This window comes from Microbulbifer mixtoriginis (SeqCode) (assembly GCF_052468275.1).
Genome location: NZ_CP174341.1, coordinates 1,837,395 through 1,895,065 on the forward strand (window position 1 = coordinate 1,837,395; position 57,671 = coordinate 1,895,065).

At 52.9% G+C, this 57,671-nt stretch carries 54 protein-coding genes and 1 other RNA gene (2 of these 55 cut by a window edge); 37 read left to right on the top strand and 18 right to left on the bottom strand.

Annotated features, from left to right (window positions below):
- The 9 genes from rapZ to ACJJIC_RS08020 all read right to left on the bottom strand — a co-directional run.
- A protein-coding gene (gene rapZ / locus ACJJIC_RS07980) for an RNase adapter RapZ (protein ID WP_444886971.1) crosses the window boundary here: on the bottom strand, positions 1–523 show its 5' portion. The gene continues 338 nt to the left of window position 1, outside the view; the window shows 523 of its 861 coding nt (coding positions 1–523); it begins with the start codon at positions 521–523; its stop codon lies beyond the left edge, outside the window.
- A 127-nt stretch (positions 524–650) separates the two neighbouring features.
- Positions 651–1,112 carry a PTS IIA-like nitrogen regulatory protein PtsN gene (ptsN, locus tag ACJJIC_RS07985; RefSeq protein WP_444884027.1) on the bottom strand — a complete coding sequence of 154 codons (462 nt, stop codon included), beginning with the start codon at positions 1,110–1,112 and terminating at the stop codon, positions 651–653.
- Between the two features lie 3 nt (positions 1,113–1,115).
- Positions 1,116–1,406 (bottom strand): ribosome hibernation-promoting factor, HPF/YfiA family, encoded by a 291-nt coding sequence (hpf, locus tag ACJJIC_RS07990; RefSeq protein ID WP_252083002.1) that lies wholly within the window; start codon positions 1,404–1,406, stop codon positions 1,116–1,118.
- Positions 1,407–1,587: 181 nt separating this feature from the next.
- Positions 1,588–3,033 carry an RNA polymerase factor sigma-54 gene (locus ACJJIC_RS07995; protein WP_444910299.1) on the bottom strand — a complete coding sequence of 482 codons (1,446 nt, stop codon included), beginning with the start codon at positions 3,031–3,033 and terminating at the stop codon, positions 1,588–1,590.
- Between the two features lie 193 nt (positions 3,034–3,226).
- Entirely contained in the window at positions 3,227–3,952 is a 726-nt protein-coding gene (gene lptB / locus ACJJIC_RS08000) for an LPS export ABC transporter ATP-binding protein (RefSeq protein ID WP_445356733.1), read from the bottom strand.
- Between the two features lie 92 nt (positions 3,953–4,044).
- Positions 4,045–4,593, bottom strand: coding sequence for a lipopolysaccharide transport periplasmic protein LptA (lptA, locus tag ACJJIC_RS08005; RefSeq protein ID WP_445356734.1), 549 nt, complete (start codon positions 4,591–4,593; stop codon positions 4,045–4,047).
- Positions 4,580–5,146 (bottom strand): LPS export ABC transporter periplasmic protein LptC, encoded by a 567-nt coding sequence (gene lptC / locus ACJJIC_RS08010; protein ID WP_445356735.1) that lies wholly within the window; start codon positions 5,144–5,146, stop codon positions 4,580–4,582. Before lptC ends, lptA begins: the two co-directional genes overlap by 14 nt.
- Positions 5,146–5,685, bottom strand: a complete 540-nt coding sequence (locus ACJJIC_RS08015; RefSeq protein ID WP_445356736.1) for a KdsC family phosphatase — start codon at positions 5,683–5,685, stop codon at positions 5,146–5,148. The genes lptC and ACJJIC_RS08015 overlap by 1 nt, the downstream gene beginning before the upstream one ends.
- 63 nt (positions 5,686–5,748) lie before the next feature.
- Positions 5,749–6,720 (bottom strand): KpsF/GutQ family sugar-phosphate isomerase, encoded by a 972-nt coding sequence (locus ACJJIC_RS08020; protein ID WP_444902958.1) that lies wholly within the window; start codon positions 6,718–6,720, stop codon positions 5,749–5,751.
- A gap of 413 nt (positions 6,721–7,133) precedes the next feature.
- Between ACJJIC_RS08020 and ACJJIC_RS08025 the strand changes: the two genes are divergently transcribed.
- From ACJJIC_RS08025 to ACJJIC_RS08050, 6 genes are all read left to right on the top strand, one after another.
- The gene (locus ACJJIC_RS08025) at positions 7,134–7,787 is read left to right on the top strand and encodes an MlaC/ttg2D family ABC transporter substrate-binding protein (protein ID WP_252082995.1); all 654 of its coding nucleotides are present in this window, start codon (positions 7,134–7,136) and stop codon (positions 7,785–7,787) included.
- 87 nt (positions 7,788–7,874) lie between these two features.
- A complete protein-coding gene (locus ACJJIC_RS08030; RefSeq protein ID WP_444884033.1) occupies positions 7,875–8,108 on the top strand; it encodes a BolA family protein in 234 nt (77 codons plus the stop codon).
- A gap of 42 nt (positions 8,109–8,150) precedes the next feature.
- Entirely contained in the window at positions 8,151–9,413 is a 1,263-nt protein-coding gene (gene murA, locus ACJJIC_RS08035; RefSeq protein WP_252082993.1) for a UDP-N-acetylglucosamine 1-carboxyvinyltransferase, read from the top strand.
- 59 nt (positions 9,414–9,472) lie between these two features.
- A complete protein-coding gene (gene hisG / locus ACJJIC_RS08040; protein ID WP_444937570.1) occupies positions 9,473–10,108 on the top strand; it encodes an ATP phosphoribosyltransferase in 636 nt (211 codons plus the stop codon).
- Positions 10,109–10,124: 16 nt separating this feature from the next.
- On the top strand, positions 10,125–11,432 hold the full coding sequence (hisD, locus tag ACJJIC_RS08045) for a histidinol dehydrogenase (protein ID WP_445356737.1): 1,308 nt from the start codon (positions 10,125–10,127) through the stop codon (positions 11,430–11,432).
- 42 nt (positions 11,433–11,474) lie between these two features.
- Positions 11,475–12,638: a hypothetical protein gene (locus tag ACJJIC_RS08050; protein ID WP_445356738.1), complete on the top strand. Its 1,164-nt coding sequence runs from the start codon at positions 11,475–11,477 to the stop codon at positions 12,636–12,638.
- Between the two features lie 24 nt (positions 12,639–12,662).
- On the opposite strand, the gene ACJJIC_RS08055 is transcribed toward ACJJIC_RS08050, so the two are convergent.
- A complete protein-coding gene (locus ACJJIC_RS08055) occupies positions 12,663–13,097 on the bottom strand; it encodes a nuclear transport factor 2 family protein (RefSeq protein WP_445356739.1) in 435 nt (144 codons plus the stop codon).
- Between the two features lie 26 nt (positions 13,098–13,123).
- A complete protein-coding gene (locus ACJJIC_RS08060; RefSeq protein ID WP_444886959.1) occupies positions 13,124–14,266 on the bottom strand; it encodes a S1C family serine protease in 1,143 nt (380 codons plus the stop codon).
- Between the two features lie 605 nt (positions 14,267–14,871).
- Between ACJJIC_RS08060 and sat the strand changes: the two genes are divergently transcribed.
- Positions 14,872–16,062, top strand: a complete 1,191-nt coding sequence (sat, locus tag ACJJIC_RS08065; protein ID WP_444884039.1) for a sulfate adenylyltransferase — start codon at positions 14,872–14,874, stop codon at positions 16,060–16,062.
- Positions 16,063–16,153: 91 nt separating this feature from the next.
- Here sat and ACJJIC_RS08070 read toward each other — a convergent pair whose 3' ends face one another.
- The gene (locus ACJJIC_RS08070; protein WP_252082986.1) at positions 16,154–16,594 is read right to left on the bottom strand and encodes a Z-ring associated ZapG family protein; all 441 of its coding nucleotides are present in this window, start codon (positions 16,592–16,594) and stop codon (positions 16,154–16,156) included.
- A 357-nt stretch (positions 16,595–16,951) separates the two neighbouring features.
- Here ACJJIC_RS08070 and zapE point away from each other — a divergent pair, with 357 nt between their 5' ends.
- The 9 genes from zapE to ACJJIC_RS08115 all read left to right on the top strand — a co-directional run bounded on the left by zapE (position 16,952) and on the right by ACJJIC_RS08115 (position 25,367).
- Positions 16,952–18,076: a cell division protein ZapE gene (gene zapE, locus ACJJIC_RS08075; protein ID WP_444902952.1), complete on the top strand. Its 1,125-nt coding sequence runs from the start codon at positions 16,952–16,954 to the stop codon at positions 18,074–18,076.
- Positions 18,077–18,203: 127 nt separating this feature from the next.
- Positions 18,204–18,632 (top strand): 50S ribosomal protein L13, encoded by a 429-nt coding sequence (gene rplM, locus ACJJIC_RS08080; protein ID WP_152454552.1) that lies wholly within the window; start codon positions 18,204–18,206, stop codon positions 18,630–18,632.
- A 15-nt stretch (positions 18,633–18,647) separates the two neighbouring features.
- Positions 18,648–19,040 (top strand): 30S ribosomal protein S9, encoded by a 393-nt coding sequence (rpsI, locus tag ACJJIC_RS08085; RefSeq protein ID WP_252082984.1) that lies wholly within the window; start codon positions 18,648–18,650, stop codon positions 19,038–19,040.
- A 301-nt stretch (positions 19,041–19,341) separates the two neighbouring features.
- Complete coding sequence (petA, locus tag ACJJIC_RS08090) at positions 19,342–19,941, top strand: ubiquinol-cytochrome c reductase iron-sulfur subunit (protein WP_444884041.1); 600 nt, start codon at positions 19,342–19,344, stop codon at positions 19,939–19,941.
- Positions 19,938–22,139, top strand: a complete 2,202-nt coding sequence (locus ACJJIC_RS08095; RefSeq protein ID WP_444884042.1) for a ubiquinol-cytochrome c reductase — start codon at positions 19,938–19,940, stop codon at positions 22,137–22,139. Before petA ends, ACJJIC_RS08095 begins: the two co-directional genes overlap by 4 nt.
- Positions 22,140–22,243: 104 nt before the next feature.
- On the top strand, positions 22,244–22,870 hold the full coding sequence (locus ACJJIC_RS08100) for a glutathione S-transferase N-terminal domain-containing protein (protein ID WP_252082981.1): 627 nt from the start codon (positions 22,244–22,246) through the stop codon (positions 22,868–22,870).
- A 25-nt stretch (positions 22,871–22,895) separates the two neighbouring features.
- The gene (locus ACJJIC_RS08105) at positions 22,896–23,291 is read left to right on the top strand and encodes a ClpXP protease specificity-enhancing factor (RefSeq protein ID WP_252086012.1); all 396 of its coding nucleotides are present in this window, start codon (positions 22,896–22,898) and stop codon (positions 23,289–23,291) included.
- Positions 23,292–23,536: 245 nt separating this feature from the next.
- Positions 23,537–24,637, top strand: coding sequence for a GGDEF domain-containing protein (locus ACJJIC_RS08110; protein WP_444886956.1), 1,101 nt, complete (start codon positions 23,537–23,539; stop codon positions 24,635–24,637).
- Positions 24,638–24,743: 106 nt separating this feature from the next.
- Positions 24,744–25,367, top strand: coding sequence for a Yip1 family protein (locus ACJJIC_RS08115; RefSeq protein ID WP_252082979.1), 624 nt, complete (start codon positions 24,744–24,746; stop codon positions 25,365–25,367).
- A 19-nt stretch (positions 25,368–25,386) separates the two neighbouring features.
- Here the strand turns inward: ACJJIC_RS08115 and ACJJIC_RS08120 are convergent, their stop codons facing one another.
- Together ACJJIC_RS08120 and ACJJIC_RS08125 are read right to left on the bottom strand one after the other, a co-directional pair.
- Complete coding sequence (locus ACJJIC_RS08120; RefSeq protein WP_445356740.1) at positions 25,387–27,282, bottom strand: M48 family metallopeptidase; 1,896 nt, start codon at positions 27,280–27,282, stop codon at positions 25,387–25,389.
- A gap of 3 nt (positions 27,283–27,285) precedes the next feature.
- A complete protein-coding gene (locus ACJJIC_RS08125; RefSeq protein ID WP_445356741.1) occupies positions 27,286–27,882 on the bottom strand; it encodes a LemA family protein in 597 nt (198 codons plus the stop codon).
- A gap of 178 nt (positions 27,883–28,060) precedes the next feature.
- On the opposite strand from ACJJIC_RS08125, the gene ACJJIC_RS08130 reads away from it, so the two are divergent.
- Entirely contained in the window at positions 28,061–29,251 is a 1,191-nt protein-coding gene (locus ACJJIC_RS08130) for a thiolase family protein (protein ID WP_444886954.1), read from the top strand.
- A 128-nt stretch (positions 29,252–29,379) separates the two neighbouring features.
- On the opposite strand, the gene ACJJIC_RS08135 is transcribed toward ACJJIC_RS08130, so the two are convergent.
- The 4 genes from ACJJIC_RS08135 to ACJJIC_RS08150 form a co-directional block, all read right to left on the bottom strand.
- On the bottom strand, positions 29,380–29,970 hold the full coding sequence (locus tag ACJJIC_RS08135; RefSeq protein WP_252082975.1) for a BON domain-containing protein: 591 nt from the start codon (positions 29,968–29,970) through the stop codon (positions 29,380–29,382).
- A gap of 3 nt (positions 29,971–29,973) precedes the next feature.
- Positions 29,974–30,564 carry an SIS domain-containing protein gene (locus ACJJIC_RS08140; RefSeq protein WP_226645585.1) on the bottom strand — a complete coding sequence of 197 codons (591 nt, stop codon included), beginning with the start codon at positions 30,562–30,564 and terminating at the stop codon, positions 29,974–29,976.
- A 63-nt stretch (positions 30,565–30,627) separates the two neighbouring features.
- Positions 30,628–30,990 (bottom strand): YraN family protein, encoded by a 363-nt coding sequence (locus ACJJIC_RS08145; protein WP_252082974.1) that lies wholly within the window; start codon positions 30,988–30,990, stop codon positions 30,628–30,630.
- Entirely contained in the window at positions 30,977–32,890 is a 1,914-nt protein-coding gene (locus ACJJIC_RS08150; protein WP_444886953.1) for a penicillin-binding protein activator, read from the bottom strand. The genes ACJJIC_RS08145 and ACJJIC_RS08150 overlap by 14 nt, the downstream gene beginning before the upstream one ends.
- Positions 32,891–32,929: 39 nt before the next feature.
- Between ACJJIC_RS08150 and rsmI the strand changes: the two genes are divergently transcribed.
- From rsmI to argJ, 20 genes are all read left to right on the top strand, one after another.
- Positions 32,930–33,772: a 16S rRNA (cytidine(1402)-2'-O)-methyltransferase gene (gene rsmI / locus ACJJIC_RS08155; RefSeq protein WP_444900066.1), complete on the top strand. Its 843-nt coding sequence runs from the start codon at positions 32,930–32,932 to the stop codon at positions 33,770–33,772.
- A gap of 69 nt (positions 33,773–33,841) precedes the next feature.
- Positions 33,842–34,209, top strand: an RNA gene (gene rnpB / locus ACJJIC_RS08160) — RNase P RNA component class A.
- Positions 34,210–34,674: 465 nt separating this feature from the next.
- Positions 34,675–35,118: a division/cell wall cluster transcriptional repressor MraZ gene (gene mraZ / locus ACJJIC_RS08165; RefSeq protein WP_252082971.1), complete on the top strand. Its 444-nt coding sequence runs from the start codon at positions 34,675–34,677 to the stop codon at positions 35,116–35,118.
- A 12-nt stretch (positions 35,119–35,130) separates the two neighbouring features.
- Positions 35,131–36,063: a 16S rRNA (cytosine(1402)-N(4))-methyltransferase RsmH gene (gene rsmH, locus ACJJIC_RS08170; RefSeq protein ID WP_444902946.1), complete on the top strand. Its 933-nt coding sequence runs from the start codon at positions 35,131–35,133 to the stop codon at positions 36,061–36,063.
- Between the two features lie 4 nt (positions 36,064–36,067).
- Positions 36,068–36,343 carry a cell division protein FtsL gene (gene ftsL, locus ACJJIC_RS08175; RefSeq protein WP_252082969.1) on the top strand — a complete coding sequence of 92 codons (276 nt, stop codon included), beginning with the start codon at positions 36,068–36,070 and terminating at the stop codon, positions 36,341–36,343.
- 166 nt (positions 36,344–36,509) lie between these two features.
- Positions 36,510–38,270 (top strand): peptidoglycan D,D-transpeptidase FtsI family protein, encoded by a 1,761-nt coding sequence (locus ACJJIC_RS08180; RefSeq protein WP_445356742.1) that lies wholly within the window; start codon positions 36,510–36,512, stop codon positions 38,268–38,270.
- Positions 38,267–39,796 carry a UDP-N-acetylmuramoyl-L-alanyl-D-glutamate--2,6-diaminopimelate ligase gene (locus ACJJIC_RS08185; RefSeq protein WP_444886948.1) on the top strand — a complete coding sequence of 510 codons (1,530 nt, stop codon included), beginning with the start codon at positions 38,267–38,269 and terminating at the stop codon, positions 39,794–39,796. Before ACJJIC_RS08180 ends, ACJJIC_RS08185 begins: the two co-directional genes overlap by 4 nt.
- Complete coding sequence (locus ACJJIC_RS08190) at positions 39,793–41,172, top strand: UDP-N-acetylmuramoyl-tripeptide--D-alanyl-D-alanine ligase (protein WP_445356743.1); 1,380 nt, start codon at positions 39,793–39,795, stop codon at positions 41,170–41,172. Before ACJJIC_RS08185 ends, ACJJIC_RS08190 begins: the two co-directional genes overlap by 4 nt.
- A complete protein-coding gene (mraY, locus tag ACJJIC_RS08195) occupies positions 41,172–42,257 on the top strand; it encodes a phospho-N-acetylmuramoyl-pentapeptide-transferase (RefSeq protein WP_252082965.1) in 1,086 nt (361 codons plus the stop codon). Before ACJJIC_RS08190 ends, mraY begins: the two co-directional genes overlap by 1 nt.
- A 7-nt stretch (positions 42,258–42,264) precedes the next feature.
- Positions 42,265–43,647, top strand: a complete 1,383-nt coding sequence (gene murD, locus ACJJIC_RS08200) for a UDP-N-acetylmuramoyl-L-alanine--D-glutamate ligase (protein ID WP_445356744.1) — start codon at positions 42,265–42,267, stop codon at positions 43,645–43,647.
- Positions 43,644–44,876: a putative lipid II flippase FtsW gene (gene ftsW, locus ACJJIC_RS08205; protein WP_444886945.1), complete on the top strand. Its 1,233-nt coding sequence runs from the start codon at positions 43,644–43,646 to the stop codon at positions 44,874–44,876. The genes murD and ftsW overlap by 4 nt, the downstream gene beginning before the upstream one ends.
- Positions 44,876–45,973, top strand: coding sequence for an undecaprenyldiphospho-muramoylpentapeptide beta-N-acetylglucosaminyltransferase (gene murG, locus ACJJIC_RS08210; RefSeq protein WP_445356745.1), 1,098 nt, complete (start codon positions 44,876–44,878; stop codon positions 45,971–45,973). The genes ftsW and murG overlap by 1 nt, the downstream gene beginning before the upstream one ends.
- A gap of 55 nt (positions 45,974–46,028) precedes the next feature.
- Positions 46,029–47,471, top strand: a complete 1,443-nt coding sequence (murC, locus tag ACJJIC_RS08215; RefSeq protein WP_444925227.1) for a UDP-N-acetylmuramate--L-alanine ligase — start codon at positions 46,029–46,031, stop codon at positions 47,469–47,471.
- 6 nt (positions 47,472–47,477) lie between these two features.
- Positions 47,478–48,284, top strand: coding sequence for a cell division protein FtsQ/DivIB (locus ACJJIC_RS08220; protein WP_445356746.1), 807 nt, complete (start codon positions 47,478–47,480; stop codon positions 48,282–48,284).
- 112 nt (positions 48,285–48,396) lie between these two features.
- Entirely contained in the window at positions 48,397–49,632 is a 1,236-nt protein-coding gene (gene ftsA / locus ACJJIC_RS08225; protein ID WP_444886942.1) for a cell division protein FtsA, read from the top strand.
- 88 nt (positions 49,633–49,720) lie between these two features.
- Complete coding sequence (gene ftsZ / locus ACJJIC_RS08230; protein WP_252082958.1) at positions 49,721–50,980, top strand: cell division protein FtsZ; 1,260 nt, start codon at positions 49,721–49,723, stop codon at positions 50,978–50,980.
- A 426-nt stretch (positions 50,981–51,406) separates the two neighbouring features.
- Positions 51,407–52,318: a UDP-3-O-acyl-N-acetylglucosamine deacetylase gene (gene lpxC, locus ACJJIC_RS08235; RefSeq protein WP_252082957.1), complete on the top strand. Its 912-nt coding sequence runs from the start codon at positions 51,407–51,409 to the stop codon at positions 52,316–52,318.
- A 201-nt stretch (positions 52,319–52,519) separates the two neighbouring features.
- On the top strand, positions 52,520–53,455 hold the full coding sequence (locus tag ACJJIC_RS08240; protein ID WP_252082956.1) for a M23 family metallopeptidase: 936 nt from the start codon (positions 52,520–52,522) through the stop codon (positions 53,453–53,455).
- A gap of 162 nt (positions 53,456–53,617) precedes the next feature.
- Positions 53,618–56,362, top strand: coding sequence for a preprotein translocase subunit SecA (secA, locus tag ACJJIC_RS08245; RefSeq protein ID WP_444900077.1), 2,745 nt, complete (start codon positions 53,618–53,620; stop codon positions 56,360–56,362).
- 217 nt (positions 56,363–56,579) lie between these two features.
- Positions 56,580–57,671: the 5' portion of a bifunctional glutamate N-acetyltransferase/amino-acid acetyltransferase ArgJ gene (gene argJ / locus ACJJIC_RS08250; protein ID WP_445356747.1), read on the top strand. The gene runs 111 nt beyond the window's last position; 1,092 of the gene's 1,203 nt are visible here — the first part of the coding sequence; its start codon is at positions 56,580–56,582; its stop codon lies beyond the right edge, outside the window.

Genomic DNA, 57,671 nt, shown 5'->3' on the forward strand with positions numbered 1-57,671 from the left:
TAAAGCCGAAAGACTGGAAAAGTATTGCCATCCCTTCCGAATGTCCGCCCACTACGCGGCTTCTAATCAGCTCCCGTAACTCGTGCAAACCGAGGCTACTGGTATCTATCACCATATCCGCCATGGCTGAGACGGGTGTTAGCAGCTCTCTTTCTTGTTTCAAGGCTTCGAGTAAGTGGGTGCAATCATTGCTCAGGGGGTGTTTGCGGCGGGTCTCGCTGAAGCGCTGTACCAGTACAGGTTCGCGGGCGTCCAGGTAGATTACATCACACTCTACGCCGGTACTGCGCAGGGCTTCAATAACTCGGGGGGCCTGTTTGATATCCTGCCAGAGATTGCGAGCGTCTATTCCCAGAGCAAGGGGGGTGTCCCCTTTAGTCGTTTGCTGCTCAGCCCGCTTGATGAGTTCGGGTAGCAGGCTAATCGGCAGATTGTCGATGCAGTTAAAGCCCGCATCTTCGAGTAGTTGAAGTGCGGAGCTTTTACCAGAGCCGGAGCGGCCGCTGATGATAATCAAGCGCATGGGGACCCCCTCTTTTTAGCTCTTTATACCATTTAATCGTTAATTGAATGGTGTTTATATTCCTGGCGGTAATTTATAAGTCGTGACTCCGGAATCGGATTACCAGGATATGAGCGCAAAGCTAGAATCAGGCCGCTGCGGCTGAATCTATAGCTAGGGCGTAGAGTGCGTCGCTAGTGTCAGCCTGCCTCAACTTGTCCCGGACCTGGGTGTTAGAGAAGAGCGCAGCGATTTCTGCCAGTGTATCGAGATGTTGTTGTTCCGAATCTTCAGGGACCAGCAAGACAAAGAGCAGATCGACAGGCTGTCGGTCGATAGCGTCGAAATCTATGGCGGGTTCTGTAGTGCAGAGCACGCCAATAGGGTGCTCACATCCAGGAAGGCGGCAGTGGGGGATAGCCACACCTTCGCCAATTCCTGTGGAGCCTAGACGCTCGCGTGCAATCAGTTGGTTGAATATGGTGTCAGAGTCATGCTGTGGATATTGTTCGGCTACAGCCTGGGCGATATTGAGCAGCAATTTTTTTTTGCTGCTCCCCGCCAGATGGCAAAGGCTGAGGCGGGGAGAGAGTAAAGCTTCCAGTGTCATAGTTCAGCGGTGGTTCTGCAACTTCTCTTTGTGTTTTTTCAGTTGGCGGTCCAGTTTGTCTGTAAGCGAATCAATGGCCGCATACATGTCCTTGTCTTCCGAACCCGCGCAAAGATCGTGACCATTGATATGTACTCGGGCTTCGGCTTTCTGGATCAGCTTGTCTATGGATAGGATGACTTGCGCGTTGGTTATATTGTCATAATGCCTTGAGAGCTTTTCCAGCTTGTTCTCACAGTAGCTGCGCATTGGCGAGGTAACGTCGACGTGGTGACCACTAATATTGATCTGCATGGATTTCTCCTTACCAGGTGCATCACATTACGGCGAGCCTCCTTTCGGGTCGCAACCCTACTAGGAAGTGGCCCAGAATGGAAGGATACACTCAAAGTTTGGAGTTCGGTTGCGAAGGTGTAGTAATTGGTGCCAGGTTATGACTTGGCCTACCTCATGAGTCGAAACCCAAGCGGCCCCTTCAGACCAAGCGTTTTCGCTCGCTGGAGGAGGGAATTCCCATTGACTCGCGGTATTTCGCCACAGTGCGGCGGGCTACTTTAATACCCTGTTTATCGAGTTCTAGGGTGATTTTGTTATCTGAGAGCGGCTTGCGCGGGGTCTCTGCGTCAATCAGCTTGCGGATCAGTGCGCGGATAGCGGTTGAAGAGGCATCCTCACCGGAGTCTGTGCTGACGTGGCTCGAAAAGAAATACTTGAGCTCAAACACGCCGCGAGGCGTGAGCATGTATTTCTGGGTGGTCACCCTGGATATGGTCGATTCATGCATGCCAATAGATTCGGCAACATCTGCCAGCACCATAGGTCGCATGGCTTCCGGGCCTTCCTCAAAAAAACCTTGCTGCTTTTCGACAATACAGTTGGCTACTTTCAGTAAAGTCTCGTGGCGACTCTGCAGGCTTTTCATAAACCAGCGTGCTTCTTGCAGGTGATCCCGCAAAAAATTGTTATCTCTGGAGTTGTCGGCACGCTTAACCAGGGAGGCGTAGTGGTCATTGATGCGGATCTTTGGGGTGATCTCTGCATTCAATTCTACATGCCAGCGAAGGGTTTTGCGGGAAACGACAATATCTGGAATTACATAGTCTGGCTCTTGCCCACCATAGCTCTCTCCCGGACTGGGGTTTAAGGTCTGGATTAGGCGAATGGCCTCGCCTAGCTGGGCTTCAGTGAGTCGTGTGCGTCGACTCAACTGGCGAAAATCCCTTTTGCCAAGTAAGTCCAAGTGTTTTTCAATAATGTTTTGCGCTTGGCTTAGCCAAGGGGTATTTGGGGGCAACTGCTGTAGTTGTAATTGCAGGCATTCTTTGAGATCCCGAGCCCCGCAGCCGGCGGGATCAAACTGCTGAATAGCCTTCAGAACCGCGAGCACCTCATCTTCATCGATCGATAAAGAGGTGGCGACATCCTGCACAGAAGTGCCAAGGAGGCCGCTGGGGGCTATGCCATCAATTAAGTTTTCACCGATCCACTTATCCTGCTCAGATAAGGGGGTCAAGTTCAGCTGCCAGCGTAGATGATCCTGAAGGCCGATCGAGGTGGAGTTACGCTCATAGCTGGAGGAATCTAACTCGTGGCTGCCGCTGTTATTGGTGTAGATGTCATCCCAGCGCGAGTCGACGGGCAGCTCATCAGGAATTGCCTGGTCCCAGTCCCCCTCGGCCAGTTCGCGCTCTTCTACCGGCTTTGTTGTGTTTTCCGGTGTTTGCTCAGGCTGTGGTTGATTTTCATCCACCTTTACGGATTGCTCTTCGCTATCCGCTTCCAGCATCGGGTTGTTGTCCAGTGCTGCCTGGACCTCTTGCTGCAGATCGAGTGTGGAGAGTTGCAGTAGGCGAATTGCTTGCTGCAACTGGGGGGTCATGGTCAGCTGTGTGCCGAGCTTGAGCTGGAGAGACTGCTTCATAGTGGAGCGCCGCAGGCCGATAAGACAGGGTGTCGATCAAATTGTCCTAAGATGGCGCAGACTACCCCTCTCTTCAATCTATTACAAGCAATAAGCGTGCCGGTCCTGGCATGATAGCTGGTGCTATGTTTCCAGAATTATGATTATTCCCGTCTTAAGTGAAGAATTTAAGGACAGAAATTGGTGGTTAGCCTCAAATAGTGAATTCGTGTCCCAAATAAACTTCGCGCACCTGTTGGTTGGCGAGAACCTCATCCGGCGTGCCTGCAGCGATGATATGACCTTCACTGACAATGTAAGAGGTCTCACAGATATCCAGCGTTTCGCGAACATTATGGTCTGTGATTAGTACGCCAATATCGCGATCACGCAGGTGGCGGATGATCTCCTTGATATCGTTCACCGATATGGGGTCTACTCCAGCAAAGGGCTCGTCCAACAGGACGAAGCCGGGGTTGGTGGCCAGAGCGCGGGCAATCTCAACTCGGCGTCGTTCTCCACCAGAGAGGGCCATACCCAGGCTTTGCGCGATATGGGTTATATTAAATTCCTCAAGTAGTGCTTGGGCCTGTTGTTGCCGCTCGTCTCTTGAGAGGTCCTTGCGGGTTTGAAGGATTGCTAAGATATTGTCTTTTACCGTCAAGCGGCGAAATACAGAGGCTTCTTGGGGGAGATAGCCGATACCTTTGCGTGCGCGTCCGTGCATGGATAGCCGGGTTATATCCTCATCGTCGATCATCACCCTGCCAGCGTCGGCCTGCACCAGCCCGGCAATCATATAAAAGCAGGTTGTTTTGCCGGCACCGTTGGGGCCGAGGAGGCCGACGACCTGTCCACTGGAAACACTGACAGTGACATCCTGGACGACTTTTCTTTTTTTATACTGTTTCGCGAGATGTAACGCTTTGAGCGTTGGCATAGTGTGTACCGAATCTATCCATGCCGCGGGCTGAGTGATGCCCGCCGGTGCAATAATATTTGTTACTTATGATGAGGTATTAATTAGAGGGTTTACTGGTCTTGATTATCATTGACGTCTTGCGAACTCTCTTTCTTCTCGGGTTTCCAGGTCATCTCTACACGCCCTTTCCCAGTTTGGCCCTTGGCGCTCATCTGTTCGGTAGTGAGGTCGTAGTCAATTTTTTCCGCTGTCAGTGTGTTGCCTTCCCGGTCAACATGGGCTTTACCGGTTAGTTGCAACTCCTCAGAGCCCACTCGGTATACAATGCGTTGGGCTCGGGCTTTTACGGGGTTCTCACCCTGGAGGATTTTTTGCTGGAAGTGTGCGGGTTTACCCACGGCCACTACACGGCTAATCTCCTTTTCTGGAGTGAAGTAAACCTCAACGCGGTCCGCTTGTATTTTTAAAGACCCCTGAGTTATAACAACATTATTGCTATATACCACTAGGTTATTATTTAGACCTGCATTCATTGCATCAGAACTGATATTGATCCGCTGCTGGCGGTCCTCAGGCAGTGCAAAAGCCGATGAGGCTGTGAGCAGGAGCGCTGCGATGGTGGTGACTTTTAACAGATGGCGGTAATTAGTCAGTGTCATAGATGCTCTTTACATCGGATAGGATTTCCATCCGGTCTTCATTCAAGTAAGCGCGCATGCCTTTGCCGGTGGTGCGGTTTGGGCCAGAGCTTATAGTAACAACTTTGTCTGTCTCGGCGAATTCCTTCGCGGGCAGGATCGTAATACTGGACGTTTCCAATTTGATGCCACCAGGGGTGGGTAGTTCATCAATTTCTACATCGCCACTCAGGACTATTCGTTCACCACGATTGTGTGCCACTCCTTCCCGGGACTCGGTACGCCATTTAGGCTGGTCATTTTGGTAAAAAACCATGCGAGGTTCGGTCAGGTCTGCCCGGTCACGACGCTTAAACTGGTAGTAGGTTATCTGATCTGCGTCCACGCGATAGGCTAGATTTCCTTCCTCATTAAAGTGGCGTGTCTTGGCGTTTCGGATGATCAGTTCTGCCGCTTTGTCATGCTGCTGGGGGGTAGGGCGGATTCCCAGTAGCTGATCTGGCGGGCTCTCCGAAAGCCATAGGCCAGCGCTGATTAGCGACACGACTAATAGCAGCGGTAGCCAGGTACGCATTATTGCTCACCAATATAGGGGGCAAGTGCAGAGTCAAATGTTCCCTGGGCCTGCATAATTCGGTCACAGGCTTCGCGTACAGCGCCTTCACCACCGCGGGTTCGGGTTATCCACAGGGCGCGCTCTCTGACTGGAGAGGCTGCATTGGGAGGGGCTATTGGGCAGCCGACACGGGTCATAACCAGAAGGTCAGGATAGTCGTCGCCAATATAGGCGATATCTTCTAAGCGGCATGGCTCGTCGGCTAAGAGCTCCTGCAGTGCTATAAATTTGTCCTCGCGCCCTTGGATCAGTTTAGTGATGCCAAGATCGTGAGCGCGGCGCTCCACTACCGAGCTGCGTCGCCCTGTAATAATGGCTACGCGAACCCCGGAATTTTGCAGCATTTTAATGCCGTGCCCATCGAGTGTATTGAAGGTCTTCAGCTCATTGCCGTTATTGTCGAAATAGAGCTTGCCATCGGTGAGGACGCCATCTACATCCAATACCAACCAGCGTACTTTCTGCAATACTGCGTTTATTTCTTCTTCCGAAACCACCAGAGTTGTCCTTGTTTACTGTTTTTTAGAGCACTAATGGGCCCTGCAAATTGTTTGATTATCTCAGATTACGCCGGCGCGCAGTATATCGTGCATATGTAATACACCGATCGGGTGGTGGGCTTCATCCTCCACAACCAGCGCGGTGATCTTGTAATCTTCCATAATGCGTAGTGCCTCTGCAGCCAGGGTCTCGGCGGATACCGTTTTGGGGCGGCGACTCATCACCTGTTCCATAGTGGCTTTATCTAATTCAATTTTGTGATCGATTACGCGGCGCAAGTCCCCGTCGGTGAACACGCCAAGCAGTTCTCCTTTTACGTCGACGATAGTGGTCATACCAAACCCTTTACTGGTCATTTCCAGTAGGGCCTTAGATAGCAAAGTATCGGGTTGGACCTGAGGTAGTTCTTCCCCTGCGTGCATAACATCTTCGACTTTCAGTAGCAGGCGTCGGCCAAGTGCTCCACCAGGATGAGAGAAAGCGAAGTCTTCAGCCGTAAAGCCTCTCGCCTCCAGTAGGGCCACGGCCAGAGCATCACCCATAACCAAGGTGACAGTGGTTGATGAGGTTGGTGCCAGATTTAAGGGGCATGCTTCAGTTTGCACTGAAATATCCAGGTTTACCTCTGCCGCCTGCGCCAAGGGAGAATCTGTCTTGCCAGTCATGCTGACCATGGGGATGCTCAGGCGCTTCAACAGTGGCAGTAGGGTGAGTACTTCAGCGGAAGAGCCTGAATTGGAGATGGCAATCACCAAGTCGTCTCGAGTGATCATTCCCAGGTCGCCATGGCTCGCTTCCCCTGGATGAACGAAAAAACTTGGGGTGCCAGTACTGGCAAGGGTGGCCGCTATTTTGCGTCCGATATGCCCTGATTTACCCATGCCAGTTACGATGGTACGTCCGGGGCACTGTAGGATCATCTCGCAGGCGCGCTGGAAGTCGCCGTTGATCCGGTGTTCCAGTGCGGCAACAGCTTCCGTTTCCATTCGCACGGTGCGCTGCCCGGCCTGCAATATCAAATCCTGGGTCATTGGGTGCCTCTGAATTACTGACTTCTAATTTAATAGTTTCTAATTTTATAAGGTAAAAAAGTGATGACTTATCTTCGTCCGGTTTTATGGTGAGCTCTTTGAGCGTTAGGAGCAGACTTTATCAACTATGTTTGACGCAGTTGTCCCTGCGATTGTCGTGCTAATCTAAATACGAACACCCAACAGGCATGTAGGAAAACCGGTCGCCTGCCGGAGTGTCAAATGACACGCTCGTACACTGCCACACCACCGGGCGCGGTCATGGTATAGTCTGCCGCCGCTGCTGTCAGCTATGTCACTCAGCGGATGAACGACAAATTCCCATTTACTGGGACTGATTGCCAGCAGCTTCGTCATGGCACTTATTTACGCTGTGTGCGTCCAAGGAATGATTTGCTAATTGGAGAGTATTTGTGAATACATCATTTTGGATTGGTCGGTACGGTTTTTCCCGGTGGCTAAGATTTGTACTTTGCGCAGTATTGGTATCTGCTGTGGTCCCCGCTGCGAATGCCGATCAAAACCCCTATGTAATGATTGAAGGGGTTTCCCAAAAACTGTTGAGTGTGATTCGCTCAAATGCTCAATATGCCAACTCTGATCCGCAGAGATATTACAGCGCTATTGAGGGGGTCCTGACGCCGGTTGTGGATTTTGATTTTATCGCGCGCGGTGTTATGGGGCGCTATGCCAAACAGGCGACTGCATCCCAGCGCTCCCGGTTTTCCAGTGCTTTTCGTCGAGATCTGGTGGCAACATTTGCTCGCGGTGTAGCAAATTTTGGCGACCTCGATGTGAAAGTGGTCAACCCGGGGACTTTGCCCAGTGGGAACCGGGTTAATGTTTTGCAGGAAGTGCGCAGCAAAGAGGGTATTACCAAAGTTTCTTATACTCTGGTGCGTAACCGCGCGGGAGAGTGGAAGCTGATTAACGTTATCTTAAATGGCGTTAATTTGGGTAAAACTTTCCGCAGTCAGTTTTCTCAATCTATGCAGTCTTATGGGGATATCGACAAGGTAATCTCCAACTGGTCCGCAGGACAGGATGTTGCCGATAAAGTGAGCTAGTCGGCGAACTTCAGGGTGCGCAGCTGCGCACCCTCCATGATTCAAGTACACTTGCGTGATGTTTTTTAACTAACGCAAATCCCACCTATGCAACCAGATGAAATCAAAACCCTCATTGAGGGTCATATCCCCGAGAGTAATGTCGACGTCGCCTTTGAAGGTAGCCACCTGATGGTGACTGTGGTGAGCAGCGCCTTTGAAGGCCTAAGCCGCTTGAAAAAGCAACAGCTGGTTTATGCGGCGCTAAATGACAAAATTGCCGACGGCACTTTGCACGCCGTGCAAATGCAGACCCTTACTCCAGAAGAAGCCAGTCGATAACCTGTCGCCTGTATTCAGGCGACTCCCGAAATACGAGACCGAATGGATAAGTTAATAATAGAGGGTGGTAGCCCAGTTTCCGGCACCCTGCGAATTTCTGGTGCGAAGAATTCCGCTCTGCCAATTTTGGCCGCAGCACTTTTGGCCGATGGTCCGGTACATATTCATAACCTGCCACACCTTAATGACATCACCACGATGATCACTCTGCTGCGCTGTATGGGGTGTGATGTCACAATTGATGAGAAGCTGGGTGTTGAAATAGACCCCCGTTCGGTCAACGATCTGACGGCGCCCTACGAGCTGGTGAAAACCATGCGCGCCTCTATTTTGGTTTTGGGCCCACTACTGGCCCGCCACGGTGTAGCCAATGTCTCTTTCCCTGGCGGCTGTGCGATCGGCAGTCGTCCGGTGGATATCCATCTGAAAGGGCTGGAGGCGATGGGTGCAGAAATAACCATTGACGGTGGTTTTATCCGGGCCCGCTCCAATGGCCGCCTTAAAGGCGCCAATATCGTTATGGAGAAGGTTACTGTCGGTGGTACAGAAAACCTGCTGATGGCGGCAGTTTTGGCAGAGGGCACCACGGTATTGCACAATGCCGCGCGCGAACCTGAGATCGTCGACCTGGCAGAATTCCTAATTGCCATGGGGGCACAGATAGAGGGTGTTGGCACTGACACTATGCGCATCCACGGCGTCCCCAAGTTGACCCCTTGCACCTTTACCGTTATGCCGGATCGCATCGAGACTGGCACTTTTCTTGCCGCTGCGGCAGCAGCTCGTGGCAAGGTTCGGCTTCTGCATACCCGTGCGGACATCCTCGATGCGGTATTAGTGAAGTTTGAGGAGGCTGGCGCACACCTGAGCTGTGGTGATGACTGGATTGAGCTGGATATGAAGGGCAACCGCCCTAAGGCGGTGAGTTTCCGCACCGCACCTTACCCAGCTTTCCCCACCGATATGCAGTCGCAGTTTACCGCTATGAATGCCGTAGCTGAGGGTAAAGGCGCCGTGGTGGAGACTATTTTTGAGAATCGGCTGATCCAGGTTCATGAGTTGAATCGTATGGGTGCTGATATCACCCTTGAGGGTAATACGGCTTTCGTCACAGGTGTCGAGAAGCTTAAAGGAGCACCCGTGATGGCCTCGGATCTACGCGCTTCAGCAAGTCTGGTGATTGCAGGTATGGTTGCTGAAGGCACTACCACAGTCGACCGTATCTACCACATAGACCGGGGTTATGAATGTATTGAGGAAAAATTACAGCAACTGGGGGCGAGTATTCGCCGAGTACCTGGTTAGCAAGTTGAGACAGCTGCCCCTTTGGTCGGGGCGGCTCTCGAAAAAGAGCCGGCTTAATAATGACTATGCAAATCACGATCGCCTTGACCAAGGGGCGTATCCTGCAAGAAACCTTACCTCTACTCGCAGCGGCGGGTCTGGAACCACTTGAAGACCTAGGGAAAAGCCGCAAGCTGATTTTCCCCACCAACTGCGAGGGAGTGCGCCTGCTTCTCTTGCGTGGTGTTGATGTCCCCACGTATGTGCAGCATGGCGCTGCGGATATGGGGGTTGCTGGTAAAGATACTCTGCTGGAACATCATGCCGATGGTATTTATGAACCTCTTGATCTCGGTATTGCGCGCTGTCGTCTGATGACCGCAGGGGTGAAGGGGGCGGTTCTGCCGACGGGGCGGATAAAAGTGGCAACAAAATTTGTTGAGAGCGCCAAGCGACATTACGCCGCTCAAGGGCGGCAGGCGGACATTATCAAGCTGTATGGCGCAATGGAGTTGGCTCCATTGATGGATCTTGCCGATGAAATTGTAGATATAGTCGATAGTGGCAATACCTTAAAAGCCAATGGCCTTGAAGCTCGTGAAATGATTGCGCATATCAGTAGCCGCTTGATTGTCAATAAGGCCGCCATGAAGATGAAGTATCAGCCAATCAGTGAGCTGATTGAAAAGTTGTCGACAGCTGTCGCGCAGAACTAGAAGATTTTTAGACGTTATGACTCGCAAGTTTATTGGTCGGCTAAGTGCCGCTGACACAGATTTTGATGGGCAATTAAAGCAGTTGCTCGCTTGGGAGGCGGTGGCCAATAAACAGGTCGAGGAGACAGTTGCAGAAATTCTGCAGCAGGTGCGCAGTCGAGGGGATGCTGCGGTTATTGAATATACCAACCGTTTTGATCGCCGTAATCTTACTGGAGCAGAAGACTTTTGTTTAACTTCACAAGCGCTGACTGAGGCTCTTGCCCGTATTGGAGTCGAGGAGCGTGAGGCCCTTGAAGTCTCCGCCCGGCGCGTACGTGAATACCATGAATACCAAAAGCAGGGCTCCTGGCGCTATACCGAGGCAGACGGCACAGTACTGGGCCAGCAGATTACTCCAATGGAGCGTGTTGGCATTTATGTACCTGGGGGTAAAGCCAGTTACCCTTCCTCGGTATTAATGAATGCTATTCCGGCTAAGGTTGCTGGCGTGGATTCAGTGGTTATGGTGGTTCCGGCTCCCGAGGGCGAGATCAGTGATTTGGTTCTGGCCGCGGCAGCGATTGCCGAAGTGGATCAAGTGTTCACTATTGGTGGTGCACAGGCGGTGGCCGCACTGGCTTATGGCACCGAAACGATTGCCTCGGTAGATAAGATCGTTGGCCCCGGTAATATCTTTGTGGCTAGTGCCAAGCGCGCGGTCTTTGGCCATGTGGCAATAGACATGATCGCCGGGCCCTCGGAAATACTTGTTATTTGCGATGGGGCCACCGATCCAGATTGGATCGCGATGGATCTGCTGTCCCAGGCCGAACACGATGAGCAGGCGCAGGCGATTCTGCTATGCCCTGACGCAGAATTTCTCGATGCGGTGGAGTCATCCCTTGAGCGGCAGCTGGCGGAGTTGCCTCGCGCAACAATAGCAGCCAAGTCACTAATGGATCGCGGTGCTCTGATTCTGGTGGGCTCTCTTGAGCAGGCAATAAAAATCTCTAATCGTATTGCTCCCGAACATCTGGAAGTTTCTGTGGCTGATCCTGAACCTTTGTTGCCGCAAATTCGTCATGCCGGTGCTATTTTCTTGGGCCGCTATACTGCAGAAGCTCTGGGGGACTATTGCGCGGGCCCCAACCATGTGCTGCCTACCAGTGGTACCGCGAGATTCTCCTCCCCCCTGGGTGTTTACGATTTTCAGAAACGCAGTTCGATTATTTATTGTTCCCCACAAGGTGCCGATCAGCTTGGTCGTGTAGCTGCCACCCTCGCTTGTGGTGAAGGGTTGGAAGCCCATGCTCGCTCTGCCGCCTTTCGGATCAAGAAATAAACGAATACCTTATCGCGGTAACTGGCACCAGTAAGGCACATCATGCGTAAATTACTTCTGTGTTTAGCCGCCCTTAGCCTGGTTGGTTGTGCGACGACTGATGAATATAGCGTTGAAAAATATTCAGGGTTTGAGCAGAGCCTTCCCGCCCTATCCCTATTCGCCAAGATGCCTGGTGAGGATTTTGAACGGCGCTGTAACGACTATTCCGAAAGTTCTCTGCTCAAATATTGTCAGTATGGTGTAGTGGACTACACGGAACTATTGGGGCAGCTGGAAGCCTCCACAGCCTTTAGTTCTGTGCACTCTGGTAACGACGATATTCCTTACCAATTACTGGTAACTTCTGCCGGTTATTCTGAGGAGGGGATAGAGGATATCGGCGAGGCGGTTATAGCAGGTGCCACTTTGATGTTGGCTCCTATGCGTACCACGCAGGATATCCATATCGATGCAATCCTGACTTGGCACGGCCTACCCTTGAAGCGTTATCAATTAGAGTTTCCGTTCACAACAACAATAAGCCTGTTTACTTCTCCGCTTGCCGCAAAGCGAGATTTAGCCAAAGTGGTAGCAGGGGAGCTGATAGCTTTACTGCAGGAAGATAGGGTTATGGCTCCGGAGTATCTCTATCAATCCATTGGAGCGAGTGACTACCACTCGGCTCTGAATTTGCCGGAGTCTGTCGGTGAGTATGTGAGCAACCCCCTTGTGCTTGCTAGCCACCCGTTATTTGGGGCTCAAACGCGCTACGTGCACCGTCAGTTTCAGTTCGACTCTGTAGATGTTTTTGTCTACCCAATCCCCAATTGGGAGTGGGGAGATCTGAAGCAGGCGCAGGTTGAGGAGCTGGATAGGGTTCGCGAGGAACTTGAGCTGGTGGAGAGGGAGGCTCAGTGGCAGGTGTTGGATCTCAGCGAGGAGGCTTCAGAAATATGGCGTGTACAGGGGCAGGACATGCCCGTGACCAGGCTTTCCGGTTATTTCCTCGCCGCAGATGGGGAGCGCTTTGATACCCATACCTATTTATTTGTACGCAAGGATAAATTTATTAAGGTGCGAGCTTCTTTTTCCGGAGAGGGGAGAAGCAGGGAAGAGGTAGAGACTTTTGCAAGGGGGCTAATTACCCAGGCGAATGTACCCAGTGAATCCCGATTTATGGCTAATGTTCGCGAGAATTGGCGGGGAAGGCGGGCCGGGGACTAGCCTGGCCCACGCAATATCCTATTTCTACTGGCTTCCTTCTCTGGGAATTTGGGTTGCCTGCCAGGCGATTACAAACCAGTCTCCCTGGCGTTTCACAAAAGTGCCTGTATTAAAATAATAGTTTTTCTTTCCTTTGACACTATCGTTGGCGACTAATTTGAAAGCTACTACTGCCGTATCTCCAAGTAGGCGAATATCGATATCCTCTGCGGCGTAGTTCACTGTTATGGGCTCATCGCCAGTTGTCTCCATGCCCTGCATGATTTTGGCTTTGCCAAATCGCTTTCCCGCGGAGCTGGTATAGACAAGGTCATCAGCCCAAAAGCGCTGATGGGCCTCGGCACTGCTGGCAGCATTATCGATAAAATAATGTAGTAGTTTTTGGAGTTCCTCTTTGTCATCGGCCCAGCATTGCCCGGCAACAAGAGTCGCGAGGATGGTAAGGATGATTGTGCGCATAGGTTGTCTCCCTGTTCCCCGGCAGGCTATTCCACAGGGGTTGTTGTGTCAGGCTTGACTGACACGGTAGCTTCCACGGTATGAGACTGCCCCTCTCGAGTAAAGGTAATGGAGATGGTGTCTCCAGGACGCAGGGTTGCCATGGTGGCCTCACCTTGCTTTCCGTCGCCAATGGGGAGTCCATCGATATGGGTGATCACATCTCCAGGTTTGAGTCCGGCGTTATGAGCTGGGCTCTCATTGTAGATGGCAGTAATCATGACGCCACCGGTGGAGAGGAGATTGAATTCCTTAGCCATCTGTGGGCTGATTGCGCTGGCTTCGATGCCTAGCCAGCCGGGTACAACGCGGCCGTAAGCAATAATGTCCTGCATTACTTTAAAAGCGATATTGGCGGGAATGGCGAAGCTGATCCCGCCGGAGTAGCCGGACTGGTTGAGAATAGAAGTGTTAATACCGAGCAGGCGCCCGCGGGAGTCCACCAATGCGCCGCCGGAGTTACCCGGGTTCACGGCAGCGTCAGTTTGCAAGAAATTCTGTAGGTGGCTTCCGGTGCCGGAGTTTTCCAAGTGGCGTCCCTTGGCGCTAATGATGCCTTGGGTGACCGTCTGGCCAACCCCAAAAGGGTTGCCAATAGCCAGAACTACATCGCCTACTTGAGCGGATTCGGGCTCACCAACTGAGATAGAAGTTAGGTTGTCGAGTTCGATTTTCAAAACGGCCAAGTCAAAGTCGGCATCGCTACCGACCATGCGAGCCTGTGCCTCGCGGCCATCGGCGAGCAGAATGACAATAGCGTCTGCCTGGTCGACCACATGGTGGTTGGTGAGAATATAGCCGTTGTCACTGACAATAACCCCAGAACCGAGGTTCGACTGCATGCGTTCCCTCTGTGGGACATTCATATTGTCGAACAAACGGCGAAAAAGGGGGTCATTAAATAATGGGTGTTGCCGCTGTGGTAGTGCCATGCGGGTATAAATGTTAACTACAGCGGGACCGGCCATATTGACTGCCTGGGCATAGGAAACCGGCCCCTGCCAATCCTCCTGGGGAGGTGTGGGGTTTGTGCCGCGTAACTGCGGAAATATGACCAATAATAGTGCGGCCATAGCCAAACCTATCAGGGCAGGCAGGGCCCAATCCTGTAAAAAGCGATTTTGGGACACTCGAGACTCCTCATTTGCGCTGATTATACACACCTCTCGCTGGGGATTCGCCGAGTACAGCCTTGCTGCTGTTTCAGTGGTTAGTTCAAGGTGAGTTAGGGGTTCTGCGAGGAGTTTTCTATCCCCCTAGTGACTATTGAGGGTGCGTTAGTGGGGGTATTCAAAAGATCAGCATCAATGACTTCTGTTTAGAAGCCTTCAAGGCAGTCCATTCATATGCTTGCCAGTGTTTATAGTTACCTTGTGGTCCCCAGAAGGCTTATTGAGCTTGATCGGGGGGGGTAAGCTGACCTTTCTCGTCCCAGTTCTTATATCTATGCCCTATTGATGTTGACAGCCCCAAACAGATATTCGGGGATATTTTCCCAGTGTTTATTTCCTGGCTAGATTACCCCCAGCCTTTACTTCGAATATATGTACCATCTTTTAAAAATTGTGTTTTGGTAGAGCATCAATTTCTTAGAGCAGTATTGTTGTTTGGTGGGCTATAGGGGGAGCTATACTCCCCCACTCTGTATAGGTTTGACATTGGTCAGCCTTTATAGATGCGTATAATGGCCAGCCGATAATTGACTAACCGGCAAATTTTGTATTTGGAGACCAAAATGTCCTTAGTTCGTCCCCACGGCAGTGTTGAGCTGCAGCCTCGCTTTGTTTATGACAGCGAGCGGCATCACCAGCTGATGCATGAGGCGGAGTCGTTGCCCTCTATTGTGGTTAGCTCTGCCGCTGCCGCCAACGCAGTCATGCTGGGAGCGGGCTATTTCAACCCCTTACACGGTTATATGAACTTGGCCGATGCGCTGAGTGTTGCTGCCACCTTGCGCACAGTCGACGGCCTCTTTTGGCCTGTGCCGGTGTTGAATGTTGTTGAAGACACCAGTGCTATTGAGGGGGCATCTCGAATCGCCTTGCGGGACCCGAATGTTGAGGGTAACCCGGTGCTGGCGATCATGGATGTGGAATCGATTGAAACCGTATCCGATGAGCAGATGGATGCGATGGCCGAGCAGGTCTTTGGCACCCTGGATGATAAGCATCCCGGTGTTGCCACCTTTAAATCCGCTGGTCGTCAGTTAATTTCTGGCCCTATCGAAGTACTGAACTTTAGTTATTTTATCAACGACTTCCCGGATACCTTCCGCACAGCGGTAGAAATTCGCAATGAATTTGCCGAGCGTGGTTGGAGCAAAGTGGTGGCCTTCCAAACCCGCAATCCTATGCATCGCGCCCATGAAGAGCTGTGTAAGATGGCTCTCGAAGCGGTAGAAGCGGATGGTGTCCTGATTCATATGTTACTGGGGCAGTTGAAGCCCGGTGATATCCCTGCGCCGGTACGCGATGCCTCGATTCGCAAGATGGTCGAGCTTTACTTCCCTGCTAATACCGTAATGGTGACCGGTTACGGTTTTGACATGCTCTATGCTGGTCCTCGCGAAGCTGTGCTGCACGCGTTGTTCCGCCAGAACTGTGGTTGTAGCCACCTGATTGTAGGTCGAGATCACGCTGGTGTTGGAGATTACTACGGTGCCTTCGATGCGCAGACTATTTTCGATGAGAAGGTACCTGAGGGTGCTTTGGAAATCGAAATCTTCCGAGCCGATCACACGGCCTACTCAAAGAAGCTCAATAAAGTTGTGATGATGCGTGATGTACCAGATCACACTAAGGAAGACTTTATTCTGCTGTCTGGAACCAAGGTACGTGAAATGCTGGGGGATGGCATTGCGCCGCCTCCGGAGTTCTCCCGCCCGGAAGTGGCGCAGATTCTGATGGATTATTATCAGAGTCTGTAAGTTTACAACTTAATGAAAAAGGCGGGATATCCCGCCTTTTTCGATTTTACACCGTTGCGAAAAATAGAGCTTATTGGGTTCTTGTTACTTGTTAGCTGCCTGCGTGGGCCTCTTTCTCCAGGCCATAATCTTCATCGAGGGTGCCTTTGGCGCCGGGCTCTTTTGGTGCCCAGTCTTTCGGTGGTTCCATCTCTTGAAGTTGCTTGTCGTCTTCTTTCAGTTTGCCGCTACCGGCTTCAAGCATTTGTCGGCCTATATCCTGGTTGGAGAGGCGTAAAGCGCTATTGGATAGATACTCGTGAACGTCTTTGTAACTTTCGGTCAGGTTGTGAACCAGCTGAGAAGTTTGGTCAAAGTGTTCATTGACCTGTAGCTGGAAATCCTCGAGCTTGCTATTGGCCTCTCGCAGGCGCTGTTCCAGCTCTTGGGTGCGGTCAATACTGGAGCGCCCGCGAATCGCCAGGTAGGCTAAAAAAGCACCCAGCGTCATTCCTAGAATGCCAACTAAAATTAATACCGATGTAGAGTGCACTTCCTACCTCCCGAACTTGCTCTTATATGGCACTGGCGATCCCTGGTGCATGATTATGGATGGCGGTTATTTGGACCGCGATACTGTCTGAGGCCCTGGATGGTCAACGTTAAGTGACTGTCGCCCAATGTTAGCGGGCCCAGTATACGCGATTATTAATCTGACAATTAAGGTTGTTAGTTATTTGCGACACGCCAATTTACCGCCAGTTCCGAATTGCCGGTATAGGCTGGCGAATCGGACGCGGGTAGGGCTTGGCTGGGGTCGCCGATGTTGTACCTTTGTCGCCTAGGCGGCTTTGTGGTGAATTTGGTAGAGTGCGCGCCTGTGATTTAGCTGTTGAAGAATTTTTCATCTATGTTGCCCGCCAAACCTCTCTTACTTTCCCCTCTTGAGCGCTATGAGAATGACCTGCAGCGCCCTGAATTTTTGGAGGACTCGTCCCAGAGGGCAGCGGTTCAGGAGCTGCAAAATCTGCACCTGCGCTTGGTGGCAAGGGCTGAGCGAGGGTTTCTTGCCGGGCTAGTCTCACGTCTGCGCGGCGCCGATGTTGGGCCTGAGCGCGGGCTCTACTTCTGGGGTGGGGTGGGGCGCGGTAAAACCTATCTGATGGATGCCTTCTATGAGTCCCTGCCTTTTGAGCAGAAGCAGCGCACCCATTTCCACAGGTTTATGCGCCAGGTTCATCTGGATCTGAAGGAGTATGCCGGGGAGAAAAACCCGCTGGAAAAGGTAGCCGACAAGATTGCGCGAAGAGCGCGTGTGCTCTGTTTTGATGAGTTCTTTGTCTCCGATATCGCTGACGCTATGATCCTGGCGGGCCTTTTGGATGCCTTGTTCCGCCGTGGGGTGGCTCTAGTGGCCACCTCTAATATCGTGCCGGAAGGGCTCTATAAAGATGGTTTGCAGCGAGCCCGTTTTCTGCCAGCTATAGAACTCCTTCAGCAACACACCAAGGTGGTGAATGTCGATGGTGGCACCGACTACCGGCTGCGCACCCTGGAGTTACTGGAGCTATACCATGCTCCACTCGACAGAGCGGCAGACGAAAACCTGTCCAGCAGTTTCTCCCGTCTGATCGTGGATGGTTGTGAGGTGCGCAGTGATGTCGACTTGCAGGTTGAGGGGCGTCCTATCCGCGCACTGAAGGTGGCAGATGATGTTGCCTGGTTCAATTTTGCAGATCTGTGCGATGGTCCTCGCTCACAAAATGACTATATAGAGTTGGCTCGGGAATTTCATACGGTGCTGTTGGCGGCGGTACCGAAGTTTGATGAGCGCATGGATGCCCAGGCGCGCCGCTTTATCAATTTGGTGGATGAATTCTACGATCGCTGCGTCAAGTTGGTTATCTCTGCAGAGGTACTGGCCGAAGAATTATATGGAGGGCAGCACCTGCGTTTTGAGTTTGAGCGCACGGTCAGCCGGTTATTGGAAATGCAGTCCAGGGAGTACCTGGAGAGGGCGCATCGCCCGGAATAGCCTCGCTTGCCGAGAAGGGTGGGCGCCCCAGAAATCGCTTGAAAAGCGAGCACTCCTTTTGTACTATCCGCGCTCTTTTGTGGGACGGCCCCTAAAACCAGGGGGTCATATTACAGGTGTTTATAACATGAAGACATACAGTGCCAAGCCAGAAGCGGTAAAACGCGACTGGTACATTGTTGACGCTGCGGACAAGACCCTCGGCCGTATTTCTGCCGAGATCGCACACCGCCTGCGTGGCAAGCACAAGCCTGAATACACGCCCCACGTGGACACTGGTGATTACATTATTGTGATCAATGCCGAGAAGGTTCGCGTGACCGGCAATAAGGCCAAAGACAAGATCTACCACAGCCATTCCGGCTACCCCGGTGGTCTCAAGTCCATCAGCTTTGAAAAGCTGATCGAGAAAGCGCCCGAGCGTACCATTCAAAGCGCCGTTAAAGGCATGCTGCCGAAGGGTCCTCTGGGTCGCGCCATGTTCAAGAAGCTGAAAGTATACGGCGGTAGTGAACATCCTCACGCGGCACAACAGCCGATTGAACTGGCGATCTAAACGGGAAGAAATCTGATGGCAACTACTCAATACTACGGTACCGGCCGCCGCAAGACCTCCACCGCTCGTGTATTTATCGTGCCCGGTGAAGGAAAGATCAGCGTAAATGGTCGCGACCTGGACGAATACTTTGGCCGCCAGGTAGCTCGCATGATCGTGCGTCAGCCGCTGGAAAAAGTAGACATGGTCGAGAAATTCGACATCATCGCAACTGTAAAAGGTGGTGGTTCCTTTGGTCAGGCGGGTGCAATCCGTCACGGCCTGACCCGCGCCCTGATGCAGTACGATGAGGAACTTCGTCAACCGCTGCGCGCCGCTGGTTTTGTTACCCGCGACGCCCGTGAGGTTGAGCGTAAGAAAGTGGGTCTGCGCAAAGCGCGTAAGAAGCCGCAATTCTCCAAGCGTTAAGCTTTCTTTTGGGCCCGGCAATTGCCGGGCTTTTTTCTATCCGGTAGTTGTGACTTTGAATACCCATTTGGGAATTGTTCAATTTCTCGCAATTTCACCGCGCAATTCCAGACGTTCCCCAGGTCTTTGCCTTGTATCAAAATGGCATTTTCTTTAACATTGCGCGGATTTGTATCCGCTTGATTTGTGGGGTTTATTCGCGCGGGCAATCTGCCGGAGCGGGACTTCTTTCAAGACTTTTTGGGTTTGGGCCAGCGCATTTCCGGTCTGTCCGGGATCGCTGTGATGGGAGAACTACGTCATGAGTGATGACGGTGTAAATGTAGGACGGCGCCGTTTTTTAACCGCTGCTACCTCTGTAGTTGGTGGTGCGGGTGCGGTTGGGGTGGCCGTGCCTTTCGTCGCTTCCTGGAAGCCGAGTGCCAAGGCGAAAGCTGCGGGCGCTCCGGTTAAGTACAACATTAGCAAACTTGAGCCGGGTCAGATGGTCACCGTTGAGTGGCGCGGCAAGCCGGTATATGTGGTCCGTCGTACTGACGAGATTTTACAGGACCTGGAAAAGGTGGAGCCGCTATTGCGAGACCCCAATTCCGAAGAGTCTATCCAGCCGGCTTATGTAAACCCGGAAAACCGCTCTATCAAGCCGAAGTTGTTGGTTTTGGTTGGTCTGTGTACTCACCTGGGCTGTGCGCCTATGTACCGTCCCGAAGTCGGTGCCGCCGACCTTGGCGGTGACGAATGGATGGGCGGTTTCTTCTGTCCTTGCCACGGTTCTAAATACGATATGGCTGGCCGTGTATACGCCGGTGTTCCGGCACCTACCAATCTGGAGGTTCCGCCTTATTCCTATGAGAGCGATGCTGTAATCGTGATTGGTGTAGACCAGGAGGGCGCTGCATGAAATGGCTAGCAAATTTCGGTGACTGGGTTGATCAGCGTCTGCCGATCTACCAGGCCTGGGATAAGCATATGGGCAAGTACTATGCGCCCAAAAACTTTAACCTCTGGTACTTCTTCGGCGTATTCTCCCTGCTCGTACTGGTCAACCAGTTGTTGACCGGTATTTGGCTGGTAATGAGTTTTAACCCCTCAGCAGAGGGCGCCTTTGCCTCCGTTGAATACATCATGCGTGATGTGGAGTGGGGCTGGTTGATACGCTATCTCCACTCGACAGGTGCGTCTGCCTTCTTCGTGGTGGTGTATCTGCATATGTTCCGCGGCCTGATGTACGGCTCTTATAAGCCGCCCCGCGAGCTGGTGTGGATCTTCGGTATGTGTATCTATCTGGTGCTAATGGCCGAAGCCTTTATGGGTTACGTACTGCCCTGGGGGCAGATGTCCTACTGGGGTGCCCAGGTGATCGTGTCCCTGTTTGGTGCGATACCCGGCATCGGTGACACCCTGGTGGAGTGGATTCGTGGTGACTACCTGATTTCAGGTATTACTCTGACCCGATTCTTCTCTCTGCACGTCATTGCGTTGCCGTTGGTGCTGGTATTGTTGGTGGTATTGCACATTCTTGCGCTGCACGAAGTGGGCTCTAACAACCCAGACGGTATCGAGATCAAGAAGAACAAAGACGAGAACGGTATTCCCAAAGACGGCGTGCCTTTCCACCCTTACTACTCGGTTCACGACTTGGTGGGTATTGCGGTATTCCTGTTTATCTTCGCCACCGTGGTGTTCTTCTTCCCGGAGATGGGTGGCTTCTTCCTGGAGTACGCTAACTTCGAAGAGGCAAACCCGCTGAAGACACCGCCACATATTGCCCCTGTTTGGTACTTCACACCCTTCTATGCAGTTTTGCGCGCAGTAACTATGGATATTGGCCCTCTACCGGCTAAGTTCCTCGGTACTGTTGCTATGGGTGCTGCTATTGCGGTGCTGTTTGTGCTGCCCTGGTTGGATAAGAGCCCGGTGCGTTCCATCCGCTACAAAGGCTGGTTGCCCAAGGCATTACTGCTGGTGTTCGCTGCGGTATTTATTATCCTCGGTTATCTTGGTGTTAAATCTCCGACCCCTGAACGCAACTTCCTGTCTCAGGTGGCGACTCTGTTCTACTTCGCCTTCTTCCTGACCATGCCGGTCTGGACGAATCCGAAGAGCAAAAAAGGCATTGGTTCCTGGGTTGTAAGCATCGGCTTCGGTGTGCTGTTCCTGTGGATGGCCGTTGCCAATCTCTCTGTGAATACTTTCATGGCTGTGGTAACCCTTCTACTGGCGGGCTTCTTTGCCGCTCTGCCGTGGATTACTAACCGCGATGACGTATATCCGGAGCCTGAGCGTGTAACCAGCCCTTCTGGCGCCAAGACTTTCGGTATCCTGTTTATTGGTATCGTGGTTGTCGGACTGCTGACCCTTATCCCGATTAAGGCGGTAGGTGCCGAGTCCAGTGTTGAGCTGGACCACATCAATATCGACCTACAGGACAAGCCGTCTCTGCAGCGCGGTGCCAAGTACTTCGTCAACTACTGCATGGGTTGTCACAGTGCCAACTACTCCCGCTGGGAGCGCGTTGCCACTGATCTGGATATCCCCAATGAGTTGATGATGCAGAACCTGGTTCTGGGCAACGATAAGATTGGTAACCTGATGGAGATCTCCATGCGTCCGGATGACTCCAAGGTGTGGTTCGGTGCCACACCTCCGGACCTGACGCTGGTGGCCCGCTCCCGCTCACCGGAATGGCTCTACACTTATCTCCGCAGTTTCTACAAGGATGACAGCCGGGCTACCGGTGTGAACAACCTGGTATTCCCCAGTGTCGCTATGCCCCATGTTTTGATGGAGCTGCAGGGTTTGCCGGAATGTGCCCCGGGTCCTAAGCGCGACCACGGCAAGATTGTGCGCGATGAGTTGGGCAACCCCATTATGGATGCCGATTGTGGCAGCCTGAAAGTCGGTAGTGTGAAGGGTTCCATGAATCCCGAAGAGTTCGACCAGGCTATGTATGACTTGGTTAACTTTATGGAGTACATTGCCGAGCCTATGGCTGAAGATCGCAAGCGCATTGGTTTCTACGTGCTGGCGTTTATTTTTGTATTCTTTATCTTCGCCTGGCTGTTGAACCGCGAGTACTGGAAAGACATACACCACTAAGTTTCGCCGGTTTCTCTTTGATGGGTGGTGGAGTTGCTCCGCCACCCTTTTATATTTTGAAAAGGTTGGCGCTCGCCGACCAACTAGTTTGAGGTAGATTGAACATGGGTGTGCCTACCAACAAGCGCTCCTCGATGACCTTCTTTTCCGATGGTCGCAGTCACTACAGCCACCGCGTGCGCATTGTGCTTGCAGAAAAGGGAGTTTCCGTCGACATCATTGATGTTGATCCCGATGATAAACCAGCCGAGCTCGCTGACCTCAACCCCTATAATTCTTTGCCCACCCTGGTAGATCGTGATTTAGTATTGTTCGAAACCAAGGTGATGATGGAATATCTGGACGAACGTTTCCCGCATCCGCCGTTGCTGCCTGTGTATCCGGTTGCCCGTGCACAGAGCCGCCAGATTATGCACCGCATCGAGCGTGACTGGTGCCCGCTGGTAGATAAAATCTTGGCCGGCGGCAAAGATGTAGCTTCTGCGCGTAAAGAGCTGCGCGATAGCTTCGTTGGTATTGCGCCGATGTTTACCGAGTTGCCCTATTTCTTTAATGAAGAGTTCTCTCTGGTGGATTGCTGCATGGCCCCGCTGCTGTGGCGTCTTGAGCAGTTTGAAGTCAGTTTGCCTAAAACCAAGCAGGTTAAGCCGTTACTGGATTATATGGATCGCCTATTTGCTCGCGAAGCCTTCCAGCAGAGCCTGACTGAGTACGAACGGGAAATGCGTTGAGGACACTTTTGTGAGTAAGCCGGCTATGACATCCAATCGCCCTTACATTTTACGGGCGTTCTATGAGTGGATAACCGATAACCGGTGCACTCCCTATATTCTGGTGGATACCCATTTGTCTGGAGTCTTGGTGCCTCAACAGCATGTTAACGACGACGGCCAGATTGTGCTGAATGTCTCGGAAAGTGCTGTGGTTGGCCTGACCATGGATAACTATGCGATCAGATTTAATGCGCGTTTTGGTGGCGTGCCTACCGATATACAAGTCCCGGTAGGGGCGGTTATCGGTATCTATGCCCGTGAAAATGGGCAGGGCATGGTGTTCGAGCCTGAAGAGACCCCGGAACCGCCGGAGCCGACACCGCCTACCAGTTTAGGCAAAAAGTCGGTGAAAAAGCCCTCTTTAAGGGTGGTGAAGTAATCGCATCAGGATTTCGAAGGGGGCGATTTTGCCCCCTTTGTTGTTTTTACTCTAGCTTATTTTCGCTCCTCGCTATTTCTGTGAGTTACTTCTGAGAATACGCGCTTGCTAGTTGCGTAAAATTGCCTGTTATTTTTTAGTTCCTATTCATCACCATGCCGTCGTATTTGCAGTGGCTGCGTTTTAGCTGGATACCTGGGCTACTTCTGGGTTTACCGCTTGTCCAATACTTACCGTGGCTTGATTTGGCCTTTCTGCACAATGCCCAGCTGCCATTTCTCCTGTTGGTAGGGGCGCTTCTACTCAGCTTTTTTTACCACTCCAGCCGGGTTGGTTTGGCTGCATTGCTGCTGATGGCTTTCTATGGGGCGACTCGCCTGGACTGGTTATTGGGGTGGGAGCAGGACCTACCCATTTACCTGGGATTGATAGCTCTCAATCTGATGCTATTTAGTTGTAGCCGCGATCGTAGTATCTGGGGCTATTTGGGGGGTGTCTGGCTATTGGCGCTTCTTGGGCAGGGGATGGGACTCTTTTGGGTGCAGCAGAACTTTGGTCCACTGTTGCAGCAGTTCTCGTTGCCACACTTGCCGGCTTGGTCGTTAGCCTTTGAATCGTTCACCTCCCCACTACCACTTTTGGCCTGTATGGCGGCTTCAATGGGGGCATTCGCTCTATTGATCCTTTACCCAGGACCAACAGCCATGGGGTTGCTAAGTTGCAACCTGCTTATGCTTTATGGGGTTTGGAGTGGTATGCCCTTGGTTCCTCTGATGTCTGTAGCGGGCTTACTTCTTCTAACTTCGTTGCTTGGGAGTAGTTATGAGTTGGCTTTTCGCGATGAACTGACCGGGGTTAAGTCTCGGAGGGCGTTTCGCTATCAAATGCTTACACCGGGGTGGCACTATTGCATTGCGATGATTGATATCGATCATTTTAAAAAGCTGAACGACCGCTTTGGGCATCAGCTTGGAGATCAGGTATTGCGGATGGTGGCTACCCAAATTGCCAGATATGCACCGGGGCAATTATTTCGCTACGGTGGTGAGGAATTTGTGTTGCTGATACCGGGGCGTGACCGGGAAGCGGCAGAGAAACAGCTGGAATTTATGCGGGAGAAAATTGCCTCTTACCCTATGCATCTGCGCTCAGGAAAACGTAGCTCTGGGAATAAATTTTGGCGTTCTGAGAACCGTACGGGCCAGCAAGTCAAGGTAACCGTTAGTATCGGCCTTGCCCAGAAAAGCAGGAGATTGAGAAGGGCTGAGGAGATTCTAAAAGCTGCGGACCAGGCACTTTATAAAGCTAAACGCAGTGGTCGAAATCGCATGAGTATCCACCATTGATATAAATCAACCTGATTTGAAAGTGGCGCTTAATTTCTTATTTGCATTGGTTATTTTCACGCCGACCCCCGATACTGCAAAGCAGGGTATTAAAGGGAGAATAAGCGTGCGGTTACTCAGTCACACTATTGGTATTCTGACCAACCCAGAGAAAGAGTGGAAGGCTATACGGGCGGACAGGCATTCTTTCTTCCAGGTATTCATGACCCATGTGCCATTTCTAGCTTTGATACCTACAGTTGCCGGTTATTTTGGTGTAACTAGGGTAGGGTTTGAAGTAGGCGGGCACTTGGCGAAGCTGACCCCTGAGAGTGCGGCGGTTTTATCAATCGTTACCTATTTTGCTCTTTTGGTTGGTGTTTATTGCCTAGGGGAATTTATCAACTGGATGGCCAGGTCCTATGGGGTCGAGGGGGATGAGCCCACTAGGCACTATGAAGGTACAGCACTCGCCGTTTTTATCACCACACCGATTTTTCTTGCCAGCATTGTCGTGCTTTTCCCACACCCCTGGTTGACCATGGCTGCGGTCGGAATTGCGGGTATGTATTCCATCTATCTGGTGTTTGCAGGCATCCCCATTTTGATGAATATGAATAAAGAGCGGGCCTTCCTTTATGCTTGCGCAGTGTTGACCGTGGCCTTGGTGTTGATGGTCACAGTGCTAATCACCTCCGTTATTTTATGGAGTGTGGGCATAGGCCCAATCTATCAGCACCACGCGCCTTAAGAGTAAATAATTTGCCAGGCTAGTTTTCTTTTAATACTAGGGGCGGCATAGGGCAATCCAGGCTGTCCGCTACCGCTCTGAGCAACTCAATCTCTTCCGCCTTGATAATGCCATTGTGGTTTAGAGTGTAAACCAGCGCTTTTAGCAGTAAGGGCTTTTCTAAAGGCTTCATTTGACTGGCTATAGCGATCGCTTTGTCCAGGTGCTGCAGATCGATATCTTTGCGGCTTGGCAGCGGGGTGACCTCTAGCTGTAAAAACTTTAGCCCCTGCTCGTAGGCGCGTTTTGCCGGTAAGTACTCGCTATTACCCGCATGGGCAATGGCTGCGATCAGGAAGCGAGAGGCATCGTTACCAGCGCCTTTCTTGTTGGAAAGGCGCTGCCGATCGGGACTCTTTTCCAGGGCGTGCATCAATACTCGGTACAGGGCCCACTCCCAGATCTCAATCTTTCCATCGCTGCGCAATAGTTTAATCAGGTTCCTCTTGAATACCTGGTATTGCTGTGGAACCAGTACTTTGAGTGCGGGTACGCAGAGATCTAAAAGCGGCAGGCGCGCATTGTCGGGCAGGGCTTTTAGTTGTGGAGCTAACTTGTGCATTTCTCTTACTACCGCGGGATGGGCGATTTTCTTCAATAGCACCATCTGGGTCTCGCGCTTGCTCTCCCCACTGTGCAGCAGCAGATGATAAATCAGAGCACGAGCGATGAAGGGGTCGTGAGCAGCCTGCAGGATAGCGGAGGGGATAGATTCCAGTAGCTGACGGCCGTATTGCACTTGTTGTGCACTGGGGCAGGCAATACTGTTGTCCACCGCTTCCAGGGCGACCTGGAAGGGGGCTGAGTCGACGAAATGGATAGTTGATCCGGAATTTGTTTCTCTAGTTTGTGTTTGTGCAGTGGAGCTTCGCTCATTGAGGTAGAGGCCATTCCAGCTCGGTTCTAGCCGCGCTATGCGTTTGCTCAGGGGAGGGTGGCTGGCGAACAGGTTGAAAAAAGAGCGCTTTAGGCCGCTGCTAAAAAACATATGACTGAACTCAGCCGCTCTGCCACTACTGAGGTTTGAGCCAGTGCTGTAGCCGCCAATTTTCTTGAGGGCGTTGGCAATACCTGCGTTGTTGCGGGTGAACTGGACCGCAGAGGCGTCTGCAAGATATTCCCGTTGCCGACTCACAGCGGATTTGATTAGGTTGCCGAGTAATGTGCCTGCATAGCCCAACACCATCAGAGCTAGGCCCAAAGCAAACAGGGGTATACGACCGCGGTTATCTCTACTGTTGGGGTAGACGCCGCGCACCAGCCAGTGGCCCAGCAGGCCGATAATCAATATGCCGTTCAGTAGGCCGACGATACGGATATTCAGACGTGTGTCGCCATTGAGGATATGGCTGAACTCATGCGCCACCACGCCCTGCAGCTCGTCTCGGTTGAGATTTTCAATGCAGCCGCGTGTAAGACCGATCACCGCATCGCAAGGCTTGTAGCCGGCGGCGAATGCATTGATGGCTTGATCTTCAATCAGGTACACATCTGGCACCGGGGTACCGGAGGCGATGGCCATCTCCTCTACCACATTCAGGGCGCGCTGTTCGGCAGGGCCCTGAGAGGCGATATTGAGTTTGCGCCCGCCCAGCGACTCAGCTACCACTTTACCGCCGGCGGCCAGCTGCTGCAGTTTGTACAGGCTGCCCAGGGCCACGATAGCCACAATGGTAAGTGCTATGTAGCCCACTGTCTGCCAGCCGAGCAGCTGCTCGATCGCTAGTGGGGAAAAAGCCTGGCCGCGGGAATACGAAACCGCAGCGGCAGCCACCAAGGTGGTCAATCCAACCAGCAGAATTAACGCCAACGTAAAGAGTCCGACTAACAAGCCGCTGTTGCGCCTGGCCTTATCCTGGTACTCGAAGAAGTTCATCGCTTAAAACTCGATTCGTGGTGCTACCTGGATGGCTTCGCTGTCGGCAAACTCCAGTAAGCGGCCGTCGGCGCGGTGACCAAAGAATCCCGCCAGTAGAACGGGGGGAAAGCTCTGTTTGTAAATGTTGTAATTGGTGACTGCGTCGTTAAAGGCTTGGCGGGCAAAGGCAACCTTATTTTCGGTGCTGCTCAGCTCCTCGTTGAGCTGCATCATATTCTGGTTGGCCTTGAGATCTGGATAGGCCTCCATAACAGCATTGAAGCGGCCCAGAGCGCTGTTTAGGGCACTTTCAGCACGGCCGAGGTTGTCGATCGCGTTGGCGTTGGAAGGGCTGGCTGCCGCGGCCTTCAGGTCGCTAATGGCGGTGTTGCGTGCACTGACCACCGCTTCAAGGGTATCCCTCTCATGCTGTAAGTAGCCCCTGGCGGTTTCCACCAGGTTGGGGATCAGATCGTGGCGGCGCTTAAGCTGCACCTCAATCTGAGCGAAGGCATTCTCGTTGCGATTTTTTAGGGATACCAGCCGGTTGAAGATGCCGATCCCGTAGAACAACAGTGCGGCCAAAACAACCAGAACGACGATGCTTGAAATCTCCATAATCCCCTCGCCACTTTTTCTTGTGATTGGCGTCGATAGTAACATGCCCCCGTGGCGATCGAGACGTATTGCCCCGGGGTTCTGGCGGAGCGGGGTATGGCTTCGGCTATAATGCCGCGACATTAAAAACAATTGCCGCCACGACAGGGATGGCGGCGCTGAACTGGGAGCAGACAGAATGAGCGATGTAACCTCAGATCCAGTAGTGATCGTTGGAATGGCACGCACCCCAATGGGTGCTATGCAGGGGAGCCTGTCGGCGTTGAGCGCGCCGCAGCTGGGCGCCGCGGCCATTCGCGCGGCGCTGGAAGACGCCGGCGTGTCTCCTGCCGATGTCGATGAAGTACTGATGGGCTGTGTGCTTCCGGCCGGAGTCGGGCAGGCGCCTGCCCGCCAGGCTTCCCTGGCTGCGGGTATTCCCGAAGGCACGCCTACTACCACAGTTAATAAGGTCTGCGGCTCCGGTATGAAGACCGTGATGATGGCCCGCGACGCACTACTCTTGGGTGAAGGCAAAGTCATCGTTGCCGGCGGTATGGAGAGCATGAGTAATGCCCCATACCTGCTGGCCAAAGCTCGCTCCGGCATGCGCTTGGGACACGGCGAGGTCAAGGATTCAATGTTTCTTGACGGCCTGGAAAACGCGGCAGATGGCAAGTTGATGGGCACCTTTGCCGAGAGTACGGCCGAAAAATACGGTTTTACCCGTGAGGAGCAGGATGCTTTCGCACTGGAATCCCTGGCTCGGGCCCAGGCAGCCATCGAAAGTGGCAGTTTCGCTCGTGAGATCGCCCCAGTGACCATCGCTTCTCGTAAGGGCGAGGTAAAGGTTGATACGGATGAGGCCCCCGGCAATGCCCGCCCAGATAAGATTCCCCAGCTGAAGCCGGCCTTCCGCAAGGATGGTACTGTCACCGCGGCCAACTCCAGCTCTATTTCTGACGGCGCCGCCGCCCTGGTGCTGATGCGCAAGAGTGAAGCGGAGAAGCGCGGTCTCAAAGTGTTGGCAGTGATCAAGGCACAGGCTCAGTTTGCCCGCGAACCCGAGTGGTTCACCATCGCTCCGGTGGGCGCGATGCACAAGCTGCTGGAAAACTCTGGTTGGTCCGTCAGCGATGTAGACCTGTTTGAAATCAATGAGGCCTTTGCTGTGGTGACCATGTCGGCCATGCGCGAGCTGGATCTGCCCTGGGAGAAGGTCAATGTGAATGGTGGCGCCTGCGCATTGGGGCATCCTTTGGGCGCGAGCGGTGCCCGCATCCTGACCACCCTGCTGGCGGCGATGGAAAAGCGCGATGTGAAAAAAGGGGTGGCGAGCCTCTGTATCGGCGGTGGTGAGGCCACAGCAGTAGCGATTGAGCGGGTATAGGTCCCGCGCGATAGTTAGAAATAAAAAACGGAGGCTTTTGCCTCCGTTTTTTTGCGCTTGTTCTTTTTGACCGATATCACCAGGCTCTTATTAAGGCCTAGCTACAGTAGCGCGCAGTGGATGTGTTGTTAGTTGATATATTCCACCGCTTTCACCACTTTCTGAACCCCGCCAATCGAGCGGGTGAGGTCAGCAGCGCGCTCGGCCTCAGCTGGGGTGAGCAGTCCCATCAGGTAAACGACTCCGTTTTCCGTCACGACTTTAATGCGCGCACCATCAATTTCTTTGTGAGCGAGTAAGTTGGTTTTTACTTTGGTGGTCAGCCAGGTATCGCTGGTAGAGGCTAGAAAAGTAACTTTACCGCGAACCTGAGTTTCATTGTAAACCTGGCGAACATTTTGTACTTGGCTGGCAGTGCGCCCGGCGAGTAGGCGCAGTTCCTGATCGGGCACCTGTCCAGTGAGTAGCACGACTCCGTTAAAGGAGGTTACATCGATATTTGAGGTCTTCAGATCCGGATGTGCCTTATTGATATTGACCGTCACTATCGTTTCGATTCTCTCGTCATCGATATAGGTGCCCAGTGAGCGTTTGCCGGGATCTTGTTGAATGGGGCCATCGTGGGTAGCCTCCATAACGGTGCTGCAGCCACCGAGTAATGCGGTTGCGGCAAGGGCAGAGAGAAGGCGTTTTCCCAAGGAAAGTTGGTTTTTTTTCATGGTTCAGTCCTCGTAGCCACCAAAAAGGCTGCTGTCGATTAGATCACACAGGCAAAAAATAGTCAGAAGGTGCACCTGGTGTACCTCTGCTGCGACATCAGAAGGCACTCGCAGTTCAATATCGTGTGTGTCTAGCAGGGCTGCACAATCGCCACCGTCGCCACCGGTCAGCGCTAGTATGCCCATATCCCGATCCCGTGCAGCGCGCATGGCTTGAACGAGATTTGAGTCGCGACCATCACTGCTGATAATTACCAAAAGGTCGCCGGGTTGTCCCAGTGCGCGCACTGGGTGCGCAAAGGTATCGGCGCTGCCGTGATTTTGTGCAACGGTGCCCATGGAGACGCCGTCACTGTTAAGGGCCATGGCGGGCAGGCCTGGGCGCTCGCGCTGGAACCCCCCGGTAAGTTGAGAGCAAAAACTCTGTGCCAGGGCGCCGCTGACCCCATTGCCGCAGAGCAGCACCTTGCTCTCTGCCAGCAGTGTGTGCACCACCATCTCACTGGCTTCCGCAATCAGGGGCGCCAGTATCTCACCGGCGTTCATGGTGGCTTCCAGGCTGTGGTGAAAAAGGGTTACGACTCGCTGTTCCATTGTGTCCTTAATACTGGCGAACTGGGGTTCGCCATACTTGGCAAGGTAAATCTCGGTTTTGCCTCAAGCTTCGAAGGCGTTTTTAATCCACTGAATGTTTTGCGCATCGCCCTCTATAGCAAGGACATCGAAGCGGCAGGGACAGTCCAGTTTGTGTTGTTGCAAATAGCCGTGGGCAGTGGCGAGCAGTTTCTGTTGCTTGCGAATATCTACACTGGCTCCGGCCCCGCCGAAACGGTTGTTGCGGCGGAAGCGCACCTCCACAAACACTACAGTATCGCTTTCACGGGCGATAAGGTCTATCTCTCCGTGGCGACTTCGGTAATTTCGTTCGATCAGGGTGAGTCCGGCACGCTGTAAATAGCGTGCCGCGGCGCCCTCCATGTGGGCGCCGATACTGCCTGCGGAGCCTTTAAAAAGTTTCACTATTATCCGCTTGCAGGCTGGGTTGTCGCGCTGGCATCGGGGGTTCTATGGTTGTAATCGGTACCGGCACACCTTTTTCAATTTGAGCCCACATCTGCTCGCGCACTATGCGCCCGTCGGTGCTTAGGCTCAGTGCGCCGGTGAGGCCGTGTACTTTTTGCTCTGGGAACTGGCGCAACATTGGCAGGCGCGGGTAGAGGCGGAAAGCATCTGCGCCCAGAGCGTAAAGGCGGGCGAATGCTGCCTGCGGGGCTACCTGCTCTTCGATATTCCGTTTGGTTTCACTGTCTTCAAACAGCCAGGGCAGTGCGGTAAAGCGCACGCCATTGATATCTCGATCGCGATTTGAGTTGGCCTGGCCGGCAAAAACATGTGAGGTCGCATAAACCGGCAGGTCTCCAGCATAGAAGTAGGTCAACATGGGGTTGAGCTGTCGTGCCTGCTGCGGCAGGGCGGTAACAAAGATCATGTCGACATCACCGCGCCGGCGCGGGGTGAACTCCAGTGGCGCCGACAGGCGTCCCTGGAGTGCCTTCTTGCGCGCCTTACTGTCGGGGATAAGCAGGACATCGCTGACCAGGTCAGAAAATTTGCTGTTATTAGTGAAGGTTTCATTGATGCTTACGGAGCCGCCGAGTTGCTGCCACTCCTCCACGAACGTTTCGGCACCACGCTGTCCCCAGCTGCTATTGGTGCTCAAAACCATCGCCTGGCGATGTCCCTGGCGATAGGCGTGACGGGCAATCTGGCGAGCTTCATCCTCAACTGCCAGCCCAAATTGGACCAGGTCGCCAGTAAGTCGGCCCTTGTCGCCATAGTTCAGCGCGAGTGTGGGGACGGGTAACTTTTCAGTGGCCAGTAAATTAGCGACCTTACTTTTATCGAGAGGGCCGACAATAAACTGTGCTCCCGCGTCTACAGCATTTTGATAAATCTCCTCGAAAGGTTGCTCGGTACCGGTGTCGTACACCAATACTCGAGGCGTTGCTGCACCAGCTTTTAAGGCGGTGTAGTGGGCGGCCATAAAACCATCGCGAATCGCGCGGCCGGCACTGCCCAGTGAGCCACTGATAGGCAGTAATAAGGCAATATTATCTGCCCGCTGCGCAGCTAGGCGTTCCAGTAGTTGCAGTGCCTCGGGTGGGTGGGAATTGGCACTGTGTGCTGGCCAGCGCTCCCGCCAGCGGCTCAGGGCGGTGAGTTGAGAGCTGATATCGGCCTGGGTATCGCGCCCCAGCAGGGCGAGCTGATACCAGCCGCGCATCTGGGTATCGCTGCTACTGTTGGCGCGCTGCTGAAGTTCGCTGGAGGGCAGCTGGGTTAACAGCTGCCAGAAACCGTTGTTGTTCTCGGTGATGCTTTCATCAGATTGGGCCAGGTAGGAAATCTCGCGGCGCTCAGATATAGCGCTATCCAAGTCTCCCAAAAGCCCCCATAGGTCGGCACGCAGGTTTCGCAACGGCAGGGCGGTATCGTGGGGTAGTTGCCTCCAGACGCTGTCGAGGCGCGTCGAGGTTGCTAGGTCTAAAGCCTCGAAGAAATCGTCATTATCAACCAGTAGATGGCCGTAAACCTGGGCGTAGCTGGCAAACAGAGTGTCGTCGAGCTGCTCGGGAATTATTAGGGTTACTGCGTCTTTGGCCGTCTCTTTGTCGCCCAGCTCGTATAGAATAGCCGCCGCTTGCAGACGCTGTTGGTCCCTAGCGGGTGCCGGCAGGGTATCTGCGCGGCGCAGCAGCCGCAGGGCATCACTGCGGCTGACTTGGTGGTTTGCCGGATAGGAGGGCTGGTAGCCTCCAGGCCGTGAGGCTGGAGTCTGGCAGGCAGCTAAGGCCAGTGTCAGGGCGGCGGCTGCCACGCTGGTGATCACAGTAGAGGTACGCCGGGAAGAGGCGAACATATTCTTCTCCCGCAATATTTATATTTGGAGTGAACAGCTATGGGGCCGGATCAGGCGCTGCTATATATTGTTGCTACGCCCATCGGTAATTTGGCCGATATGGTACCGCGAGCGATTGAAGTTCTACAATGCGCCGATCTGGTTGCGGCAGAGGACACACGTCACAGTCAGAGACTCTTTTCCCATTTCAATATCGATACGCCGCTAATGGCCTATCACGATCATTCCGATGGCAAGCGTACGGGACAGATACTACAGCGCCTGGAGCAAGGGCAAACGGTGGCGCTGATCTCCGATGCCGGTACCCCACTAATCTCCGACCCCGGCTATCGTCTGGTGCGCGAGGCGCGAGAAAAGGGTATTCGCGTGGTGCCAATCCCGGGTGCCTGTGCCTTTGTCGCCGCACTGAGTGCTGCCGGCTTACCCAGTGACCGATTTAGCTTTGAGGGTTTTCTACCCGCTAAATCCGGCCCCCGTGAGCGAGCATTACAGGAGTTGGCATCAGACAGTCGAACTCTGGTTTTCTATGAGGCGCCCCATCGGGTCGCAGATACCTTGCAGGCGATGGCAGAGATTTTTGGCGCTGAGCGCGAAGCGGTCATAGCGCGGGAGGTGAGCAAGGCCTTCGAGACATTCCAGTTGATGCCTTTGGGTGAGTTGGTAAATTGGGTGCGTTCCGACAGTAATCAGCAGCGAGGAGAGATTGTATTGTTGGTGCGTGGTGCTGAGCGTCGCCACGACAACGAGCTGGATGGAGAGGCGCAGCGAGTGATGACTCTGTTGCTGGCCGAGTTACCACCGAAAAAGGCCGCCGCTATTGCTGCGGAGATTACCGGTGTTAAAAAGAAGGCTCTGTATAACTGGAGCCTGGAGCAAAAATAAGGCGCTGTCTTTCGCGGTTCAGGGAAAATGCCTGTTGCATTCCGGCTGTCGCCTCATTACTCTTCGCCGCGAGCTGGCCGGGCAATCGCTGTCGCCTTGTGCGATGGAGGAAAGTCCGGGCTCCATAGGGTGGAACGCCAGGTAACGCCTGGGGGGCGCGAGCCTACGGAAAGTGCAGCAGAGAGTAGACCGCCGATGGCTTCCCTCGATTTTGGTCTGGGGAAGCACAGGTAAGGGTGAAAGGGTGCGGTAAGAGCGCACCGCGCGGCTGGTAACAGTCCGCGGCACGGTAAACCCCGTTCGGAGCAAGACCAAATAGGCCCTCTATAGGTGTGACCCGCACTGAGGGCGGGTAGGTCGCTTGAGGTGCCTGGTGACAGGCATCCCAGATGAATGGTTGTCCTCGACAGAACCCGGCTTACAGGCCAGCTCACACATTTCTAAAGCCCGGCATCCGCCGGGCTTTTTATTTTGTTCCCTCTAGCTTGGCATAGCCTTTGGCGGAGAATGGAACGGATGTACCTCTGTTTTTGATCGTGGCGCGCTTACTGGTGCTGTGGCGGCTAGTTTAATATGGTTGACTATTTTGTAAGTGGGTGCCCACTCCATTTTGTTACTTTGTGACAGTGATTTATATGTCATTACTCCCATCTTTGCTGTAGACCCCGATTTTACTGGGGTTTATGCGGACTTTGCGGTCGATTTCCTTGACTTTGTGTCGACCAGTTTTATAGTGTCGAGAGTGGGTAAAAGTGGAAATTCGTGGAACTTTGTGGTTTATTCGTCGCCGGTAAGTGGGCATTTACACAGTGCGGCGTAAGTTTAAATTTTTCCCGCTATCGGCCCGCTGGATGAAGGGGTCTACCGCGACAATCGCCTAGCAGAGCGAGTGAACTCACAAAGTGTATTTAGGCAGCCATGCAATCAATATGGACGCCAAGGGGCGTCTGGCGATACCGGCGAAGGTCCGCGACCGCTTGCTGGAGGAGTGCGCCGGTAGCCTGGTGATCACAGCTCATACAGAGGAGCGTTGCCTGCTGGTCTATCCGGCGCCGCAGTGGCAGCAAATTTTGCCTAAAGTCGAGGCTCTTCCCAGCTTTAATAAGGTGGCGCGTCGGGCCCAGCGATTACTGATTGGTTATGCCTGTGAGCTGCAGGTTGATGGCAATGGCCGCGTTTTGATCCCTCCCACTCTGCGCGAATATGCGGGGCTGGAGAAAAAGCTGATGCTCGTGGGGCAGGGCAAGAAATTAGAACTTTGGAGCGAGGAGCGATGGATGTCCTGGCTCGATAATAGTGACGACGAGGAGGGAATGCCCGAGGAAATGGCTTCCCTTTCTTTATAAGGAGTACACCGAGTGTCTCAAGAATTGCATCGCAGTGTGTTGTTGCGCGAGGCCGTGGACGCTCTGGTGACTGACACCGAAGGTTTCTATGTGGATGGGACCTTCGGGCGCGGTGGACACAGCGCTGCGATCCTCGAACAACTGGGCCCCAAGGGGCAATTGTTGGCTGTGGATAAAGACCCCCAGGCGATTGACTATGCGCAGCAGCGTTTTGCTGCTGAGCCGCGCTTTTCAATTTGGCACGGCTCCTTTGCCGATATGGATCTCGCTGTTGGCGAGAGGGCGGGAAGTGTTAACGGAATCCTGTTGGACTTAGGGGTTTCATCGCCCCAGTTGGATCAGGCTGAGCGCGGCTTTAGCTTTATGCAGGACGGGCCGCTGGATATGCGTATGGATACTAGCCGGGGTATCAGCGCAGCGCAGTGGGTGAATACCGAGGCCGAGGATGAGATGGTCCGGGTGTTTAAAGAATATGGCGAGGAGCGTTTCGCGCGGCGAATGGCTGCAGCCATCGTTCGTCGCCGCACTGAAAAGCCCTTCGAGCGAACTTTGGATTTGGCTGAGGTAGTGAAGGCAGCCAACCCGGCCTGGGAAAAGGGTAAGCACCCTGCTACTCGAGTCTTCCAGGCTATTCGCATTCATGTGAATGGTGAGCTGAACGACCTGCAGAGTACGTTGGAGAAGTCTCTGCAGTTGCTCGCGCCGGGAGGCCGGTTGGTGATTATCAGCTTCCACTCTCTGGAAGATCGTATGGTTAAGCGCTTTATCCGCGAAAAAGAGCGCGGACCCAAATTGCCCCGCGGACTTCCGGTAATGGATAGCCAAATCGCGAAGCCCCTGCGTTCAGTGGGCAAAGCGGTCAAGGCTAACACCATCGAGGTGGATGAAAACCTGCGCTCACGCAGTGCGGTGATGCGGATTGCCGAAAAGCAGGGTGGGTGCTGATTCTGTGCCTATACGGTCGTTTCTTGGCATTGCTGTGCTCTGGGTGGGTGCAATTGCCTCGGCGTTGGCAGTGGTGTATTCGACTCAGCGCAGCAGAGAATTGACCGCAGAGCTAGGTCGCGCACAAAAGACCCGCGATGAATTGCGTTATGAACAGGAGCGCCTGCTGCTTGAGCGGGGGGCCTGGTCTGCGTATAGCCGTGTGGAGAAAGTGGCCCGGGAAGAATTAAAAATGCGCATGCCGAGCCCTTCAGAGCAGATCTTGGTGCCAGTGGAGTGATTGGCTCGGTCGGAGTGTAGGCGGCTCTTTTAGGCAGTGTACACCGGAATTTGACTTAATAAGCATAAGAAAATTTGTTTATCGATGCGCTGTCGGGGTACCGGTTAAATCGCCCCGCTAAGAGGTTTGCCCTCAGGATGACAATATAACGCCAAATTGGAAAATTATGGGCGCAGTAAAGAAAAAGCAAGTTCAAGCGGGAATCGCTCGCTGGCGCTTTGTGCTGGTAGCGGTTCTGTTGTGCCTGCTCGCCCTGGCACTGGTGTCTCACTTGGCGCGGTTACAGGTGGTTCCTGCAGTGGAACGGGGATATCGCTTCCTGCAGGATCAGGGGCGCGCGCGCACCATCCGTACCGAGGAGATAGCCGCCTATCGGGGTTCCATTGTCGATCGCAATGGAGAGCTGTTAGCGGTCAGCACCCCGGTGCACAGCCTCTGGGCCAATCCCAAATTATTGCGCGAGAGCAGTCCCGAACAAGTAAAGCAACTGGCTAAGACGCTGAGGTTAAAGGCGGATAAGTTGACCGCGCGCCTGGAAAAATACCGCAATAAGGAATTTATGTATCTGCGTCGCCACCTGACCCCAGAGCAGGCGGAGCGGGTCTTGTCTCTCGATTTGCCCGGTGTCTACAGCAAAAAGGAATACCGCCGCTTCTATCCCGCCGGCGAGGTGGTTGCGCAGCTATTGGGCTTTACCAATATCGACGATCGCGGTCAGGAGGGCATTGAGCTTGCTTACGATAACTGGTTGTCCGGAGAGCCAGGTGCGCAGCAGGTGGTTAAGGACCTGAAAGGTCGCACGGTGCAAGAACTGGCTATTCAGAGAGAGGCTCAACCCGGTCAGGAGTTGCGCCTCTCGATTGATATGCGTCTGCAATACCTCGCCTATCGGGAATTAAAAAGTGCTGTGGCAGAAAATGGTGCCGCTTCCGGTTTTATGGTGATTTTGGATATCCACAGTGGCGATGTCCTCGCTATGGCTAACCAGCCCTCTTTTAACCCCAATAACCGCAAGGGAGTTAGGGCGGCGGCCATGCGCAATCGAGCTCTGATTGATCAGTTTGAGCCGGGCTCTACGGTAAAGCCTTTGACGGTATTGGCGGCGCTGGAGACAGGTCGCTACAAGCCCCATACCGAAATAGATACAAGCCCGGGTTATATCCGCGTGCCCGGTAAAACTTTGGTGGATCCGGTCAACTACGGCAAGTTGGATCTAACCAGCATTATCACCAAGTCGAGTCAGGTGGGTATTACAAAAATTGCCCTGGATTTGGAACCAAATACGCTTCGAGAACTCTTTTACCGCCTGGGTTTGGGGGAGGCGGTTGGCAGTGGTTTTCCTGGTGAGACGCCGGGAATCCTACCTAGCCGCAGCCGCTGGCACCCAATCGAGCGGGCTAATTTTGCCTTCGGCTACGGTTTAACCGTGAATGGGGTGCAATTGGCCCAGGCCTACAGCGTGTTGGCTAACGGTGGGCTTAAACGTCCGGTTTCCCTGATTCTATCTGACGATAAGCCCGATTCTGAGGCGCAGCGGGTAGTCGAAGGGCCGCTCGTTAAGGATGTGAGCGCCATGCTGGAGACCGTAATTGGCAGCCGCGGCACTGGCCGTCAAGCCGCTGTAGAGGGTTACCGAGTGGCGGGCAAGACTGGCACTGTTCACAAGGTTGGTAGTGGTGGTTATGCCGATAATCGCTACCGTTCAGTATTTGCGGGATTTATTCCCGCAGACAAACCGCGCCTTGCCGCGGTTGTAGTAATAGACGATCCCAGCCAGGCGAAGTACTACGGCGGTGAAGTGGCAGCGCCGGTATTTGGCGCTGTGATGGCTGGGGCTATGCGCCTGCTGCAAGTACCGCCAGAGCTCAAAGAGCCGGCGGAACGGCAGCTGGCCGCGCAGTTAACCGGAAGGGGTTCAAAGTCGTGACTCAGCGCGAACAATCATTTATCTCCCTGCAGGAATTGGTGCCCGGATACGCGAGCATACCGGATGTACCTGTTAGTGGTGTAGCTCTGGATAGCCGCAAGGTGAAAGCTGGCGATGCTTTTATGGCGTTGCGCGGCTCTGTCGTGGATGGGCGGGAATATATTGATGCCGCAATAGAAGCTGGCGCTGCCGTAGTGTTGGCAGATGGGGACAAACTGGAATGTAAAACCCACAAGGATATCCTTGTGGTTACCGTACCCGGGCTTGCTAAGCGGGTGGGGGAAATAGCCGCGCGCTTCCACGATAATCCCAGCGGAAAAATGCATTTGGTGGGAGTGACCGGCACCAATGGTAAAACTACCTGCGCTTATCTCACCTCCCAGTTATTGGCTCGGCATTTTGGCAGCGCTGCCCTGATCGGTACCATTGGCAATGGCATATGGAATCACGGGGTGATTGAGCTGCATGAGACGGGTCTTACAACTCCTGATCCTGTGCGGCTACAGGAGGACTTTGCCGATTTTTGCCGACGCGGAGTAGGTGCTGCGGCGATGGAAGTTTCCTCCCATGCCCTGTCTCAGGGCCGAGTACATGGTCTTATTTTTGATACTGCAATTTTTACCAATCTTTCCCGCGACCACCTGGATTATCACGGCAATATGGCAGCCTACGGGGCTGCCAAAGAGAAATTATTTGGCCTGCCAAAATTAAAGCGCGGCATTATAAATCTGGATGACCCTTTCGGCGCTCAACTGGCGGAGCGTTGCAGATTGCGCGGGCTGCGTGTATTGACCTATGGCCTGCAGGCGGGCGACCTGCATGTGACAGATTTACGCCGTCATGAAAAAGGCTTTTCTGTCCAGCTCAGCTCTCCCTGGGGGAGTGGTGAACTCAATGCATCGCTAATTGGCGACTTCAATATTTATAACGCACTTGCCGTTATCGCTGCTGCTGCTTCGGCGGGCATGCCGTTCGAGGAAATTCTCACGGTTTTTCCCTCTATTCAGGGGGTACCCGGTCGTATGGAGCGAGTTCAAGTCGAAGGTGTCTATGAAGTGGGTGTGTTGGTCGATTACGCCCATACTCCAGATGCGTTACGAGCGGCGTTGGCCGCTGCACGCCCTTATTGCCGTGGGAAATTGTGGTGTGTATTTGGCTGTGGTGGTGATCGTGATACTGGCAAGCGCGCTTCAATGGGGCGTATAGCTTCGGAAATGGCCGATCGGGCCATTGTTACCAGCGACAATCCCCGCAGTGAAGAGCCGCAAAAAATTATCGACGATATCCTCGAAGGTGCTGCCAGTAATATTGAAGTAGAAATTGATCGGGCCAAGGCTATTGGCCAGGCAGTGGCTGCGGCACAGCCGGGAGATATAGTGCTGATCGCTGGTAAGGGCCATGAGAATTACCAGATTATCGGCAGCGAAAAAATTCATTTTTGCGATCGCGAGCAGGCAGCTTCTGCGTTGCTTCGGCGTATGGGTAAGCCCCTCAAGGTTGAAGGGATGAAGGGGGAAGCCCAGTGATTGGGTCGTTATCTCTTAAGCAACTGCAAGAACGCTTCGGTGGTGAGTTGATCAATGGCTCGGTCGAATTTTCTGAGGTGTGCACAGATACTCGTAAATTAAACCCCCAAGCACTGTTTGTTGCACTGGTTGGTGACAATTTCGATGCTCATGATTTTGTCGGAGAGCTTGATGGTCAGGCACTTGGCTTAGTTGTTGATCGGGAGGTTCGGGGTTGCGGCCTGCCTCAGTGGCGGGTGAAAGATACTACCGTAGCACTCGGACAAATTGGTCTGCTGTGTCGTGAGAAATTCTCTGGTCCAGTAATTGCGATTACTGGTTCCTGTGGCAAGACCACGGTTAAGGAAATGCTATCGGCGATTTTTTCCCAACGCCACACACCTTGTGTGACTGCAGGCAACCTAAACAACCAGTACGGTCTGCCGATAACCCTTTTCGGTCTCAGCGAAGAGCACGATGTACTGATTTTGGAGATGGGGGCGAATGGCCCTGACGATATTGCTTATCTGTGTAGTATCGGCAAGCCACAAGTGAGTGCCGTCAATAATGTTATGCCCGCTCATGTTGAAGGGTTTGGTTCTATTGACGCCATCGCCAAAGCCAAAGGTCAAATTTATACAGGGTTGGATGTCGGTGGAACCGCAATTATCAATGCCAATGATAATTACGCAGACTATTGGCGCGGGCGAATGCCCGAAGGTGTGCGCACTTTAGAGGTGGGGCTTGCCAGCCAATGTGAAATCTTTGCGGAAAATATTGTCCTGAATAATAGTGGCTGTGCCGGATTTGACCTAGTGATTGAAGGGCTTAGCTACCCGTTGCAGCTTCAGCTACTTGGAGAGCACAACGTGCATAACGCTCTAGTAGCGGCAGCCTGTGCTTTTGCCGCGGGGATATCGGCAAAAGAAATTGTTCAGGGGCTATCAAGCCTGAGAGGTGTCAGCGGCCGCTTGCAGGAGCAGCGCGGTATTTGTGGAGCCACAGTTATCGACGATAGCTATAACGCGAATCCGGGCTCTGTAGGTGCGGCTATTGAGCTATTAGCACAACGACCAGGGAAACGAATCCTGGTGCTTGGGGACATGGCGGAGTTGGGGCCGGATGCTGAGGATATGCATCGCGATGTGGGTGATCTGGCGCGAGAGCGTGGGCTTGATGCGCTGTTTACTTTGGGACCATTAGGCACTGCTGCCAGCTTGGCATTTAGCCATGGGGACAATAAGCCCCTGCAGAATTATCGGGAGCGGGAGCCGTTGATCGCGGCTCTGACCCATGAATTAGATAACAACACCACTGTTTTGGTGAAGGGTTCTCGTAGTGCCCGTATGGAACTGGTCGCTCAGGCCCTGCTTGGCAACAGCAGAGGGGAGTCGTAATGCTGCTTTGGCTGGCGGAATTATTACAACAACATGTGAGCACCTTTTCGGTGTTCAATTATTTAACTGTCCGCGCAATTCTTGCGGCCCTTACCGCACTGGGGATTTCCCTGATTGTTGGGCCACGCATGATCAACTGGCTGAACCATTTACAAGTGGGGCAGGCGATTCGCGACGATGGCCCTGAAACACATTTGAGTAAATCCGGTACGCCCACTATGGGCGGCACCCTGATTCTCGCCTCGATCTTTGCTTCGGCGCTGCTATGGTCGGATCTTGGTAATCGCTATGTGTGGGTCACATTACTGGTGACCTTTGTCTTCGGCGCGGTAGGTTTTGTCGATGACTATAAAAAAGTTGTACACAAGAACCCCCGTGGCCTCATCGCACGCTGGAAATATTTTTGGCAATCCATTGCCGGTTTAGGGGCGGCCATATATTTATTTATGAGTGCGACCAGCCCGGCGGAAACCCAGTTCTTTGTGCCTTTCTTTAAAGACGTCGCTATTAACCTTGGGCCGGTCACCTTTATTCTGCTGACCTATTTTGTAGTGGTGGGTTCCAGTAATGCGGTTAATCTGACCGATGGTCTTGATGGCCTGGCAATTATGCCTACGGTGATGGTAGGCGGGGCACTGGGAATTATTGCTTATTTATCTGGACATGCGGAATTTGCCGATTATCTACATATTCCTGCGATTGCTGGTGCAGGGGAACTCGCCGTATTTTGTGCCGCTCTGTGCGGTGCAGGCTTAGGGTTCCTATGGTTTAACACCTATCCGGCGCAGGTGTTTATGGGGGATGTGGGTGCCCTGGCCCTGGGTGCGGCCCTGGGCATCATTGCGGTGATCACTCGCCACGAGATTGTGCTGTTTATTATGGGAGGCGTGTTTGTGATGGAAACCGTTTCAGTCATCCTGCAGGTTGCGTCCTTCAAGTTGACGGGTAAGCGTATTTTCCGCATGGCCCCGTTGCACCACCATTTTGAATTGAAAGGTTGGCCCGAGCCGAGGGTAATCGTGCGCTTCTGGATTATCACGGTAATTCTGGTTCTGGCTGGACTGGCAACACTGAAACTCCGATAAAAATACAATGAGCCTGATCGCGACTTCTTCGCAGCATAAAGTGGTAATTGGACTGGGCGCTACCGGGCAATCGGTGGTGCGCTATCTGCTGCGTCATGGTCATACCCCGGTGGTGGTGGATAGCCGTGATAACCCTCCAGGGCTTGCGGCTTTTCAAGGGGAATTTCCCCAGGTCGCGGTGGAAACCGGCCCACTACGTGCAGACACTTTACTTGCGGCCAGTTTAATTATTGTCAGCCCTGGTGTGCCCTTAGCGGAGCCGGTTTTGCAAAAGGCCGTTGCCGAGGGTATTCCGGTTGTTGGTGATATTGAATTATTTGCCCAGGCTTTACTGCGCAAGCAGTCCAAAGCGAAGTTGGCCGCGATTACTGGTTCTAACGGCAAAAGCACGGTCACGACACTAATTGGCAGAATGGCTAAAGCCGCCAATATTTCTGTGCGGGTGGGTGGCAATATTGGCGTACCGGTGCTCGATTTATTGGATGACCCCTTACCGGAGTTGTTTGTACTGGAGCTTTCCAGTTTCCAATTGGAGACAACTTATTCCCTCACTCCAACAGTAGCGACTGTTTTGAATATGAGTGCGGACCATATGGACCGCTATCCCAGTATGTTGGAGTATCACCGGGCGAAGCAACGGATTTATCGCGGTGCAGAAGTATTTGTGGTTAATCGCGAAGACCCCCTGAGCCAGGGACCTCTGTCGCGCGAGCGGCGTGAGTGGACTTTCGGCCTTGATCGACCGGACTTAAAACAGTTTGGTGTGTGCTTATCTGGGGAGCGTGAGTGGTTGGCTCAAGGAAGTGAGAAGTTATTGCCGGTCGATGAGCTGGCGATGGTGGGCAAGCATAATATTGCCAATGCTCTGGCTGCATTGGCCATGGGTACTGTAGTGGGATTGCCCATGGCGGCAATGCTGTCGGTTCTGCGTAGTTTTCCTGGCTTGGCACATCGCTGTGAGCGCGTGGCGGATTTACATGGCGTAACTTATGTCAACGACTCTAAGGGCACTAATGTAGGTGCAACTCAGGCCGCGCTGGATGGATTGGCGACCTCAACCCGTAAAATAGTTTTAATCGCAGGTGGAGATGGTAAAGGTGCAGACTTTTCCGAATTGAAGAAAAGCGCAGGCGCCTTGCGTGCAGTGGTTTCAATCGGTGTTGATGGCGACAAAATTGCCAGCGTGTTTGCCGGTCAGTGCAGCACACTCAGCGCTGATTCTATGGCGGATGCTGTGAGTAAGGCCCGAACTTTGGCGCATAGCGGAGACTACGTGTTGCTCTCCCCGGCGTGTGCCAGCTTTGATATGTATCGCAATTTTGAAGCGCGTGGTGAAGACTTTCGCAATATTGTAGCGGCGCTGTGTGAGTGCTCACAGGAGGGGCAATGAGTGAATTGCTCTCCCTAAATACCAGGCGTGATTTTCTCGATGCTCTTTTACCTTTTAGCGTTTTGGCGCTGGTGAGCATCGGCGTTGTGATGGTGGCTTCAGCGTCGATCGCTTTTGCTACAGATATTTATGCAGACCCTTGGTATTTCCTGAAGCGTCACTTGGTATTCTTGTTAATTGGGGCAATTGCGGCGTTATTGGTAAGCCAGATCCCATTGGCTATTTGGTCGCGCCTATCTTGGCCACTGTTACTGTTTTCCTGTCTGCTTTTAATCGTGGTATTGGTGCCAGGTATTGGTCGAGAGGTAAATGGTAGTCGACGCTGGTTGGTGTTTGCGGGAATTACTATCCAACCTGCAGAAGTGGCGAAGTTTTGCATGCTGGTATTTTTTGCCAGTTTTCTAACCCGGCGCAGCAAGCAATTACACCACTGGAGCAGCTTTATGGTACCGGTGGTTATTCTCACGATGGTTGCTTTTTTACTGTTATTGCAACCGGACTTCGGCTCTGTGGTAGTACTTTCCGGCACAGTGCTGGCGATGGTGTTTTTGGGTGGTGCACGCTTACCCCACACGTTTTTACTCGTGGCGGCAGCGGCTTGCGGTTTGGCCTTGATGGCTCTGATGAGCCCCTATCGTTTGCAGCGCCTGCTAACGTTTCTAGACCCCTGGGGAGACCAGTTTGCCAGTGGCTATCAGTTGACCCAATCGCTTATCGCTTTTGGTCGTGGTGAATGGTTTGGTGTGGGGCTGGGTAATAGCGTGCAAAAACTGTTTTATCTGCCCGAGGCCCATACCGACTTTATTTTTGCCATCCTCGCCGAGGAGTGGGGAATGTTTGGCGGCTTGGTTGTTGTTGGGCTTTTTGTGCTCCTGACCTGTTCGCTATTGCGTTTGGTCCGTGAAGCCCTGGCACAACAAAAATTTTTTGCGGCTTTACTGGCATTTGGCATGGCAATACAGATTGCTGGCCAGGCTTTTGTGAATATGGGAGTGGCTTCAGGGTTGTTACCGACTAAGGGGCTAACCCTGCCGTTTGTCAGTTCCGGTGGTAGTAGTTTGATTATTTGCTGTGCCCTATTGGGGTTGGCTTTGAGGATTCGCACTGAATTGCGAGGGCAATTTGGGCAAGCCGGGGATAGTGAGGAAAGTCCTGGTTTGTTTGGGAAGTTGCCAATTTTTGCCCGGCGCCGCACCAGTGCTGGCGTTGGTAGTGGGGAGGTAGTCTGATGTCCCATGAAGAAAAAATTTTCGCCAATAAGAAGTTTTTACTGATGGCCGGAGGTACCGGTGGCCATGTATTTCCAGCACTGGCAGTGGCAAAAGCCTTGCAGGAGCGCGGTGCCAGTGTTGAGTGGCTGGGTACACAGCGCGGTATCGAAGCGCGTTTAATTCCCGAGGCGAATATTCCACTGCACTGTATTCGTGTGGAGGGCGTGCGTGGCAAAGGCAAATTGGCCTTGTTCAAGGCACCTCTGCAGATTTTTCGCGCGGTGGTCCAGGCCCGTGCCGTGGTAAGGGCGGTAGCACCAGATGCGGTGCTCGGGTTCGGTGGCTTTGCCACCGGTCCCGGTGGTGTAGCAGCACGACTCAGTGGAATTCCGCTGATTATTCACGAGCAGAATGCGGTTGCCGGTACCACTAACCGCCTACTTGCTCGAATCGCGAGTAGGGTATTGGAGGCTTTCCCCAGTGGTTTGCCTGGTGCTAAGCAGGTCGGCAATCCGGTGCGCACTGAGATTGCGAGTTTGCCTGAGCCGCAACAGCGTATCGGAAATGAGGCACCACTGCGCCTGCTGGTGCTCGGTGGCAGTCTCGGCGCTGTGGCAATTAATGAGCTGGTGCCAAAAGCTGTGGCTCTTTTGCCGTTATCCCTACGGCCGAAAGTGGTTCATCAGGCGGGTGAACGTCATACAGCGTTGGCCCAAGAGGCTTATAAAGCTGAGGGAGTAGAGGCAGAGGTTGTACCTTTTATTGCGAATATGGCCGATGCCTATAGCGTTGCAGATTTGATCATTTGTCGCTCCGGGGCGCTGACTGTGTCGGAAATCGCTGTCGCTGGTGTGGGCGCAATTATGGTGCCTTTTCCCTTTGCGATTGATGATCATCAGACACGCAATGGCGAGTGGTTACAGAATGCCGGTGGTGCTGTGGTAATTCAGCAGAGCGCCATGGATGCACAGAGTCTGTCAGAATTATTGCAGAAGCTTCTCTCGGACCCTCAAGCGTTGCTTGCGATGGCGAAAGCTGCGCGCAGTGTGGCAAAAATTGATGCAACCGAGCAGGTAGTAGGTGCCTGCGCTGAACAGCTGGCTCTTGTCAGATAGCAAATAAAAAATGAGTGGATCAAGGTTAGAAAGTATGGCTTCTGAGCGTGCCAATATGGAAAAAAGTTATGCTGTACCGACGATGCGCCGCATTCGTCGCATCCACTTTATCGGAGTGGGTGGTGCAGGCATGAGCGGCATTGCTGAAGTGCTACAGAATCAGGGTTACGAGGTTTCTGGTTCCGATTTGCGCGAATCAGCTGTAACAGACCGTCTGCAAAAGCTCGGTGTTAGGGTTGAAATTGGACACAGTTCGGAAAATATCCGTGGTGTCGATGTGGTTGTTAACTCTTCGGCCGTGCATGACGACAATCCAGAGTTGGTCGCCGCCCACGAAAACCGAATTCCGGTGGTGCGCCGTGCGGAAATGCTCGGGGAACTGATGCGTTATCGCTATGGTATTGCCGTGGCGGGTACACACGGAAAGACTACAACTACCAGCCTGATAGCCTCGATTTTTGCTGCGGATAAAAAAGATCCGACGTTTGTGATTGGCGGTTTGGTCAATTCGGCAGGTGCCAATGCGGCATTGGGCGAAAGTCGTTATCTAATCGCCGAGGCAGATGAAAGTGATGCATCTTTTATTCACCTGCAACCGATGGTGACGGTGATCACGAATATTGATGCGGACCATATGGAAACCTATGGTGGGGACTTTGAAAAGGTCAAACAGATCTTTATTGATTTTGTCCATAACCTGCCTTTTTATGGTCTTGCTGTGGTCTGTGGCGATGATGCCAATGTGCAGGAAGTAATTCCCAAGTTTTCCCGGCCGGTGCTGACTTATGGGTTTGCTGAGGGCAATGATTTCCGCATTGTCGAGGTTAAACAGGAGCCGTTGCGAAGCCATTTTAAAGTGCAGCGCCCGGCGGGTGATCTGCTTGAGGTCTCGGTAAATACTCCTGGTATTCATAATGTATTGAATGCTACTGCGGCAATTGCTGTCGCTACCGATGAGGGTATCGGTGATGAAGCTATTAAAAAGGGATTACAAGGTTTCCAAGGAGTCGGTCGTCGCTTCCAAATTTATGGAGATTTCTCTATTAGTGACGACAGTAACGCAGAAAAAGTGATGCTGGTGGACGATTATGGCCACCACCCAAGGGAAGTGGCAGCAACTATCAGGACTGTACGCGACGGCTGGTCCGATCGGCGCTTAGTGATGGTTTACCAACCGCATCGCTATACCCGAACCCGAGATCTGTTTGAGGATTTTGTTCAGGTGCTGTCCGAGGTGGACAAATTAATTTTGCTGGATGTTTACAGTGCTGGGGAGGCACCGATAGCCGGCGCGGATGGGCGGACTTTGGCTCGTAGCCTGCGCAATCGAGGCCAGGTCGATCCCATTTTTGTCGAAACCGTTGATCAGGTTCCCCCGATCCTGGCTGATCTACTGGAACCCGGCGATGTGGTTCTGACTCAGGGCGCGGGTAATGTTGGGGCTCTTTCACAGAGGTTGGCGGAATGGCGCCTGGGTGAGAAAGATCTCGAGGCTTGAGTGGTAGTGAGGTCTGCACAAAAAAAAAATACAGGGACTCCCCGGGCCTCGGTTCGTGGTGCCAGCCCTCTCATAGAGAGAGAGAAGCGGGGATTCCACTGGCGCCCCTGGTTATTTACCAGTGTCTTTATGTTCTTGCTTGGTGGGTTGCTTAGTGGGGGCTACTGGTTGTGGCAGCACCTACCGGCGATTCAGCTCAGTCGAGTTGATGCACTGGAGCAGGTTGAGGTTCGCGGAACCTTTAATGCTGTAACTGAAGAGCAGATTAAAGAAACTTTACTGCCGTATTTGCAAGCGGGTTTTTTTTCTGTTGATATCCGCGCGATGCGCGCAGCATTGCTGGAGAAACCGTGGATTACCAAGGTTTCCATAAGTCGCCGCTGGCCCAAAGGCGTTGTTGTTGAAGTCAGCGAGGCGCAGCCACTTGCCATCTGGGGCCGTGATCGTTTGTTGGTTACCAGTGGTGCACTGCTGCCACGGCCGAAACAAATGCAGGTGGGTACACTACCCGAGCTCGCCGGGGATGAAGAGTTGGTTGGGCAAATTATGTCCCAATACCAAGCGCTTGCTGGGCTTTTGACTACGCGGGATATGGAAGTAAAGCGCTTGTCATTTGATGACCTTGGTGGCTGGCATCTGGAGTTGATGTCGGGAATTGAATTAAAACTCGGTCATGAGGCACTGTTGGAGCGTGTTAACCGCTTTCTCACTTTGAGTCGCGGGCTACTTGCTCCTTATTTGCAAAAAGTAGCCGAGGTAGATACTCGTTACGGTAACGCGGTAGCGGTTCAGTGGAAGAACGAGCAAGAGTAAACAGGGACGCGGCAGTAGCCGCTGTGGAAAGATAAAGTTTAAAAGCGAAGGCGCTGATCCGGTTGATAATGAAAGGAAAGCCGGGGTATGGCCTAGCGAGGTTGGCACAAAAATGACACAAGTATCCGATCAGCGCATGATTGTTGGGCTGGATATCGGCACCTCCAAGGTGGTTGCCATCGTTGGTGAGGTATCTGCTAACGGGGAGCTCAATATTGTTGGTATTGGCTCCCATCGCTCCACCGGGATGAAAAAAGGTGTGGTGGTAAACATTGAATCCACCGTGCAATCTATTCAGCGTGCGGTGGAGGAAGCAGAACTCATGGCGGGGTGTGAAATTCACTCTGTGTATGCCGGTATCGCGGGCAGCCATATTCGCAGTCTCAATTCTCACGGCATTGTGGCTATTAAAGATCGTGAAGTAACCCAACAGGATTTGGATCGGGTAATTGATGCAGCTCGTGCAGTTGCTATACCCGCGGATCAGAAAATTTTACATACGCTGCCGCAAGAATACCTGATCGACAACCAGGAGGGGGTAAAAGAGCCTCTGGGGATGTCTGGTGTGCGCCTCGAAGCAAAGGTGCATTTAGTCAGTGGTGCCGTCAATGCGGCACAAAATATTGAGAAGTGTATCCGCCGCTGTGGTCTTGAAGTGGAGGATGTCATTCTTGAACAGCTGGCTTCCAGTTACGCGGTACTGACTGAAGATGAGAAAGAGCTCGGGGTATGTATGGTGGATATCGGTGGAGGCACCACCGATATTGCTGTATTTACCGGTGGCTCAATTCGCCATACTGGAGTGATTCCCATCGCTGGGGATCAGGTGACTAACGATATTGCGATGGCATTGCGTACCCCGACACCGCACGCCGAAGATTTAAAAATAAAATATGCCTGTGCTCTGGCAAAACTTGCGCGGGAAGGTGAAACCATAAAAGTACCGAGTGTCGGAGATCGGGAGCCCCGGGATTTGTCCCGTCAGGCCCTGGCTGAAGTAGTAGAGCCGCGCTATGACGAGCTGTTTACTCTGGTGCAGGCGGAGTTGCGCCGCAGTGGATTTGAAGATCTGTGCGCAGCAGGAGTGGTTTTAACAGGAGGCTCTTCAAAAATGGAGGGTGCGGTAGAGCTGGCTGAGGAAATTTTCCATATGCCGGTGCGTCTCGCAGTGCCTCAAGGAATTTCTGGATTGAGCGATATCGTGAGCAATCCAATTTACTCCACCGGAGTTGGATTATTGATGTACGCAATGCAGCAGGAAGAGGCTGCAGAGGGAAAAACTCAGCCCGTGCGTAACGATAATCAGTGGTGGGACAAAGTAAAGCACTGGTTTCGTGGAAATTTGTAATAGCATGCAACCAGAATTAGCCGTCCCATAAGGGATTTTTTTTAGGCGTGGCTGTAAAATTCGACATGAGCAAGAAAGGGGAACAGCGATGTTCGAGCTAGTTGATAGCGTACAGGATAAACCTGTCATCAAGGTAATAGGAGTCGGCGGCGGCGGTGGCAATGCCGTTAAGCATATGATTGCCAGCGACGTGGAGGGCGTAGACTTTATCTGCGCGAACACTGACGCTCAGGCGCTGAAAGATATTGAAGCGCAAACTATCCTACAGCTTGGTAATACGATTACCCGTGGACTAGGTGCTGGGGCCAATCCCGATATCGGTCGTCAGTCCGCTCTGGAAGACCGCGATCGCATCGCTGAAGTCTTGGGTGGTGCTGATATGGTGTTTATTACCGCTGGCATGGGGGGCGGCACTGGTACCGGTGGAGCGCCGATTGTAGCCGAGATTGCCAAAGAGCTCGGCATTCTCACCGTGGCTGTTGTTACTCGCCCGTTCAAAATTGAAGGCCGCAAGCGCACTGTCGTAGCCGAAGAGGGTATTCTCGAACTGCGCGACAAAGTGGACTCCCTGATTACTATCCCTAACGATCGCCTGCTGGAAGTATTGGGTAGCAAAATCACCATGAAGTCTGCCTATAAAGAGGCTGACAACGTGTTACTCGGAGCGGTGCAGGGTATTGCCGATCTGATGATTCGCCCCGGCATTATGAATGTGGACTTCGCCGATGTACGCACGGTGATGTCTGAAATGGGTATGGCGATGATGGGCTCCGGCTCTGCCATTGGCGAGAATCGCGCTCGTGAAGCGGCGGAAAAGGCTGTACGCAGTCCGCTGTTGGATAACGTTAACCTTGCTGGTGCACGCGGTATTTTGGTCAACATCATTACCGGCAGTGAAGAAGCTGGCTGTCAGGAGTTGACCCTGGGTGAATACTCCGAAGTGGGTGAGATCGTGCAAGAGATCGCCTCTGATGAGGCCACAGTGGTTATTGGTACAGCAGTGGATGATAAGCTGGGTGATGAAATGCGGGTGACTGTTGTAGCCGCTGGCCTGGGTGAGGGAACTCCTGCGGCTCGCCCAGCTAAAGTGGTAGATAACACACGTCGTCCAGAAGTGCGTGAATCCCGCGATGTTCGCGAGACTCGAGACATGCGTGAGAGCCGGGATATGCGCGATATGCGTGAAAGCCACGGTGCCGCAGGGCTAGTCTCTCGTGAGAGCGCGGCCGACACCCGTCCTAGGGTGGATGTAGAGCGTCCCAAGCGCCCCGCTCCGTCGCTCAGTTCTGCTGATGCCGATATGGAATATTTGGATATTCCGGCCTTCCTGCGCCGCCAGGCAGACTGAGAGTAGCCGCCGCAGAGGCAGTACACCGCTCATGTCCACCCAGCTTATTGTTGGGTGTCGCCTCTGCGGGGCGGCTTATCGCAGAATTTTGTATTTGATATCACTTTTGGTATTGCTAAATCAGAAGTTTGCCCAGTTCCATAAGACCTGATATCAGAGTTACTCTGCTATGCGGGGTAAGGAAATAGGCAAGTAAGAGTTTAATTAACAATTTTTTACAGTGATCCCGGCGCTCATGGTCTTAAAATGCTGTCTCAGCGACTGAGATGTGGCGCTCCAATCTTTATTTAAACTATCCTTAGAAGGACGGTGGCGGTGTGTTAAGTTGACCACACGCCCACAATTGGTATTGGCGTCGCAATTGTGCTAATATCGGCGGCTTGCTGCGCGTTTTGCGTAGACCACCGACTGGGAAAAGATAGTTTCATGATCAAACAGCGCACGCTTAAAAATGCTATTCGCGCCACTGGCGTAGGTCTGCACACTGGCAAAAAGGTCATCCTGACCTTGAAGCCGGCTCCCGTAGACACCGGCATCGTGTTCCGTCGAACGGACTTGGACCCGGTGGTCGAAATTGAAGCCCGCGCAGAGAATGTGGGCGATACGCTACTTTCCACTACCCTGGTCAAGGGCGATGTTCGCATCGCTACCGTGGAGCATTTGCTCTCGGCGATGGCGGGCCTGGGTATCGACAATGCGATTGTCGAACTGTCCGCCCAGGAAGTACCAATTATGGACGGCAGTGCCGGTCCTTTTGTGTTCCTGATCCAGTCCGCTGGTATTCAGGAGCAATCTGCGCCGAAGAAATTCCTGCGTATTAAGAAGCCGATTACCGTGGAAGAGGGCGATAAAGTAGCCAGCTTCCTGCCTTTCAATGGTTTCAAGGTCTCCTTTACCATCGACTTTGACCACCCGGTATTCCAGGGGCGTAACCTAACCTCTTCCGTAGACTTCTCCAGTACTTCTTTTGTGAAAGAGGTGAGTCGTGCGCGTACATTCGGATTTATGCACGAAATTGAGTACCTGCGCTCTAAGGGTTTGGTTCAGGGTGGTTCTGTGGATAACGCCATCGTGATTGACCAGTATCGGATTCTGAATGAAGGTGGATTGCGTTACGAAGACGAATTTGTGAAACATAAAATTCTCGATGCCATTGGCGACCTTTATCTTCTGGGTACCAGTCTGATCGGTGAGTTCAAAGCCTTTAAATCCGGCCACTCCTTGAACAATAAGTCTCTGCGTCATTTGATGACTCAAAAGGACGCATGGGAGATGGTGACATTCGAGGGAGAGCAAGAAGCTCCAATCTCCTACGTTAAGCCAATACTGGCAGTTTAAACTCTTAATAAAAAAGCCGGCATTATATTGCCGGCTTTTTTACGTGACAGATTCGCCAGAGAGGGTTGGGGTAATTCTGGTAATCTTGTTTCCCTTTGGGTATTTGGATGACCGGTCTTTTAGTGTGAGGTATTGCACTGGAGCCTCGTCTCACTTACAGAGACAGCAAAATTACAAGATATCGGACTTCTCCTGCTTGTTATGAAAGTAATTCTGGTCAATGAGCGCGGTGCAACCCGCAGCTTCAACTTTGGTGGGCTGAGCAAGGCGCTATTGAGCTTGTGCCTCTTGGGCCTCCCGGTTGGTGCCTTCTTCCTGGGTGCCAATCTTCCCGTGACCAAAACTGATTTATTTGATGCGCGTACAGCCAAGGCTTGGGAGCGCGCTTTACGTAAGCAGCAGCAGGAAATTGAGGAGGCCGATCGCGAGGCTCACGAGCAACTTGCTGCGCTCACGGTAAAACTGGCTGAATTGCAGGCGCGCCTTACCCGATTGGATGCTGTGGGTGAGCGCCTAACCGCAGCGGCCAATCTCGATCAGGGCGAGTTTGAATTTAGCGCTGTGCCTGCAGTGGGTGGTCCGGAAGATCCCGGCATCGCCGGAGCTTCAGATTTACCCTATCAACCCCCCGAGTTTCTTGAAGTGATTGGTGACTTGTCTCACAAAGTAGATGATCGCCAAATGCAGCTCAATACGCTCGAGTCCCTGATGGCAAACCTGCAGCTTGAGGATGAGCAATTTATTGCCGGGCGCCCGATCACCAAAGGCTGGATGTCCTCGCGCTATGGTTATCGCACCGACCCTTTCACAGGGCGCCGCACTTGGCATAAAGGTGTGGACTTTGCCGGTAAGATGGGGTCAGACGTAGTATCTGTAGCCGCCGGTGTTGTTACCTGGGCTGATGAGCGTCACGGCTACGGACATATGGTGGAAATCAATCATGGTAATGGTTATTCCACCCGCTACGGCCATAACAGTGAACTCAATGTTGGGCTCGGTGATGTAGTTAAGAAAGGGCAGGTGATTGCCCAAATGGGGTCCAGTGGGCGCTCCACTGGTCCCCATGTACACTTTGAGATCTTTAAGAACAATCGCACGGTCGACCCGGCCAGCTATATCCGCCGTACAGGCAGATAACAACTATCCTTCCTTTACGCGTAATTGCTGGCAGCTTGGCATAAGAGTTGCCAGCGCTTACGCCTTCCTGTTTACTTGCACCCCTCGCATAAAGGAGTATCGGTGCAATATCTGCCCAGCATTAGCGCCGATAGCGCACATAAGATAAGTGGTTTCTAGATAATGATTGGCAAACTGATTAAATCGGTCTTTGGTACAAAAAATGACCGCGAGCTGAAGCGCATGCGACGCGTCGTGGAAAAAGTCAACGCGCTGGAAGAGGATTTCCAGAAGCTGGATGATGCAGCTCTTCGTGCCAAAACAGAAGAGTTTAAAAAGCGTATTGCAGATGGGGAAACTCTAGACCAGCTGCTGCCGGAAGCTTTCGCTGCAGTGCGTGAAGCGGGTCGGCGCACAATGGGCATGCGTCACTTCGATGTACAGCTAATCGGCGGTATGACGCTACATGAAGGTCGTATCGCGGAAATGCGTACCGGTGAAGGTAAGACTCTGGTAGCGACCTTACCGGCTTATTTGAACGCGCTCGAAGGCAAGGGCGTACATATTGTTACGGTCAACGACTACTTGGCATCCCGCGACGCCAATTGGATGCGCCCAGTCTATGAATTTCTCGGTCTGACTGTTGGAGTGATTGTCTCCCAGCAGCACCCGGACGAGAAAAAGGCCGCCTATCAGGCCGATATTACTTACGGCACCAACAACGAATTTGGCTTCGATTATCTGCGTGACAATATGGTGTTACGCAAGGAAGATCGTACCCAGCGCCCACAAAACTTTGCCATCGTGGATGAGGTGGACTCAATCCTTATCGATGAGGCACGTACCCCGTTGATTATTTCTGGTGCGGCGGAAGATTCCTCTCACCTTTACTTGGCCATGAATAAGCTGATTCCACAGCTGGAGCGTGCCGAAGAAGGTGGTGAGGGACACTACACCGTAGATGAGAAGACCCGCCAGGTAGAGCTGACCGAGCAGGGGCATCAGTTGGTGGAAGAGCTGCTGTCTCGCAGCGGCTTGATGAAAGAAGATCAATCTCTCTACGCCCCTGGTAACCTGGGCCTGCTGCACCATGTGCATGCCGCATTGCGTGCCCAGGTACTGTTTAACCGGGACGTGGACTATATCGTGCAAAACGGTCAGGTTGTCCTGATCGATGAGCACACCGGCCGTACTATGCCGGGCCGTCGTCTCTCCGAGGGTTTGCATCAGGCGCTGGAAGCCAAGGAGAATGTTCAGATCCAGTCTGAAAGTCAGACGCTAGCCTCCACTACCTTCCAGAATTTATTCCGTTTCTATCCAAAGCTCTCTGGTATGACAGGTACCGCAGACACTGAAGCGTTTGAATTCCAGCAGATTTATGGTCTGGATGTGGTAGTAATCCCCACTAATAAGAATATTCAGCGGGATGACCTCAACGACCTGGTCTACCTGAGCAAAGAAGAAAAAATGGACGCCATTATCGAGGATATTAAGTTCTGCCGTGATAAGCAGGCACCGATCCTCGTAGGTACCGCCTCTATCGAGACTTCTGAAGAGATGTCGCGCATGTTGCAAAAGGCGGGCATCAAGCATCAGGTACTAAATGCCAAATACCATGAACGTGAAGCACAAATAATTGCTCAGGCTGGCCGTCCCGGTACTGTCACCATTGCAACCAATATGGCCGGTCGCGGTACTGATATCGTGCTGGGTGGTAACTGGGAGGCTGAGGCCGAGGCGCTCACTCAGGAGAAAGGTAGTGACTTGAGTGAGGCCGAAGTGGCCAAGGTAAAGGAGCAGTGGAAGAAGCGCCACGAGCAGGTGATCGAGGCTGGCGGCTTACATATTATCGGCACCGAACGTCACGAGTCGCGTCGTATCGACAATCAGCTGCGCGGCCGTGCCGGACGTCAGGGTGACCCCGGTGTAACCCGTTTCTACTTGTCTCTGGAAGATAATCTAATGCGTATCTTCGCCTCCGATAGGGTGAAGAACTTTATGCAGATGCTGGGAATGGAGCGCGGCGAGGCTATTGAGCACCGCATGGTCTCCAATGCGATTGAAAAAGCCCAGCGTCGCGTTGAAGGGCGCAACTTCGATATTCGCAAGCAGCTGCTGGAATATGATGATGTGGCTAATGATCAGCGCCAGGTGATTTACAGCCAGCGCAATGAGCTGCTGGAAGCCGGTCAGATCAGCGATACCATCAACGCTATTCGCGAAGATGTTGTGAATGAAATTATCTCCGCTTCTGTACCGCCACAGAGTGTTGAGGAGCAGTGGGATATCCCGGCACTGGAACAACAGTTGGCTGGTGAACTGGGCATTGAGCTGCCTATTCAGAAATGGTTGGATGAAGACCGCAATCTGCACGAGGAGACGTTGCGCGAGAAGGTTGTTGCCGAAGCTCAAGCCGCTTACGCCACCAAGGTGGAGCGCATCAGTGAATCTTCTGGCGATGCCAATCTGATGCCGACGGTGGAACGCCAGATTATGCTGCAAGTGCTGGATCAGCTGTGGAAGGAGCACCTCTCTAGCATGGACCACCTGCGAGCGGGTATTGGTTTGCGTGCCTACGCCAACAAGAACCCCAAGCAGGAGTTCAAACGCGAGTCTTTCCACCTTTTCCAGAGTATGCTGGAAAACCTCAAGCACGAGGTGGTACGTATCCTGGCCCATGTGGAACCTATGACCCGCGAGCAAATGGACGAGTTGGAGCAGCGCCGCCTGGAAGAGCAGCGTAAGCAGCAGCTGGAGCTCCAGCATGCCGAGGCCTCCGCAATTCCTGAAAGTCAGCCGCAGCAGCAGGCGGCACCTGTGCCAGAGCGCCGCGGACCCAAGGTTGGCCGTAATGACCCATGCCCCTGCGGTTCTGGTAAGAAATACAAGCAGTGCCACGGTAAGCTGGCTTCCTCTACCCAGAGCTAAGGCCTTCAGACTGTAGTGTTTAAGTTAGAAAATACCCCGCTATATGCGGGGTATTTTTTTGCCTGACAAGAAAATATTCTGCGGAATTTATATTTTTACCCGCATCAAGTGCGGATAATTGTTGATTCGAAAGAGGTAGGATCTAATAATGGCGCTTTTCTACCTACAGCTAGCTTTAACTAACTAGAGCCGAAGCCGGTGCTAGAGTCGAACAGATATGCCTGAATCATTACTTCCTCCCGTAAAAGGGATTCGCCTTGCCAGTGTTCCAGCCAAGATCAAAGATTGGTCCCGTGATGACCTGTTGTTAATAGCGGTCGCTGAGGGTGCATCGGTCTCGGCCACCTTCACACAGAACAGCTTCTGCGCCGCGCCGGTAATGGTAGCCAAAGAGCATATCGCACAGGGGAATATCCGCGCCTTGTTGGTTAATGCGGGTAATGCCAATGCGGCTACAGGCGCACGTGGTCTAAGCGACGCCAGGGCCTGCTGTTCAGCAGTAGCTGCAGCGATGAATGTTCGAGCAGAGCAGGTATTGCCATTCAGCACTGGGGTGATTGGTGAGCACCTGCCTTTACAGCGTTTATTGGATGCTATCCCCAGCGTTGCTGCAGAGCTAATCGAAAGCGGATGGGAGCGGGCAGCAAAAGCCATTATGACTACGGATACCCGTCCGAAAAAAGCCCAGCGCCTCCTAAAAATTGGTAGTGAAGAAATTACAGTAGTGGGAATCGCCAAGGGTTCCGGCATGATTCAGCCAAATATGGCGACCATGCTCGCCTATGTCGCCACCGATGCCAGTATCGCCCAGCCTTTACTGGATCAAATGGTGAAGGAGGCCGTAAATGCCTCCTTTAATCGCGTTAGTGTAGATGGCGATACCTCTACCAATGATGCCTGTGTACTCATTGCCAGTGGAGTAAAAGGCAAGCCTATCCATTCCCCTGCTGATGAAGGTTATAGCGCATTGATGGAAGCTATTACCCAGGTGCATATCGAGCTGGCCCAGGATGTGGTTCGGGATGGTGAGGGGGCCAACAAATTTGTCACGATTCAGGTGGAAGGTGCGGAGAGTAGTGAAGAAGCTCTTAAAGTCGCTTTCGAAGTAGGTAATTCCCCTCTGGTAAAGACTGCACTCTACGCTTCAGACCCCAACTGGGGGCGTTTAGTGATGGCTGTTGGCAATGCAATAACTCATGGTCTGGATACTGAAAAGGTCAATATTTACCTGGATACTGTGCAGGTAGTACAGGCCGGAGGTCGCGCGGTGGACTACCGGGAAGAGTTAGGCGAGCAGGTGTTTTCTCAG

Bases quoted from the DNA above. Each gene is read 5' to 3' on its own strand.
- ptsN (WP_444884027.1), bottom strand. From the start codon at position 1,112: ATGACACTGGAAGCTTTACTCTCTCCCCGCCTCAGCCTTTGCCATCTG.
- hpf (WP_252083002.1), bottom strand. From the start codon at position 1,406: ATGCAGATCAATATTAGTGGTCACCACGTCGACGTTACCTCGCCAATG.
- ACJJIC_RS07995 (WP_444910299.1), bottom strand. From the start codon at position 3,033: ATGAAGCAGTCTCTCCAGCTCAAGCTCGGCACACAGCTGACCATGACC.
- lptB (WP_445356733.1), bottom strand. From the start codon at position 3,952: ATGCCAACGCTCAAAGCGTTACATCTCGCGAAACAGTATAAAAAAAGA.
- lptA (WP_445356734.1), bottom strand. From the start codon at position 4,593: ATGACACTGACTAATTACCGCCATCTGTTAAAAGTCACCACCATCGCA.
- lptC (WP_445356735.1), bottom strand. From the start codon at position 5,146: ATGCGTACCTGGCTACCGCTGCTATTAGTCGTGTCGCTAATCAGCGCT.
- ACJJIC_RS08020 (WP_444902958.1), bottom strand. From the start codon at position 6,720: ATGACCCAGGATTTGATATTGCAGGCCGGGCAGCGCACCGTGCGAATG.
- ACJJIC_RS08030 (WP_444884033.1), top strand. From the start codon at position 7,875: ATGCAACCAGATGAAATCAAAACCCTCATTGAGGGTCATATCCCCGAG.
- murA (WP_252082993.1), top strand. From the start codon at position 8,151: ATGGATAAGTTAATAATAGAGGGTGGTAGCCCAGTTTCCGGCACCCTG.
- hisG (WP_444937570.1), top strand. From the start codon at position 9,473: ATGACTATGCAAATCACGATCGCCTTGACCAAGGGGCGTATCCTGCAA.
- hisD (WP_445356737.1), top strand. From the start codon at position 10,125: ATGACTCGCAAGTTTATTGGTCGGCTAAGTGCCGCTGACACAGATTTT.
- ACJJIC_RS08050 (WP_445356738.1), top strand. From the start codon at position 11,475: ATGCGTAAATTACTTCTGTGTTTAGCCGCCCTTAGCCTGGTTGGTTGT.
- ACJJIC_RS08055 (WP_445356739.1), bottom strand. From the start codon at position 13,097: ATGCGCACAATCATCCTTACCATCCTCGCGACTCTTGTTGCCGGGCAA.
- sat (WP_444884039.1), top strand. From the start codon at position 14,872: ATGTCCTTAGTTCGTCCCCACGGCAGTGTTGAGCTGCAGCCTCGCTTT.
- zapE (WP_444902952.1), top strand. From the start codon at position 16,952: ATGTTGCCCGCCAAACCTCTCTTACTTTCCCCTCTTGAGCGCTATGAG.
- rplM (WP_152454552.1), top strand. From the start codon at position 18,204: ATGAAGACATACAGTGCCAAGCCAGAAGCGGTAAAACGCGACTGGTAC.
- rpsI (WP_252082984.1), top strand. From the start codon at position 18,648: ATGGCAACTACTCAATACTACGGTACCGGCCGCCGCAAGACCTCCACC.
- petA (WP_444884041.1), top strand. From the start codon at position 19,342: ATGAGTGATGACGGTGTAAATGTAGGACGGCGCCGTTTTTTAACCGCT.
- ACJJIC_RS08095 (WP_444884042.1), top strand. From the start codon at position 19,938: ATGAAATGGCTAGCAAATTTCGGTGACTGGGTTGATCAGCGTCTGCCG.
- ACJJIC_RS08100 (WP_252082981.1), top strand. From the start codon at position 22,244: ATGGGTGTGCCTACCAACAAGCGCTCCTCGATGACCTTCTTTTCCGAT.
- ACJJIC_RS08105 (WP_252086012.1), top strand. From the start codon at position 22,896: ATGACATCCAATCGCCCTTACATTTTACGGGCGTTCTATGAGTGGATA.
- ACJJIC_RS08120 (WP_445356740.1), bottom strand. From the start codon at position 27,282: ATGAACTTCTTCGAGTACCAGGATAAGGCCAGGCGCAACAGCGGCTTG.
- ACJJIC_RS08125 (WP_445356741.1), bottom strand. From the start codon at position 27,882: ATGGAGATTTCAAGCATCGTCGTTCTGGTTGTTTTGGCCGCACTGTTG.
- ACJJIC_RS08130 (WP_444886954.1), top strand. From the start codon at position 28,061: ATGAGCGATGTAACCTCAGATCCAGTAGTGATCGTTGGAATGGCACGC.
- ACJJIC_RS08135 (WP_252082975.1), bottom strand. From the start codon at position 29,970: ATGAAAAAAAACCAACTTTCCTTGGGAAAACGCCTTCTCTCTGCCCTT.
- ACJJIC_RS08140 (WP_226645585.1), bottom strand. From the start codon at position 30,564: ATGGAACAGCGAGTCGTAACCCTTTTTCACCACAGCCTGGAAGCCACC.
- ACJJIC_RS08150 (WP_444886953.1), bottom strand. From the start codon at position 32,890: ATGTTCGCCTCTTCCCGGCGTACCTCTACTGTGATCACCAGCGTGGCA.
- rsmI (WP_444900066.1), top strand. From the start codon at position 32,930: ATGGGGCCGGATCAGGCGCTGCTATATATTGTTGCTACGCCCATCGGT.
- ACJJIC_RS08180 (WP_445356742.1), top strand. From the start codon at position 36,510: ATGGGCGCAGTAAAGAAAAAGCAAGTTCAAGCGGGAATCGCTCGCTGG.
- mraY (WP_252082965.1), top strand. From the start codon at position 41,172: ATGCTGCTTTGGCTGGCGGAATTATTACAACAACATGTGAGCACCTTT.
- murD (WP_445356744.1), top strand. From the start codon at position 42,265: ATGAGCCTGATCGCGACTTCTTCGCAGCATAAAGTGGTAATTGGACTG.
- ftsW (WP_444886945.1), top strand. From the start codon at position 43,644: ATGAGTGAATTGCTCTCCCTAAATACCAGGCGTGATTTTCTCGATGCT.
- murG (WP_445356745.1), top strand. From the start codon at position 44,876: ATGTCCCATGAAGAAAAAATTTTCGCCAATAAGAAGTTTTTACTGATG.
- murC (WP_444925227.1), top strand. From the start codon at position 46,029: ATGGAAAAAAGTTATGCTGTACCGACGATGCGCCGCATTCGTCGCATC.
- ftsA (WP_444886942.1), top strand. From the start codon at position 48,397: ATGACACAAGTATCCGATCAGCGCATGATTGTTGGGCTGGATATCGGC.
- ftsZ (WP_252082958.1), top strand. From the start codon at position 49,721: ATGTTCGAGCTAGTTGATAGCGTACAGGATAAACCTGTCATCAAGGTA.
- lpxC (WP_252082957.1), top strand. From the start codon at position 51,407: ATGATCAAACAGCGCACGCTTAAAAATGCTATTCGCGCCACTGGCGTA.
- ACJJIC_RS08240 (WP_252082956.1), top strand. From the start codon at position 52,520: ATGAAAGTAATTCTGGTCAATGAGCGCGGTGCAACCCGCAGCTTCAAC.
- secA (WP_444900077.1), top strand. From the start codon at position 53,618: ATGATTGGCAAACTGATTAAATCGGTCTTTGGTACAAAAAATGACCGC.